The organism is Streptomyces sp. NPDC053474 (assembly GCF_044544845.1).
Lineage (GTDB): Bacteria > Actinomycetota > Actinomycetes > Streptomycetales > Streptomycetaceae > Streptomyces.
The window spans coordinates 226,580-283,850 of the sequence record NZ_JBITXV010000012.1 but is presented as its reverse complement, the minus strand read 5'-3'; the positions used below and the strand labels follow the sequence as shown (position 1 = coordinate 283,850).

General features: G+C 71.4%; 47 protein-coding genes, 3 pseudogenes and 1 CRISPR repeat array (2 of these 51 cut by a window edge). Of the genes and pseudogenes, 31 read left to right on the top strand and 19 right to left on the bottom strand.

The genetic code is table 11. The features are described from left to right. Window positions 1-811, top strand: the final stretch of a protein-coding gene (locus tag ACIG3E_RS28230) for an ABC transporter permease (RefSeq protein ID WP_399622089.1). 1,733 nt of this gene lie to the left of the window's left edge; 811 of the gene's 2,544 nt are visible here — the last part of the coding sequence; its start codon lies off the left edge, out of view; the stop codon is at window positions 809-811. Window positions 812-1,128: 317 nt separating this feature from the next. Further along, complete coding sequence (locus tag ACIG3E_RS28225) at window positions 1,129-1,749, top strand: hypothetical protein (protein ID WP_399622086.1); 621 nt, start codon at window positions 1,129-1,131, stop codon at window positions 1,747-1,749. Between the two features lie 770 nt (window positions 1,750-2,519). Here the strand turns inward: ACIG3E_RS28225 and ACIG3E_RS28220 are convergent. From ACIG3E_RS28220 to ACIG3E_RS28210, 3 genes are all read right to left on the bottom strand, one after another. After that, window positions 2,520-4,604 (bottom strand): AfsR/SARP family transcriptional regulator, encoded by a 2,085-nt coding sequence (locus tag ACIG3E_RS28220; protein ID WP_399622084.1) that lies wholly within the window; start codon window positions 4,602-4,604, stop codon window positions 2,520-2,522. An 813-nt stretch (window positions 4,605-5,417) separates the two neighbouring features. Beyond that, the gene (gene def / locus ACIG3E_RS28215; RefSeq protein WP_399622081.1) at window positions 5,418-6,044 is read right to left on the bottom strand and encodes a peptide deformylase; all 627 of its coding nucleotides are present in this window, start codon (window positions 6,042-6,044) and stop codon (window positions 5,418-5,420) included. A 229-nt stretch (window positions 6,045-6,273) separates the two neighbouring features. Further along, window positions 6,274-7,131, bottom strand: a complete 858-nt coding sequence (locus ACIG3E_RS28210; RefSeq protein WP_399622078.1) for a helix-turn-helix transcriptional regulator — start codon at window positions 7,129-7,131, stop codon at window positions 6,274-6,276. 382 nt (window positions 7,132-7,513) lie between these two features. On the opposite strand from ACIG3E_RS28210, the gene ACIG3E_RS28205 reads away from it, so the two are divergent. The 5 genes from ACIG3E_RS28205 to ACIG3E_RS28185 all read left to right on the top strand — a co-directional run bounded on the left by ACIG3E_RS28205 (window position 7,514) and on the right by ACIG3E_RS28185 (window position 14,402). Beyond that, on the top strand, window positions 7,514-8,818 hold the full coding sequence (locus ACIG3E_RS28205) for a hypothetical protein (protein ID WP_399622075.1): 1,305 nt from the start codon (window positions 7,514-7,516) through the stop codon (window positions 8,816-8,818). Further along, window positions 8,815-10,056: an MFS transporter gene (locus ACIG3E_RS28200; RefSeq protein WP_399622073.1), complete on the top strand. Its 1,242-nt coding sequence runs from the start codon at window positions 8,815-8,817 to the stop codon at window positions 10,054-10,056. Before ACIG3E_RS28205 ends, ACIG3E_RS28200 begins: the two co-directional genes overlap by 4 nt. 82 nt (window positions 10,057-10,138) lie before the next feature. After that, window positions 10,139-11,374: an ATP-grasp domain-containing protein gene (locus tag ACIG3E_RS28195; protein WP_399622070.1), complete on the top strand. Its 1,236-nt coding sequence runs from the start codon at window positions 10,139-10,141 to the stop codon at window positions 11,372-11,374. 195 nt (window positions 11,375-11,569) lie between these two features. Further along, window positions 11,570-13,129, top strand: coding sequence for an AMP-binding protein (locus ACIG3E_RS28190; protein WP_399622067.1), 1,560 nt, complete (start codon window positions 11,570-11,572; stop codon window positions 13,127-13,129). Window positions 13,130-13,226: 97 nt separating this feature from the next. Continuing rightward, window positions 13,227-14,402 (top strand): acyl-CoA dehydrogenase family protein, encoded by a 1,176-nt coding sequence (locus ACIG3E_RS28185; protein ID WP_399622064.1) that lies wholly within the window; start codon window positions 13,227-13,229, stop codon window positions 14,400-14,402. A 115-nt stretch (window positions 14,403-14,517) separates the two neighbouring features. On the opposite strand, the gene ACIG3E_RS28180 is transcribed toward ACIG3E_RS28185, so the two are convergent. Next, on the bottom strand, window positions 14,518-14,688 hold the full coding sequence (locus ACIG3E_RS28180) for a hypothetical protein (protein WP_399622061.1): 171 nt from the start codon (window positions 14,686-14,688) through the stop codon (window positions 14,518-14,520). Window positions 14,689-15,006: 318 nt separating this feature from the next. Here ACIG3E_RS28180 and ACIG3E_RS28175 point away from each other — a divergent pair, with 318 nt between their 5' ends. The 12 genes and pseudogenes from ACIG3E_RS28175 to ACIG3E_RS28120 all read left to right on the top strand — a co-directional run bounded on the left by ACIG3E_RS28175 (window position 15,007) and on the right by ACIG3E_RS28120 (window position 29,924). Next, window positions 15,007-15,843 (top strand): alpha/beta fold hydrolase, encoded by an 837-nt coding sequence (locus ACIG3E_RS28175; RefSeq protein WP_399622058.1) that lies wholly within the window; start codon window positions 15,007-15,009, stop codon window positions 15,841-15,843. 153 nt (window positions 15,844-15,996) lie between these two features. Then, window positions 15,997-17,454: a benzaldehyde dehydrogenase gene (locus ACIG3E_RS28170; protein ID WP_399622055.1), complete on the top strand. Its 1,458-nt coding sequence runs from the start codon at window positions 15,997-15,999 to the stop codon at window positions 17,452-17,454. Between the two features lie 148 nt (window positions 17,455-17,602). After that, entirely contained in the window at window positions 17,603-18,178 is a 576-nt protein-coding gene (locus tag ACIG3E_RS28165) for an NADPH-dependent FMN reductase (protein ID WP_399622053.1), read from the top strand. A 70-nt stretch (window positions 18,179-18,248) separates the two neighbouring features. Further along, complete coding sequence (locus ACIG3E_RS28160; RefSeq protein WP_399622050.1) at window positions 18,249-19,049, top strand: alpha/beta hydrolase family protein; 801 nt, start codon at window positions 18,249-18,251, stop codon at window positions 19,047-19,049. 94 nt (window positions 19,050-19,143) lie between these two features. Next, window positions 19,144-19,644 carry an OsmC family protein gene (locus ACIG3E_RS28155; RefSeq protein ID WP_399622048.1) on the top strand — a complete coding sequence of 167 codons (501 nt, stop codon included), beginning with the start codon at window positions 19,144-19,146 and terminating at the stop codon, window positions 19,642-19,644. Further along, window positions 19,641-20,594, top strand: coding sequence for an alpha/beta hydrolase (locus ACIG3E_RS28150; RefSeq protein ID WP_399622046.1), 954 nt, complete (start codon window positions 19,641-19,643; stop codon window positions 20,592-20,594). The genes ACIG3E_RS28155 and ACIG3E_RS28150 overlap by 4 nt, the downstream gene beginning before the upstream one ends. A gap of 219 nt (window positions 20,595-20,813) precedes the next feature. Next, window positions 20,814-21,497, top strand: a complete 684-nt coding sequence (locus tag ACIG3E_RS28145) for a DsbA family protein (RefSeq protein ID WP_399622044.1) — start codon at window positions 20,814-20,816, stop codon at window positions 21,495-21,497. Between the two features lie 160 nt (window positions 21,498-21,657). Continuing rightward, a pseudogene (tal, locus tag ACIG3E_RS28140) lies at window positions 21,658-22,761 on the top strand (transaldolase); the annotation flags it as partial. 1,609 nt (window positions 22,762-24,370) lie between these two features. Then, complete coding sequence (locus ACIG3E_RS28135) at window positions 24,371-25,504, top strand: acyltransferase family protein (protein WP_399622041.1); 1,134 nt, start codon at window positions 24,371-24,373, stop codon at window positions 25,502-25,504. A gap of 437 nt (window positions 25,505-25,941) precedes the next feature. Next, window positions 25,942-27,069 carry an FAD-dependent monooxygenase gene (locus ACIG3E_RS28130; protein ID WP_399622038.1) on the top strand — a complete coding sequence of 376 codons (1,128 nt, stop codon included), beginning with the start codon at window positions 25,942-25,944 and terminating at the stop codon, window positions 27,067-27,069. Window positions 27,070-27,979: 910 nt separating this feature from the next. Next, the gene (locus ACIG3E_RS28125) at window positions 27,980-28,498 is read left to right on the top strand and encodes a hypothetical protein (RefSeq protein WP_399622036.1); all 519 of its coding nucleotides are present in this window, start codon (window positions 27,980-27,982) and stop codon (window positions 28,496-28,498) included. Between the two features lie 751 nt (window positions 28,499-29,249). Beyond that, window positions 29,250-29,924, top strand: coding sequence for a hypothetical protein (locus ACIG3E_RS28120; protein ID WP_399622033.1), 675 nt, complete (start codon window positions 29,250-29,252; stop codon window positions 29,922-29,924). Between the two features lie 52 nt (window positions 29,925-29,976). Here ACIG3E_RS28120 and ACIG3E_RS28115 read toward each other — a convergent pair. Beyond that, window positions 29,977-30,662, bottom strand: a pseudogene (locus ACIG3E_RS28115) (serine hydrolase domain-containing protein); the annotation flags it as partial. Window positions 30,663-30,885: 223 nt separating this feature from the next. Here ACIG3E_RS28115 and ACIG3E_RS28110 point away from each other — a divergent pair. After that, window positions 30,886-31,020, top strand: a pseudogene (locus tag ACIG3E_RS28110) (DNA-binding protein); the annotation flags it as partial. A 71-nt stretch (window positions 31,021-31,091) separates the two neighbouring features. Next, a complete protein-coding gene (locus ACIG3E_RS28105; protein ID WP_399622030.1) occupies window positions 31,092-31,508 on the top strand; it encodes an ImmA/IrrE family metallo-endopeptidase in 417 nt (138 codons plus the stop codon). Between the two features lie 140 nt (window positions 31,509-31,648). On the opposite strand, the gene ACIG3E_RS28100 is transcribed toward ACIG3E_RS28105, so the two are convergent. From ACIG3E_RS28100 to ACIG3E_RS28090, 3 genes are all read right to left on the bottom strand, one after another. After that, on the bottom strand, window positions 31,649-32,146 hold the full coding sequence (locus tag ACIG3E_RS28100) for a hypothetical protein (protein ID WP_399622028.1): 498 nt from the start codon (window positions 32,144-32,146) through the stop codon (window positions 31,649-31,651). Window positions 32,147-32,192: 46 nt separating this feature from the next. Then, complete coding sequence (locus ACIG3E_RS28095) at window positions 32,193-32,933, bottom strand: hypothetical protein (protein WP_399622025.1); 741 nt, start codon at window positions 32,931-32,933, stop codon at window positions 32,193-32,195. A 436-nt stretch (window positions 32,934-33,369) separates the two neighbouring features. Beyond that, complete coding sequence (locus ACIG3E_RS28090) at window positions 33,370-33,978, bottom strand: nuclear transport factor 2 family protein (RefSeq protein WP_399622022.1); 609 nt, start codon at window positions 33,976-33,978, stop codon at window positions 33,370-33,372. Here ACIG3E_RS28090 and ACIG3E_RS28085 point away from each other — a divergent pair. Beyond that, window positions 33,925-34,329 carry a TetR family transcriptional regulator gene (locus ACIG3E_RS28085; RefSeq protein ID WP_399622020.1) on the top strand — a complete coding sequence of 135 codons (405 nt, stop codon included), beginning with the start codon at window positions 33,925-33,927 and terminating at the stop codon, window positions 34,327-34,329. The genes ACIG3E_RS28090 and ACIG3E_RS28085 overlap by 54 nt on opposite strands. Window positions 34,330-34,395: 66 nt before the next feature. Here the strand turns inward: ACIG3E_RS28085 and ACIG3E_RS28080 are convergent, their stop codons facing one another. Together ACIG3E_RS28080 and ACIG3E_RS28075 are read right to left on the bottom strand one after the other, a co-directional pair. Further along, window positions 34,396-37,242 (bottom strand): hypothetical protein, encoded by a 2,847-nt coding sequence (locus ACIG3E_RS28080; protein ID WP_399622017.1) that lies wholly within the window; start codon window positions 37,240-37,242, stop codon window positions 34,396-34,398. A 218-nt stretch (window positions 37,243-37,460) separates the two neighbouring features. Further along, window positions 37,461-38,597: a serine hydrolase domain-containing protein gene (locus ACIG3E_RS28075; RefSeq protein WP_399622014.1), complete on the bottom strand. Its 1,137-nt coding sequence runs from the start codon at window positions 38,595-38,597 to the stop codon at window positions 37,461-37,463. Window positions 38,598-38,728: 131 nt separating this feature from the next. On the opposite strand from ACIG3E_RS28075, the gene ACIG3E_RS28070 reads away from it, so the two are divergent. Beyond that, window positions 38,729-39,355: a TetR/AcrR family transcriptional regulator gene (locus ACIG3E_RS28070; protein WP_399622012.1), complete on the top strand. Its 627-nt coding sequence runs from the start codon at window positions 38,729-38,731 to the stop codon at window positions 39,353-39,355. Window positions 39,356-39,538: 183 nt separating this feature from the next. Further along, entirely contained in the window at window positions 39,539-40,123 is a 585-nt protein-coding gene (locus ACIG3E_RS28065) for a TerD family protein (RefSeq protein ID WP_399622009.1), read from the top strand. Between the two features lie 144 nt (window positions 40,124-40,267). On the opposite strand, the gene ACIG3E_RS28060 is transcribed toward ACIG3E_RS28065, so the two are convergent. Together ACIG3E_RS28060 and ACIG3E_RS28055 are read right to left on the bottom strand one after the other, a co-directional pair. Next, window positions 40,268-40,474: an antitoxin gene (locus ACIG3E_RS28060; protein WP_399622006.1), complete on the bottom strand. Its 207-nt coding sequence runs from the start codon at window positions 40,472-40,474 to the stop codon at window positions 40,268-40,270. 153 nt (window positions 40,475-40,627) lie between these two features. Next, window positions 40,628-42,298, bottom strand: coding sequence for a methyltransferase (locus ACIG3E_RS28055; protein ID WP_399622003.1), 1,671 nt, complete (start codon window positions 42,296-42,298; stop codon window positions 40,628-40,630). A 755-nt stretch (window positions 42,299-43,053) separates the two neighbouring features. Between ACIG3E_RS28055 and ACIG3E_RS28050 the strand changes: the two genes are divergently transcribed. After that, entirely contained in the window at window positions 43,054-43,608 is a 555-nt protein-coding gene (locus tag ACIG3E_RS28050) for a sigma-70 family RNA polymerase sigma factor (RefSeq protein WP_399622000.1), read from the top strand. A gap of 268 nt (window positions 43,609-43,876) precedes the next feature. Here the strand turns inward: ACIG3E_RS28050 and ACIG3E_RS28045 are convergent, their stop codons facing one another. The 4 genes from ACIG3E_RS28045 to ACIG3E_RS28030 form a co-directional block, all read right to left on the bottom strand. After that, window positions 43,877-44,245, bottom strand: coding sequence for a YbjQ family protein (locus ACIG3E_RS28045; protein ID WP_242728073.1), 369 nt, complete (start codon window positions 44,243-44,245; stop codon window positions 43,877-43,879). Between the two features lie 130 nt (window positions 44,246-44,375). Further along, on the bottom strand, window positions 44,376-44,897 hold the full coding sequence (locus tag ACIG3E_RS28040; protein ID WP_399621996.1) for a DUF3618 domain-containing protein: 522 nt from the start codon (window positions 44,895-44,897) through the stop codon (window positions 44,376-44,378). Continuing rightward, window positions 44,873-45,301: a phage holin family protein gene (locus ACIG3E_RS28035; RefSeq protein ID WP_399621993.1), complete on the bottom strand. Its 429-nt coding sequence runs from the start codon at window positions 45,299-45,301 to the stop codon at window positions 44,873-44,875. The genes ACIG3E_RS28040 and ACIG3E_RS28035 overlap by 25 nt, the downstream gene beginning before the upstream one ends. Window positions 45,302-45,303: 2 nt before the next feature. Next, window positions 45,304-45,948, bottom strand: coding sequence for a hypothetical protein (locus ACIG3E_RS28030; RefSeq protein ID WP_399621990.1), 645 nt, complete (start codon window positions 45,946-45,948; stop codon window positions 45,304-45,306). 136 nt (window positions 45,949-46,084) lie between these two features. Between ACIG3E_RS28030 and ACIG3E_RS28025 the strand changes: the two genes are divergently transcribed. Then, window positions 46,085-47,164 (top strand): YihY/virulence factor BrkB family protein, encoded by a 1,080-nt coding sequence (locus ACIG3E_RS28025; protein WP_399621987.1) that lies wholly within the window; start codon window positions 46,085-46,087, stop codon window positions 47,162-47,164. 30 nt (window positions 47,165-47,194) lie between these two features. Here the strand turns inward: ACIG3E_RS28025 and ACIG3E_RS28020 are convergent, their stop codons facing one another. After that, window positions 47,195-48,427, bottom strand: a complete 1,233-nt coding sequence (locus tag ACIG3E_RS28020) for an FAD-dependent oxidoreductase (RefSeq protein ID WP_399621984.1) — start codon at window positions 48,425-48,427, stop codon at window positions 47,195-47,197. 200 nt (window positions 48,428-48,627) lie between these two features. Here ACIG3E_RS28020 and ACIG3E_RS28015 point away from each other — a divergent pair, with 200 nt between their 5' ends. The 3 genes from ACIG3E_RS28015 to ACIG3E_RS28005 all read left to right on the top strand — a co-directional run bounded on the left by ACIG3E_RS28015 (window position 48,628) and on the right by ACIG3E_RS28005 (window position 52,131). Beyond that, window positions 48,628-49,731, top strand: a complete 1,104-nt coding sequence (locus ACIG3E_RS28015; RefSeq protein ID WP_399621981.1) for an NAD(P)H-dependent flavin oxidoreductase — start codon at window positions 48,628-48,630, stop codon at window positions 49,729-49,731. A gap of 136 nt (window positions 49,732-49,867) precedes the next feature. Next, entirely contained in the window at window positions 49,868-51,424 is a 1,557-nt protein-coding gene (locus tag ACIG3E_RS28010; RefSeq protein ID WP_399621979.1) for an acyl-CoA synthetase, read from the top strand. Between the two features lie 215 nt (window positions 51,425-51,639). Further along, window positions 51,640-52,131: a VOC family protein gene (locus tag ACIG3E_RS28005; RefSeq protein ID WP_399621977.1), complete on the top strand. Its 492-nt coding sequence runs from the start codon at window positions 51,640-51,642 to the stop codon at window positions 52,129-52,131. Between the two features lie 13 nt (window positions 52,132-52,144). Here ACIG3E_RS28005 and ACIG3E_RS28000 read toward each other — a convergent pair whose 3' ends face one another. Continuing rightward, window positions 52,145-52,837, bottom strand: coding sequence for a VOC family protein (locus ACIG3E_RS28000; protein WP_399621974.1), 693 nt, complete (start codon window positions 52,835-52,837; stop codon window positions 52,145-52,147). Between the two features lie 137 nt (window positions 52,838-52,974). Between ACIG3E_RS28000 and ACIG3E_RS27995 the strand changes: the two genes are divergently transcribed. Then, complete coding sequence (locus ACIG3E_RS27995; protein WP_399621971.1) at window positions 52,975-53,550, top strand: GNAT family N-acetyltransferase; 576 nt, start codon at window positions 52,975-52,977, stop codon at window positions 53,548-53,550. A gap of 72 nt (window positions 53,551-53,622) precedes the next feature. On the opposite strand, the gene ACIG3E_RS27990 is transcribed toward ACIG3E_RS27995, so the two are convergent. Continuing rightward, window positions 53,623-54,633 (bottom strand): aldo/keto reductase, encoded by a 1,011-nt coding sequence (locus ACIG3E_RS27990; RefSeq protein WP_399621969.1) that lies wholly within the window; start codon window positions 54,631-54,633, stop codon window positions 53,623-53,625. A gap of 260 nt (window positions 54,634-54,893) precedes the next feature. Then, a CRISPR array of direct repeats spans window positions 54,894-55,228; the repeat unit is 29 nt; unit sequence GGGACCACCCCCGCACGCGCGGGGACCAC. A gap of 469 nt (window positions 55,229-55,697) precedes the next feature. Here ACIG3E_RS27990 and ACIG3E_RS27985 point away from each other — a divergent pair. Continuing rightward, window positions 55,698-57,271: the 5' portion of a LuxR C-terminal-related transcriptional regulator gene (locus ACIG3E_RS27985; RefSeq protein WP_399621966.1), read on the top strand. Its footprint extends 217 nt past the window's final position; only the first 1,574 of its 1,791 coding nucleotides appear in the window; it begins with the start codon at window positions 55,698-55,700; its stop codon lies beyond the right edge, outside the window.

Sequence of the window (57,271 nt, the reverse complement as noted above, 5' to 3'; positions counted from 1 at the left end):
GAGCGCCCTGGCGCTGCCCGCCACCGCCGTGCGCGGCATGCTGCGCCTGCACCTCACCAACGGATCCGCCGACCGCTTCGGCGGCCGCAACGTCCTGGTGACCACCGACGACGCCCGCGCCTACGGCTGGCGACCAGGGAGCCGACTGCGCACCACGCTGCCCGGAAGACAGCCCCTCCAGCTGACGGTGACGGGCATCTACGAGCCCAACACCCTGCTGACCGGCATCCTCATCGACGCCGCCACCCTGCCGCCCACCACCGGCACCGTCGAAAAGGTCTTCCTCACCACCCGCGACCATCCCGGCCCCGCACTGCGGCGCACCCTCACCCACGCGCTCGGTGACAGCCCCGCTCTGCACATCGACAGCAGCGACGACTTGGCCCGAGCAGCCGCAGACAGCACCAACCGCATGCTGAACCTCCTCTACGCGCTGCTCGCGCTGTCCCTTGCCGTGGCTTTCCTGGGGATCATCAACACTCTGGCGCTGTCCGTCGCCGAACGGCAGCGTGAGCTCGGCATGCTGCGGGTGATCGGTCTCACCCGAGCAGGAGTGCGCGGCATGATCCGCGCCGAATCCCTCGTCATCGCCGTGTTCGGCGGCGTGCTCGGCGCTGCCCTGGGCATCCTCCTGGGCTGGACCGCCGGCGAACTGATCGCACAACACCTCCCCGGCTACCACCACAACGTGCCAGCCCTACGCCTGGCAGCCCTGCTGGCCCTGGCCGCATGCGCGGGCCTGCTGGCCTCCCTGTGGCCGGCCCGCCGCGCCGCACGCACCCCGGTCCTCATGGCCATCGGGACCGAATAGCGCCGCACCGAACGGTGGCGCTGTCCGGCGGGCGCGCGGCCGATGGGCCTTCCCCGATCACCTGGTCACGGGACGGGCATCAACCTTGGGCGGGAAGCTCGACCTGATCCCTCACCACCTGCTGGGGAGCCCTGCCACGGGGCATGGGCAGAAAGGCCGGCCGGGAAGACTGGCGGTGCAAGTGTCTGGCAGTCGGGATCCACCTGCGTCGATCGTCCTGACCAAACATTGATCGAACGCTGATCAGCAGCGCCGACAGTGCTCTCCTGGCACTCGCACGGGCGGGTGTCCGGTGATACCGATGGGAGTTCACAGGGATGAAGCTTCGTTCGCTGAAGGCTGCGGGAATCACGCTCGCCGTCACGTGTACCACTCTGGGGCTGGGTGGAGTCGGCATAGCCAGCGCGTCGACCACCGACACCAAGCCCACCAAGGCGTGCGTCCAGACCGTGCAAGCAGGGAAGAGCAAGCCTTCCAAGCCGACCTGCTACCCGAACTATCGCGCAGCCATCGCGGCCGCAACGCACGGAGGCATCACTGACGCACCGGTCAGCGCACAGCAGGCCGCGATGAACAAGAACTTCCAGGCAAGACTTGCCCGGCTGGGGAAGTCTGCTCCCCAGGGGAAGGCCGCGGCTACCGGTGAGACGCCGTACCTGCTCGCCCAGTTCTACACCGAGGCGAACTACGGTGGCACCGCGCTTGTCTACATGGGTGCTGGGGCTTGCGAGCGCGACAACGGCACCGACTACCAGCGCCCCTATGTCGGTGACGAATTCAACGACGCGATCAGCTCGCTGAAGACCTACAGCGACTGCCGGGCCAATCTGCACGAAGACCGCGACTTCCAGGGAGCGAACATCGGCTGGCTCTACGGCGAGTGGGACTACGTGGGAGATGCCATGAACGATCGCACCAGCTCGATCGAACTCGGCTGACGACCGGCGACTCGGCGCCTTCAGGCGCAACAGCCCATCACCGCATACGCATCGCGGTGATGGGGGCCAAGGCCCTCACTCCCCAGCTACTCGGCGGTGAGGGCCTCACGGCCTGCGCGCCAAGCGGTCGTGGTGAAGTTCGCAGCCGCCCCCTGGCTGCGGTGTCGTGGTCGCCTGCACCGGCGGCACCAAGAGCACCCGCGCTCAGCACCCATTCCGGCGCACATCACGGACCGGATGCGCAGGCCCCGGCAACCCGGGTACACGCGACTGGACATGATCCCGCCCGGCCAAGAGGGGATGCTCGCACACCAGCTGAAGGCCGGCCACTCACGGGGCGCTCTCGCATGCCCGGCAGACGGTGTCGGCGCCGCACTGACGTGTGGCGCGCGAACCGCATACGCGGGCGATCCCCACCTGCCCGCGCCGGCCTGGAAGCCGACGGCGCCGCCCGGGCCCTGACCTGCCAGCACACCTGGTGGCCAAGGAGCAGTGACAGACTTCACCAAGGCTGCTGAGAGGCTGGTGGCCTGTCAATGAGCCTGTGCATCGTGCAGTTGCAGGTTACCCAGGTCTGGTGCCGCCTGGAGGCCAGGATGTTCGTGCCGGTCGCAGGCAAATGGCTTCGGTGAAGATCGTCAGTCACTTTCCCGTGCCCCTGACAGTGAGCACCAGCAGAGCCTCTCCCGGGCGGCCGCTCACCGCGGCCGGCGCGCCCCCGACGTGGGTAGGACGCTCGCGCCCCGGGAGCATCACCGAACGCTGTCAGTTCAAGGGCCCCAGTCCTTGGTGGATGAGTTCACGGTGTCCAGTAGCTCCGCTGCGGTGCGGCGGACTTCGGGACTGTGCTGGCCGGCCTGCTGGACGGCTTTGGTGATGCCGGGCAGCTCGGCGGTCCACCAGGCCCGCGCTGCGGTCTTGTCCGGGAGGTCAAGTCCTGGGTGACGGGTGGGGCCAGGCCGATTTGGTGCGGGACTGCTGGGGTGGATGCGCCGGTAGCTGTTGCGGCTGGTGGCCAGGTAGAAGTCGAGCAGGCGCGCCAGCACTGGCTCGACGGGGTGCTCCCCGATGTCTTCGTCCCGGGCTCGAGCCCGGGCGAATAGCCGCAGCAGGTGGTGGTAGCGGTAGCGGCCTGCGGCGGGCGATTGCAGAAGGCTCAGGTCGACCAGAGACTCGATGATCGGCTCGGCGCGTGCCGGGTGCAGCTCGAGGATCGCCGCGGCGGCGTGGAGTTCCAGGTCGGGTGTGTCGGGCAGGGCCAGCAGCTTGAAGGCTCTGGCCTGGTCGTTGTCCAGTTGCCGGTAGCTCAGTTGGAACCCCGTTTCGACCGTGAGCTGATCCGTGCGCAGTTCCGCCAGGGTGCGGCGTTCATCGGCGAGGCGTTCGGCCAGGTGTGCGATGGTCCAGGTGGGGCGGGTCGCCAGGCGGGCAGCGGCGATCCGCACGGCCAGGGGCAGGAATCCGCAGGCAGCGACCAGTTCTTGCGCGGGAGCGGGCTCGTCGCGCACGCGGGTCTCGCCGAGAACACCGGCGAACAGGGCAAGGCCCTCGTCCTGTTGGAGAACATCGAGGGTGATGCGCCGTGCCCCGGTCAGTCCGGGCAGCTGGCTGCGGCTGGTGATCAGCACGGCACAGGCGGGTGTGCCAGGCAACAGGGAGGCGATCTGCGCGGCGTCGCGGGCGTTGTCGAGCAGAATCAGGATCCGGCGGTCGGCCAGCAGCGAGCGATAGAGGGCGGCGCGGGTCTCAACCCCAGCGGGAATTGCCCGGTTGGGGACGCCGAGGGCTTCCAGGAACTCACCCAGGATGCGCGCGGGGTCGGTTCCCGGTTCGTCGAGGCCGCGAAGATCGGCGTACATCTGGCCGTCGGGGTAATGGCCGCGTATGGCGTGCGCTACGCGAATGGCCAAGGTGGTCTTGCCGATGCCGCCGATCCCCGTGATGGCACAGATCGTCATGGCCCGGGCGGGCGGATCTGTGAGGGTGGCGGTCAGCTGGGCGACCAGGTCACCGCGGCCGGTGAAATCGGCGATATCGGCGGGCAGCTGAGCCGGCGCGGGGCGGGCGAGCCAGGCCCCGTCGGCCAGTCCGGTGCTCGGAACCGCGCCGGTGCTCCCATGCTCCGCAGAGCCGGCAGATTCGCAGGCCAGGGCAGGGGTGCGGGCAAGGATGTCCTGGTACACGCGATTGAGGTCGTGGCCCGGATCGATGCCGAGCTCCGCGGCAAGAGCGGTCCGGACACGCTGATAGACGGCCAGCGCGTCTGCTTGGCGACCGGATCGGTAGAGGGCGCGCATCAGCAGACCATGGAGCCTTTCGCGTAGCGGATGCTGGGCGGCCAGAGCGGTGAGTTCCTCGACGACCTGAGCGTGGCCGCCCCTGGCCAGCTCCGCCTCGGCAAGCCTCTCCTGCACGCCCAGATGCCGTTCGACCAGGAGGGTGCGCTGGGCCGCGACGGCGGGTCCGGGCAACCCCGCCAGCGGAGTGCCGCGCCACAGTTCCAGGGCCTGGCGCAGCCGGACTGGGTTGGTCGTGGCGGTCGTGGCGTCGAAATCCGCCAGATCGAAGGAGGCGCCGGTCAGGGGCAGGGCGTAGCCGCCGCCTCTGAAGACGACGCGTTCGACGCCGAGGACCTTGCGCAGTCCGGAAGCATAGGTACGCACCGAGCGTGTGGCCTGCGCGGGCGGGTCGTCCCACAGTCCGTCGATGAGCTGTTCGGTGCTGACGGCGCGGCCTCTGGCCAGCAGCAACAGAGCAAGCATCGAACGTTGCAGCCGGGTGCCCAGTTCGAGCTCGGTCTCTCCTGTGCAGACCCGCAGCGGCCCCATCACACCAAACCGAAGAGCTTTCGCCATGTGCACTGCTTCCACTGATTCATGTCCGAACCCGGCGGCCCGGCTCGATCGGACCTTGGACGGATCCTGGTCGGCGCCTGCTGAACGCCAGCGCCGCCGCGCCCGAAAGAAGGCACGGACACCTCACGGCTGGCAGGAGCCCTGGCTGGTGAGGTTGAATCCCTCGCTGAGCCCTGGCCTGGGAAGAGGCAGGATTCTCTCGCGCGCGGCGGCGCCGTCAACGCGCCTTCTCGGGGCCCCGACTGCCTTCCGGCGGCCCGCCCCTGCCGCACACGGGCGACTCAAGCGCCTGAAGGGCGGCCGCCGCTCCGTTTTTCCAGCGTCGGCCGCCAGCCGTCATGACCCGGGGTCCCGGGCGCGGCCGCTCGAAGGCCGTCTGGGCGTTCGTGCAGGCTGCCCGCCGTCCGCCCAGGTCGTCTTCCCGCAGTGAGGTCCAGCTGGTCGCGGGCGCGCGCCGCACGGGAACCCGCGGGGTGAAGCCAAAAGGACGCATCAGCCGGGATGGCCCCGACACGCTGGGGGAGCGGTGTGTGTGAGCAGCCGTGCGCAGGGTCGGCACCGGGCGGCTCTGGCTCGAGGGCCTCAAGGATGCGGGAGCCCGCGGCGACGAGCAGACCGTACGGGCCGGTGCGGTCCTGGCCCGGACTCCAGCCCCTGGCCCGGTGTTGCGGCGGTGGCCGGTGCGGTGCCGGTACTGCTCGGCTGTGCGACGGCTTCCCCACGGGGCTCACTCCCGCCTTGTCCCCGTGATCCGGGCGTTGCGGTGGCGCGACGCGGCAGGCCACCCGAACTCACACAGGCGGTGCGGGCTGGTCAGCCGCGCAGGGTGCGGGCCCGTGCCTCGCGCTGTGCCAACACCGTTTGGCGGTTGGCGGCCATCTCCTGAAGGGCGCGGGTGCGCTGGTCGGGGGTGAGATGGTCGATGTAGAGGGTGCCGTTGAGGTGGTCGGTCTCGTGCTGGAAACACCGGGCGAGCAGGCCCTGGCCCTCCAGGACAACGGCGTTGCCGTCCTTGTCCTGGCCGCGCACGACCGTACGCGTGGCCCGGGGAACTTCGTGGAGCCCGCCGCCCGGCACCGAGAGGCAGCCCTCCTTGCCCGCGGCGGGCTCTGCGGGCTGCTGGACGTCGATGACGGGGTTGCAGATGTGGCCGATATGGCGCTGCCCGTCCTCGCCGGGGCAGTCGTAGACGAAGACCCGGAGGTCGACACCGATCTGGTTCGCGGCCAGGCCGACCCCCTGGGCCACGTGCATGGTGAAGAACATGTCATCGACGAGCCGCGCGAGCTCCGGGCCGAACTCGGTGACCTCGGCACACCGGCGGTGCAGCACCGACGTGCCGACCTCGGTGATGGACCGGTAGGAACCGCGCAGGGCTTCCGGCGGCAGTGACCGCTCAGTCGGCGGGGCGGGGACGGCATCGGTCTGGGGCGTGGACATAGCGAGTGAGGGCCTTTCTGATGGGCGTATGACTCAGCTGTGAAGAATCATGCACTATGTAACGTTACAGAAAATGAGTGTAACTAAATCTAAGTCCGGGCCTCAGGGGCCTACTGCCGGAAGACGCGGGGCGCTGCTGTAGAGGGGCGGGGGCAGGCTCAATTCGCCGCGGGGGTGGGCGCGTGGGCTGCGGTTGCGGCGCTGGCGCGCCGGGCCCGACGTCGGCGCCTCAGTGGGTGTGGTCCAGCCAGGGAGCCTCGGGGTGGGCCAGGAGCTGGTCCATGCGCGAGCGGCTGTCCTCATCGGCAGGAGTCCACACGGTGACGATCGTTTCGGCCACGGCGGGTAGCTCCATGCGCGTCAGGGACAGCGACAGCTCGCCGACCGCGGCGTGGTGGTAGGTCATGTTCTGGGTCGGCGGTGCGCCGACGTCGTGGGTGGCCCACAGCCGCGTGAATTCCGGGCTGGCGGTGGCCAGTGCGCGGATCAGGTCGGTCCAGGCCGGGTCGTCGAGGTGGTGGGCGAAGTCCGCGCGGAACGAAGCGACCATGTGGGGCAGGCCGACGTCGCGGTTGACGAACTGGCGGCAGCACTCGGGGGTGGTGAACATCTCCCACAAGACGTTGCGGGAGCTCTCGGGTGAGGTGAGCCGGGGCCACAGGGCGGCGGCCGCCGTGTTCCATCCCAGCAGGTCCCAGCGGGTGTTGATGGCCGCGGCGGGGAAGCCGGTGATGGCGTCGAGGATCGTCTGCAGGGTGGGGGTGATCGGGTTGGCGGTGGTGGCCACCGCGGGGATGGGTACCTCGGCCAGGCGGTAGAGGTGGGCGCGTTCGGCGGCGTCCAGGCGCAGGGTGGCGGCGATGGCGTCGAGGATCTGCGGGCCGACGTTGATGGGGCGTCCCTGTTCGAGCCACGTGTACCAGGTGATGGAGACTCCGGCCAGGTGGGCGACCTCCTCGCGGCGCAGTCCTGGTGTCCGGCGGCGCAGTCCTGGTGCTATGCCGGCCGCGGCGGGGGTGAGGCGGTCGCGGCGGCTGCGCAGGAACGCGGCGAGTTCGGTGCGGCGGGGGGAGGGGGCGGAGTTCACCCACCCATCATCAACCACGCCCCACACCGGTTGCCAGGTGCTGCTGGCACCAGCGTTAACAGCGTCTTGGTAGGGGTGTCACCGCGGCGACAGGGTGGCTCTGCGACACCCGCTCCGACAAGAACTGGAGGTCTGCGCTGTGCGTGCCGCGCCGTTTCCGATGCGTTTGACCGTCCGCAGTGACGTGCCCGCCACCCAGGAACACGTGCTGGCCCCACCGGACGGCGCCCTCGCCGCCGAGGTGCACGGCGCCAGCGGGTCGCTGGGCATGCGGACTTGGCGTCCGGTCGATCTGGCAGCGGCACCCGTCCCGCACTGTCGGGCCCGGCGTGATCATGCACCCGATGCCCGCCGCCCAGGCCCCCACCCCGTGGAGAACCACATGAAATACCCTCTGGGACTGATCGATCACGGCTTCGTGCCGCGCAAGCTCACGGTCAGCTATGTGGCCGTCTGTGCCGGTGCGGTCGATATCGCGGGGCTGCACACCGCGTTCGGGCTGCTGTGCGACAAGTATCCGATGCTGCGCGGCACGATAGAGACGAGCGGCGAGCAGTGCTGGCTGCACATACCCGATGACAGCGCCGGCAACGCGGCCACCGAGACCGTGCAGGGCACGGTGGCCGACTGGCTCGAGCACGGCCTCACGGTCCTGGATCCCGCGCACGGCCTGGCGAAACTCACCATCGTGACCGAGGGCGAGCAGACCGCGGTCGCCCTGCAGGTGTCTCACGCGATCAACGACGCCACGCTGGGATCGGCGCTGCTGGAGTACTTCTGGCACACGGCCGCCGCCCTGGCCCAGGGCAAGGTGCCCCCGGACCCGGCCCCGGTCCACCCGCGCAGCCTCGAACAGGCCTACCACGCCCGCGCCCTGTCCCTGCCCCGCCTCACCGCGGCGGCCGCGGTCCCGGTGCACAGCCTCCCCGCCACCGACACCGGGGGCGGCGCGGGCTTCGCCCCCCAGCCCGCGCAGCGCATCACCCTGTCGCAGGCAGACACCGCCGCCCTGCTCGCTCACGCGCGGGCATCGGGGACGACCCTGCACGCCCTGCTGGCCGCGGCGATCATCCGCGCCGAACGCGCGACGCTCACCGAAGCGGCCGGTGCCGCACCCGAACTGCCGATGATCATGTTTCATCTCGTGGACCTGCGCCCCCACCTGCGCCCCGTGGCGCGCCCCGATGAGGTCACCAATGCCCTGGGGTTCGCGCCCACGGTCACCGCATGCGGGCCCACTTCGGACCTGGGCGTGCTGGCCAGGGAGACGAAGGCGCAGCTCGTCGCCGGGATCGAAGACGGGAGCGCGCTCGCGGTCATGCGGGCCGCGGCGTCGGCGGCCGCCCAGGGCCGCGCGCGTACCGGCGTCGGGAACTTCCTCACCAACTGGGGCCCGGTGCCCGAGCTCGCCGTGCCGCCGGGGATGGAGATCGTCGACTTCCGCGGCTTCGCCACCTCCGAGGCGGTGTCCTGGGTGGGCTATTTCGTCTCCACCTTCACCGGGCGGTGCAGCATCGAACTGGCCTGCTCCCCGCGCTACCACCGGCCCGCGCAGATGGCGCGCCTGCGCGAGCGCATCGTCGCGGGCCTGGCCGAACTGACCCACCCCGCTGAACACCCACCCGCTGCGACTGCTGAGGCACGAGGCAGCGTGGCGCTTTCTGACAAGGCAGGCCCTTCGGCATGACGGTTACCGCGCCCCCTCCTGCGGCCGCCCCCTCCCGCCCGTCCGGCCCGTCCGCGCGGGTGGTCATCACCACGCTGCTGGCGACGACGTTCCTGGTCAAAGCCTGCGGATTCGCCTACGACTTCCTCGGCTACTCCATCGGCGCGGCGCACGGCTCGACCGCTGCCGGTGCCGCGCTGACGGTCTTCGGGGTCGGCTGGTGTGTCGGGCAGCTGGTCAGCGGGGCGATGACCGACCGGATCGGAGCCCGTGCCGCGTGCACGGCGGGACTGCTGCTTGCCGCAGCGGTCTGCGCCGGGCTCGCCGTGGCCAGCAGCCTGCACGCCCTGCTGCTGCTTGCCTTCTGCCTGGGCTGCACCATGGACGTCCACCGGCCGGCCGTCTCCGCGCAGATCAACGACCGCCTCACCAATGAGGGAGCACGCACCCGCGCCCAGGGCTGGGTCTACTGGGTGTCGAACGTGGGCCTCTCGCTGAGCTCGGGCGTCGGCGGCTTTGTGGCCCACGCCCATGGCTACCGGTTCCTGTTCGCCCTCAACGCCGTTGCCTGCGTGGCCGCAGCCCTCCTGGTGCGCGCCATGCTGAGCGGCCGGCACAGCACGCCCCGGGGCGAACGCCGGCACGAGCACGCCACCTACGCACAGATCGTCTCCGACCCCCGGCTGCGGTGGATGGTTGCTGCGGCCATCGCGGCGACGACCTGCGCCTACGGCCTGATCAGCGTCCTGCCCCTGGTCATGAGCACGGACCACCTCGCCCCGTCCGCCTACGGCACCGCCATGCTCGCCAACTCCGCTGCGGTACTGCTGCTCAGCCCGCCTCTGACCCGCCTTCTGGTCGGCGCCGACGAGCGCGTCCGATACCCCATCGGCCCGGTGTTCGCCGCCGGCAGCCTGATCCTGGGCGCCGCCATGGCACTGGCGGCCTTGCAGCACACCACCCTGGGCTACACCACCGCGGCTGTGCTCATGGTGCCCGGCGAGATCTGCTACAGCGTCGCCGCCGGCGCGTTCGTCGCGACGGCCGCCCCGCCCGGCGCCATCGGCCGCTACCAGGCCGCCCTCAGCGTCGCGGGCGCGATCGCCTCGCTCACCCCGCTGGGCATCGCTGGTGCCCTCAACGCGGGAGGCCGCCCCCTGGTCGCCGGTCTCCTCATCACCAGCGCCGCGCTGGGAGCTCTGGCCTGTGTGCCGCTCTCCCGCACCCTGCGGACTTCCCCCACTTCAGCGCCGGCCTAGCACCGCCACCTGCCCAACTGCCCCTGCGACAGCCGGCATCCCAGCGCCCACAGCTCTACAGCACCACGAGAGGAACAGCTCCATGAAGGTAGCGATCGTCGACGGATACTCCACCGGGGCGACGCTGGCCAGGCGACTGGCCCGAGCGGGGGTCGACTGCATCCACGTGCGAAGCCAGCCGGACATCGGCGCCTTCCTCCTGCGCTCGTTCAGCCGCGACGACTACGTCCTCGATCTGGGCTTCACCGCCGACTTCACCAGCCTCACGCGGGAACTCGCCCGCCTGCGCGTCTCCCGCGTGATAGCCGGTACCGAAACCGGCGTCGTGCTGGCGGAGACCCTCGCGAGCGCGCTGCATCTGCCGGCGAACGACCCCGCCCTGGTCGCAGCCCGCCGCGACAAGTTCCTCATGCAGCAGGCTGCCCAGGCCGCGGGCCTTGCGACCCCGCACACCACCGTCGCCCGCTCCGCCCGCGCCGCAGCCGACTGGTACACCGTGTGGGGTCTGGAGGAGGTGGTGGTCAAGCCCCTGGCCAGCGCGGGCACCGACGGCGTGACGTTCTGCGGCTCGGCCGAGGAGGTCGGCCAGGCCGCCACCGCCGTCCTGGGCACCCCCAACCTCTTCGGCGAGCCCAACGACGCCGTGCTCGTCCAGGAACGCCTGCACGGAACCGAGTACTGCATCAACACGGTCTCCTTGAGCGGGCAGCACCACGTCGCCGAGATCTGGCGCTACACCAAACGCATCGGCCCGACCGCCGCACCCCTCTACGACTTCCAGGAGCCCGTCGATGCCGTCAGCGCCGACGGGAAGGTGCTCATCGGCTACGTCCGGGAGGTCCTGGACGCGCTCGGCATCACCGAGACGCCCGCCCATACCGAGGTCATGCTCACCGACCGGGGACCGGTCCTCATCGAGACAGGCGCTCGCCTCGGCGGAGGCACCGGGCCCGAGGTGGTGGACGCCTACCTCGGGGTATCCCAGACCGCCCTGGCGGTCACCGCCATGATCGATCCCGCGTCTCTGCGCACCCGCACCACCCCCGGTCCGGGCCGGCCGCTGCTGCGGTGGGTCGACTTCATCAACCACCACCCCGGCCCGGCCAGCCCCGATGCCCTCACCAAGATCGCGGAACTCCCCAGCGTCGTCGCGGTCTTCCCCAGCTTTGCCCCGGGCCAGTACCTCGCCCCCACCAGCAGCCTGCCGACCTCTCCCGGGTTCGCCTACCTCGCGGCGCCCACCTCCCAAGAGCTGATCGAGGACTACGACACCCTGCGCGCCTGGGAGCACGAGGGCCTCTACACAAGTCCACGCTGAGGCACGGCACGGCCGGGCCCGGCCACCTTGAACAGCGGCTTGCGGAACCGCGAACTGCTCCCGCTCGCACGCCGCGAGGAGGAGCGCGCGCCGCACGACCGGTCCGCGCCCGTGCGCACCAGCCTTCGGGGCACCGTGCGGAACCTTTCCCGGCCCACTCGCCCCCGCCAACGTGACAGAGCACGAAGAAGGATCATGAACAAGGTCACTGCTCACGACAACTACACCGTCTCGGTGCTGCACCGGCTCTCGGCGAGAGGCGAGCGTGAGGCGATCGTCGCGGGAGCGCGGCGGATCAGCGGCACCGAGGCCGCCCGCACGGTCCTGCGCTTCGCTGCAGCGCTGCGGGGCAGGGGGGTGGCGGACGGAGACGGGGTGGCGCTGTTCGTGGAGAACTCTCCCGAGGCGCTCCTGCTGCAGCTGGCCGTCCATTTCGCCGGGGGCCGCCTGGTCTTCGTGCCGCCCGAGCCCGGCAACCGCGAACTCCAAGCGCTGGTCCGGCGCGCCGACGTCAAGGTGCTCCTGTTCGACCCGGTCTTCGAAGACCGGACCCGCCAGATCGTCGGCCAGGCGGCCATTCCGCATCTCTTCAGCATCGGCGCGTCATCGGTTGGCGCCGACTTCCTGACCGCGGCGTCCGGCCGTGCCCCGCTCTCGCTGAACGAGGCGGCCGACGGCCGCCACCTCGCGACACTTCTCTACACCGGCGGCACGACCGGTCTGCCCAAGCTGGTCGTGCACCGCAGCGGCTACTACGACGGCTATCTGCGGACTTCCCACGCCTGCGCCGACGGCGCGCCGGCCGACCCCGCGATGCTGATCGGCACGCTGGTGACGCACACCAGCGGCCACGCCGCCTTCCTGACCGGCGTCCTGAGCGGCCACACCATCGTCTTGCTGAGGACCTTCGACGCCGGCACGGCTCTGTCGGTGATGGACAGCGAACACGTCACCAGGATGATGGTCGTGACGCCGATGCTGTACGAACTGCTGGACCATCCGGACTGCCTGCCCGGCCGCTTCCCCGCGCTGACGACTCTGCTGTACGGCGGAGCGGCTGCTTCCCCCGCCCGTCTCAGGCAAGCGATGGAGCGTTTCGGTCCGGTGCTGCACCAGATCTATGCGGCATCCGAGAGCGGGCTCGTCACCGAACTCACCCCCGCGGAGCATGACGTGCAGCGGCCCGAGTCCCTGACCAGCTGCGGACGCCCGGCGCCCGGGGTCGAAGTGGAGCTGCGGGACACCGACGGCAAGCCCGTGCCCGTAGGGCGCATCGGCGAGCTGTACGTGCGCAGCCCTACGGTGATGGAGGGCTACTGGAACGACCCGGAACGCACCGCCGAGGTACTCGATGACGAAGGCTGGTTCCGCAGCGGCGACATCGCCCGCCAAGACGAGAGCGGCTATCTGTACCTGGTCGACCGCGCGCGGGACATCATCGTGACGGGCCGCACGGCCGACAACGTCTACTCCCGCCTTCTCGACGACTTCCTCACCGCACACCCGGCCGTCAAGGACGCCGCCGCCATCGGCCTGCCCGGTGACGACGGCAAGGAGACCGTGCACGTGGTCCTGGTGCCCCGAGACCTGGCAGGCGCCCCGGACCTCGTACGGCTGACCCGCGACATCGTCGACGCGCTCGGAGACCTCTACGCTCCGGCCTCCTACTCGATCACCGGCTCCCTCCCGCGGACGGCCGTCGGCAAGACCGACAAAAGAGCCCTGCGCGCAAGCCTGTTGACGGCCCGCACGTAGACCGTTCCGGGACACCACTGACACGGCGTCGCTGCTGCGCGCAGTGACGAGAGCGCGGCTGCCTGTGTGCCGCCCCTGTAAGACGAATTGAGGCCCCATGACCAGCTTGCTGCCCCGCACCGAAGCGCCCCGGGAAAGCCTGTGGCCAAGGGCGGACCGGATCCGCCTGCAGGCGCAGGCCGCGGCCGCAGACACCGACCGCAGACGGCGTCTGGCGCCGGACGTGGTCGAGGCGCTCCGTGACGCGGGGCTGATGCGGTGCGCAGCGCCCGCCAGTGTCGGGGCCGCGCAGGCCCCGCCCGCCGACGCGCTCGCTGGCGCCGAGACGATTGCCCGGGGCGACGCCGCCACCGGCTGGTGCGTCTCCATCGCCATGGCTACCAGCCTGCTGGCGGCCTATCTGCCGGCCGCCGGCGCAGCGGAGATCTTCGGTGACCCGCGCTCGATCGCGGCGGGAGTGTGGGCGCCGCGGGGCACGGCCCGCCCGGTCGACGGCGGGCTGGTCGTCTCCGGGTGCTGGCCGTTCGCCAGCGGCATCACGCATGCGGACTACTTCTTCGGCGGCTGTCTCGTGGAGGACGGCCGAGGCAAGCCGGGCGGCGTTCCGGCGATGCGCACCGTCGGGATCCCGGCCGCGCAGCTGCGGATCCTCGACGACACCTGGCAGACGTCCGGACTGCGCGGAACAGGCAGTCACGATGTCGTGGCCGAGGACGTGTTCGTTCCCACCCACCGCACGCTGTCGCTGGCCCACGGTCCGGTGATCGACGCTCCGCTCTACCGGTTCCCCGTCTTCGGCTACTTCGCCCTGGCCATCGCCGCGGCGGCCCTGGGCAACGCGCGCGGGGCCATCGACGACCTGCTCGACCTCGCGGGCAGCAAACTCTCCTACGGCGCGCGTCGCACGCTCGGCGAGAAGCCGGTGACGCAGACCGCGGTCGCGCAGGCAGAAGCCTGCCTGCGGGCCGCACGCGCCCTGTTCTATGCGGCCATCGAGGACGCATGGCGCGCCGTGTCCACCGGCGAGGCGGTCACGATGGACCTGCGCACCGGACTGCGCCTGGCGGCGACACACGCCGCTCGCACGTCTGCTGACGTCGTCCGGTCCATGTACGACCTCGGCGGCGGATCGGCCATCTACGACGGCTCGCCTCTGCAGCGCCGCTTCCGGGACGCGGCCACCGTCACCGCCCATATCCAGGTCAGCCCGGCCACATGGGAGACGACCGGCCGCATGCTGCTCGGCATCCCCACGGACACGGATCGGCTCTAGGCAACCGTTCCGGCCCAGCCTTCCGGCAGCAGGTGCCATTCCGCTCGGATGCCCGCGTTCGTGCTCCGGACCAGTGGTCGGCCGCGCTGCCGGTGCAGGCCGCAGGAGAGCGCGTTCACCATCCGCTCGTGCCGGTTCGGCCCGCGCCGGGCCCGGGCGGGGCGCGTTCCCCGGCGTTCGCCACCACGGTGCCGATCGTCATCCGTGCGCGCCCGTCGATGGCCAGATGACAGCGCCCGGTCCGCAGGATCGCCTTGGCGACCGCCGGGTCCCGCGGCCTGCCCACCAGGGATGCGGTGTGCGCGTCTGCGTCCCGGCCCGGCGTCGCGGTCGGCGGGTGCCGCCGACGCCCTCCTGGTTCTTGCTGCTCACAGCACGTTCCTTCCTGCCGGTGTGCGCACGGGCTCCGGCGCGGCGCCGGACTCCGCGAGGTTTAGTTTCGACTATTGACTGTAATCAAACTTGTGGTGCATCGTTGTCCCGCCGGACAGCGCGCCACTGGGCGGCCTGGCTGAAAGCCTCCGCCTGCCGCTCTTGCTGGGAGCGCGACATCCGCGCCCGGCGATCCATGCGCGGCCATGCCGCACCCTCACGAAGGAATCTCATGAGCACCGACAAGCACACCGGTCGCACCGCTGCGGTCGTCGGAACGGCCGCAGCCGCGGTCGTCGCCTCCCTCACCTCCCTGGCGCCTTCCGCCGGCGCGCAGGATCTGGACGCCGCGAAGCCCAAGCCGACGGTGGTGCTGGTCCACGGGGCCTTCGCCGACGCCTCCGGCTGGACGGAGACCGCCGCCCGGCTGCGCCACCAGGGCTTCAAGGTCCGGGCGGTGGCCAACCCGCTGCGCGGCCTGGACTACGACACGGCGTACCTGCAGGGCCTGCTCAAGGGCATCAAGGGGCCGAAGATCCTCGTCGGCCACTCCTACGGCGGTGCCGTCATCACCAACGCGGCCACCGCCATCCCTGACGTCAAGGCGCTGGTCTACGTCGCCGCCTTCGCGCCGGACAAGGGCGAGACGCTCGGCGGTCTCCTTGAGCAGCACCCGGACCCGAACGTCCCGCCGCTGCCGCAGCAGGCCTTCCAGTTCACCCGTCCCGACGGCACCACCGGCACCGAGGTCATGCTCGACCCGGCCAAGTTCGCCGACGCGTTCGCCGCTGACGTGCCCGCGAAGACCGCGGCCCTGATGGCCGCCTCCCAGCGGCCCATCGCGGCGGAGGCCTTCGGCCAGCCGGCCAAGCACGCCGCGTGGAAGACCATTCCGTCCTGGGCGCTGGTGGCCAAGAAGGACCACGCGATCGCCCCGAGCCTGGAGCGCTTCATGGCCAAGCGCGCCGACGCCCACATCACCGAGGTCAACAGCTCCCACGCGGTCATGGTCAGCCACCCCAACGTCGTCGGCGACGTGATCAACAGGGCCTACCGCGCCACCCGTTGACCCCCAGCTCCGCGCGGTGGCGATCCCCCGCAGCCGTGCGGACGGCGCCCGCCCGCCCGGTGCCCCCCGGGCCGCCGGGCGGGCAGCCCCTGCTTCCGCTCATCTGACGTCGCACGCGTCCGCCCTGCGGCGGGCCGAGAAATTCGAGGAACCATGTCTTTGTTCGACCCTGCCCTCTGGTCCGGAAAGATCAACATCGACGGCTGGCAGGATGCCGCGGGCGGCAAGACGGCCGTCGTCAACCCCTCCACCGGTGACACCCTGGAGCACATCGGCTCCGCCGACGCGAGCGACATCACCCGCGCCGCCGCCCGCGCCGCCGAGGCCCAGCGCGCCTGGGCCGCCACCCCGCACACCGAGCGCGCCGCGATACTGCGCCGGGCCGGTGAACTCTTCGCCGCCCACGCTCCTCAGATCCAGGACTGGCTGATCCGCGAGAGCGGCAGCACCCGGGCCCGGGCCGTCTTCGAGACGGACCAGGCGGAGCAGGAGTGCTACGAGGCGGCCGTGCTGTGCTCGCACTCGGTCGGCGAGGTCATGCCGTCCACCGAGCCGCGCCTCAGCATGACCCGCCGGATGCCCGCCGGAGTCGTCGGCGTCATCTCGCCGTTCAACGTGCCGCTGATCCTGGCGATCCGGTCCGTCGCCCCGGCCCTGGCGCTCGGCAACACCGTGGTCCTCAAGCCGGACCCGCGCACCGCGGTGAGCGGTGGCGTCACCATCATGCGGATCTTCGAGGAAGCGGGCCTGCCGCAGGGCGTGCTCACCCTGCTCCCCGGCGACGGCGCGGCGGGCGCGGCGCTGGTCGACGACCCGCACGTGCGCGTCATCTCCTTCACCGGATCCACCGGGGCCGGACGCAAGGTCGGCGAGGCGGCGGCGCGCGGCGTCAAGCGCGCCCACCTCGAACTGGGCGGCAACAACCCGATGATCGTGCTGGCCGACGCCGACCTGGACCGCGCCGTGTCCACGGTGGCCTGGGGCTCCTTCTTCAACCAGGGCCAGGTCTGCATGGCCACCGGACGCATCCTCGTCCACACCGACATCGCCGAGGAGTTCACCGCGCGCCTGGCCGCCAAAGCGGAGCAGCTCACCGTGGGCGACCCCGCCGCTGCCGACGTCGACCTCGGCCCGCTGATCAACGCCCACCAGCGGGACACCATCCACGCCCAGGTCACCGCCAGCATCAACGCCGGTGCCCGACTCCTTGCCGGCGGCACCTACGACAACCTCTTCTACCGCCCCACCGTCCTCGTCGACGTCCCCGACGACGCGCCCGCCTACGCGGAGGAGGTCTTCGGCCCCGTCGTGCCCGTGCGCACGTTCACCACCCTGGACGAGGCCGCACAGCTGGCTGCCGACGACCCTTACGGCCTCTCACTCGGCATCCTCACCCGCGACGTCATGACCGGCCTGGAACTGGCCGAGCGCATCCCCAGCGGCCTGGTGCACATCAACGACCAGACCATCAACGACGACGCCCGCATCCCCTTCGGCGGCGTCGGCTGGTCCGGCACCGGCGCCCGCTTCGGCGGCGAGGCCAACATCGACGCCTTCACCGAGACCCGCTGGATCACCGTCCGCAGCTCCCAGCCGGTCTACCCGATCTGACACGGCCCTCGGCGGTCACGGTGGCAAGCACCCGCTGCCCTGCGGGCGCACGCCGCCGTGCCCGGCCGGTCCGGCACCGCCTCCGGTGCCGGACCGGCACCTACCGTCCTCCCACTCCGCCCCTGCCTCCTTCGAAGGGCCCTCCGCGATGTCCGACCTGACCTTCCTCGCGATCTCCGGCAGCCTGCGCCGCTCCTCCCACAACACCGGCCTGCTGCGCGCCGTGCAGAACCTCGCGCCCCACGGCGTCACCATCGACCTCTACGAGGGTCTTGGCCGGCTTCCCTTCTTCAACGAGGACCTCGAGGACGGCCCCGAGCCCGCCGCCGTCGCCGACCTGAGCCGACGCGTGCGGGAGGCAGACGGCGTCCTCATCGCCACCCCGGAGTACAACTCGGCCATCCCCGGCGTGCTGATGAACGCCCTGGACTGGCTCTCGCGACCCGCTGGCCGGCACGCCCTGCGCCACAAGCCCGTCGCCGTCCTGGGCGCCTCACCCTCCCAGTTCGGCACCGCCCGCGGCCAGCTGGTCCTGCGGCAGATCCTGCACCGCATCCAGGCCCCGGTCGTGGCCCACCCCGAGGTCACCGTCTTCCAGTCGCACCAGCGCTTCGACGCCGACGGCACCTTCACCGGCGACGACATCACCGAGCACCTGCTGCGCGCCCTGCTGGCCGAACTGGCCGTCCTGGCCGACCTCCACGCCCCGGCCCACGCCCTCTGACACCGCCCGAGCCCGGTCCCGCCCCAGCCGGGGCCGCACCCGGACCGAAGAACCCATCCAGGAGGATGTGATGACCGGAACCAGCACGCACCTCACGTTCCCGGGATCGCAGGGCACACCGCTGGCGGCCATCCTTGACCTCCCGGCCCAGACCCCGGCCGCGTACGCCGTGTTCGCGCACTGCTTCACCTGCGGCAAGGACAGCCACGCCGCGGCCCGCATCGCCAAAGCCCTCACCGCCCACCGCATCGCCGTGCTCCGCTTCGACTTCACCGGCCTGGGCCAGTCCGACGGCGACTTCGCCAGCAGCACCTTCAGCTCCAACGTCTCGGACCTCGTGCGCGCCGCCGACCACCTGCGCGACCACTACACGGCACCGTCCCTCCTGATCGGGCACTCGCTCGGCGGCGCCGCCGTGCTCGCCGCCACCCACCGCATCCCCGAAGTACGGGCCGTCGCAACGATCGCCGCTCCGGCCGCGCCCGATCACGTCGTGCACCAATTCGCCCACCACCGGCAGGAGATCGCCCAGCACGGCGAAGCCGACGTCACCCTGGCCGGCCGGTCGTTCAGCATCCAGCAGCGGTTCATCGACGACCTCCTCGCACAGCCCCAGGCGACGCGGATCCGCACCCTGGACGCGGCCCTGCTGGTCCTGCACGCCCCCACCGACCAGGTCGTCGACGTCGACAACGCGCGGCAGATCTTCGAAACCGCCCGCCACCCCAAGTCCTACGTCAGCCTGCCCGGCGCCGACCACCTGCTCAGCAACCGCGCCGACGCCCAGTACGCGGCCGCCGTCCTGGCCGCGTGGGCCAGCCGCTACACCCCCGCCCCGGCCGACACGCCCCGGACCCAGCCGGGGCACTGACGCCCCGGCGCGCCACCGCCCCGACACCGCGCGGCGGCACCACGGGACCGCAGGCCGCCGCCGTATTGATCCCACCGACCTCAGGAGCACAGACATGCCCGAACAGCACACCTCCCTTGAGCAGGCGACCGCTCCTGAGGCCAGCCCCGGAGGCCTGGAGGACGGTCTCGTCACGGTCAGCGAGAACGGAACCGGCCCTTACGGACAGCTGGTGCGGGCCGGACACCACGTCCTGGCGGCTGACGAGCCGGAGCCGGCCGGCGCGGACAGCGGACCGAGCCCCTACGACCTGCTGCTCGCCGCGCTCGGCACCTGCACCTCCATGACGGTCCGCATGTACGCCGACCGCAAGGGCTGGCCCCTCGAGAAGGTCACCGTCTCGCTCCGCAACCGGCGCCTGCACGCCGCGGGCTGCGCCGCGTGCGACGGCGGGAACCGGCAGGTCTCCCACATCACCCGGGAGATCCGCCTGGACGGGACACTCGACGCCGACCAGCGCCGGCGGCTGATGGAGATCGCCGAGAAGTGCCCGGTGCACCGCACCCTCACCGCGGGCGCGGCCATCACGACCACCCCGGCCCCGGCACAGCCGTGAGCGGGACCGCTGCGGCGCCCACCTACACGGCGGACACCCGCGCCACACTGGCCGTCATGGCCACGTACGGCTGGCAGGGCCGCCCGCCCGCCGAGGCGGCACAGGCCCGGTCCGGCACCGCCCTTGCCGCGGTGATCGCAGCGCCGCCGCCGGTGGCCGCGGTGACCACCACCGCCATGCCGGGGCCCGGTGGCCCGCTCGAACTGAGGGTGTACCGGCCGGTCCTGGATTCTGCTGCGCGCGCCGGACTGGTGTACTTCCACGGCGGCGGATTCGTTACCGACGGCCGCCACAGCCACGACGGCTTCCTGCGGGCGCTGGCCAACGCCACCGGGCACGTCGTGGTGTCCGTCGACTACCGCCTCGCCCCCGAGCACCCCTTCCCGGCCGCGGTCGAGGACGCGCAGGCAGCCACCCGCCATGTCGCGGCGCACGCCGAGCAGTTCGGAATCGACGCGGCTCGCCTGTCGGTCGCCGGGGACAGCGCCGCGGCCACCCTCGCCGCCGTGGTCGCCCAACAGGTCCGGGCCCGGGACGGACTGGAGCTGGCCCGCCAGGTCCTGATCGTGCCGCAGACCCTCTACCCGCCGCAGGCCGACACCCCAAGCCGCCGTCAGCTTGGCGAGGGCTTCTACCTCACCACCGAGCTGCTGTCCTGGTTCGCCGACCAGTACCTGCCCGCCCCCACGGACCGCACGGACCCGCGCGCCGCCCCGGCCCTGGCTGCGGACCTCAGCGGCCTGCCGGCCGCCCTCGTGGTGACGGCCGGCCTGGACCCGCTGCGCGACGAGGGCGAGCAGTACGCCCAGGCGATGGCCGATGCCGGCGTCGATGTCCAGCTGCGCCGCCTCAAGGGAGCCTTCCACCTTCTGTGGCTTGCCACAAAGACCAATCCGGCGGCCCAGGCCGACCTCATCGGCTTCATCGCCCAGCACCTCACCAGCGCATAGCGCGACGAGCACGCCCCGCGCCTGCCCCGTCCCCGCTCTCATCGGCATGCCGCTGGGCACGGCGCCCCTGGCACCTGTCGGCCTCCGGGACGGACTCCACCCCGCGGGGCAGGCAAACCGGCCGTTGAGCGAACTGGCCGCGAACCGCCGTGGCCTGCCCGGGCCCAGGACGACGCCGTCCCGTACCCCACCCCGCCCCCACCCTGCGAGGAACCGCCCATGAAGGTGGACATATTCAGTGACATCGCCTGCCCCTGGTGCTACGTCGGGCAGGTCAGGTTCGAGCGTGCTCTGGAGGAGTTCCCCGGCCGGGCCAGCGTCGAGGTCGCCTACCGGCCCTACCAGCTCAACCCGGCCCTGCCGTATGAGCCCCAGCCGTTGCTGGACTACTACCTGGCCCGAGGCGGCGCCGACTTCCGCGACGAGCACGCCAGGATCGCCGGCGTGGCTAGGCTGGACGGGCTCGACCTCCGGTTGGAGCAGGCCCTGGCGGTCAACACCTTGCCCGCGCACCGGCTGGTGTGGCTGGCCGCACGCGACTACGACGCCGGCATCCAGCACGCGGTCAAGCACGCACTCATGCGGACCTATCTCACCGACGGCGGGAACGTGGCGGATCTGGACACCCTCGTCACGCTCGCCGGGTCGGCCGACATGGACACCCGCCGCGTCCGCGCCGACCTCGCGAGCGGCGCAGGGACCGCCGAGGTGAAGGCCGCGATGCGAAACGCCCGGGAGATCGGGATCCAGGCGGTCCCGACGTTCGTGTTCAACGGCCGAGTTGCCATCCGGGGCGCAGCGGAGACCGCCACGTTCCGGCGCCTGCTGGAGGAGCTCGCCGCCCAGGACGCGGCCGCCGCGCCGGACGCCGGCGCGTGCGGGGCCGACACCTGCTCCGTTTGACCTCCCCTCACCAGGCCGTGCGCCGCGGTCGGCGACCGGTTAGTGACGGCGGACCATACGCCCGGCGCGCCGCCGCGCGCCGCCGTCACCCGTCCCCTTCGGCCGGGACCGGCCGGGCCGGTCAGCCGATCGGCAACACTCCACCAGGAGAGCACCTTCCATGACCGACCCCCTCCAGCGCCTCGTCGACGAATCCGTCGCGATCTGGCTGGACGACCTGTCCCGCCAGCGCATCACGTCCGGCGGCCTGGCCGACCTGGTGAGCCGCCACCACGTCACCGGCGTCACGACGAACCCGTCCATCTTCCAGGCAGCCCTCGCCCAGGAAGAGGAATACGAGGACCAGTTGCGCGACCTGGCCGCCCGCAAGGTGACCGTCGACGAGGCCGTCCGCGTGATCACAACAGCGGACGTCCGCGCCGCCGCCGACATCCTGCGCCCGGTCTTCGACGCCAGCGGAGGACAGGACGGCCGGGTCTCGATCGAAGTCGACCCGCGCCTGGCCCACGACACCATCGCCACCGTCGCCGAAGCCGGCCAGCTCGCCTGGCTCGTTCAGCGTCCGAACATCCTCATCAAGATCCCGGCAACCCCGGCGGGCCTGGCGGCCCTCACCGAGGTGACCGGCCGCGGCAGCAGCGTCAACGCCACGCTGATCTTCTCGCTGGAGCGCTACCGCGAGGTCATGGACGCCTACCTCGCCGGGCTGGAGACGGCCCGGGCCGCCGGCCTGGACCTATCCACGATCCACTCGGTGGCGTCGTTCTTCATCTCCCGCATGGACACCGAAATCGACCAGCGCCTAGCCCACCTGGGCACCCCCTCGGCCGAGCAGGCCCGCGGGAAGGCCGCGGTCGCCAACGCCCGCCTGGCCTACCAGGCCTACCAGGAGGTCTTCTCAAGCGAGCGCTGGGCGGCCCTGGAGCAGGCCGGCGCCAACAAACAGCGGCCGCTGTGGGCCTCCACCAGCGTCAAGGACCCCGCCTTCACGGACACCCACTACGTCGAGGAACTGGTGGCGCCGGGCACGGTCAACACCCTGCGGGCCGACACCCTACGGGCGGTCGCCGACCACGGGCACATCCGCGGCGACACCATCAGCGGCACCTACGAGCAGGCCCGCGCCGACCTCGACACGCTCGCCCGGCTCGGCATCTCCTACAGCGAGGTCGTGCAGTTCCTCGAGGACGAGGGCATCGAGAAGTTCACGCAGTCCTGGACCGGCCTCCTCAGCTCCACCGCCGCCGCGCTCCACCGCCTCAGCGGACCAAGCACACCGGCACCCCCGGCTGGCGCGTCCGACACCGTGCGGTGGCACCGCGTGGCGACCGCTGCGGAGCTGGTCCAGGCCGTGCGGGAAAAAGTGCCGGCCATCGAGGTGGACGGCGTCGTCAGCGGCATGCCCATGCTCACGCTCGCACCGGAGGTACGCCTGCGCGGCGGCACCCTGCAGTTCGGAGCCAAGGGCCTGTGCCTGACCCGGGACAACCTCCTGCAGGACGTGACGATCCGCACCCCCGAGCACGAGGTGGCCGTGCTGAACGACACGTCGGTCCCCGATTTCGGCACCCTGGCCCTGCACGGCGTACACACCCGCGGACAGGTGCTGCTGCGGGCCCGCGACGCCGTCCGGTCCGGACATGTGAGCGTGGACGGGCTCACCGTGGAGGCCGCCGACCTGCGCGGCCGCACCGAGCGGCCGCACGGCTTCGGAGTGGAGGTGCTGCAAGGCGCGTTCACCCTGTGGAACCAGCAGCCCGACCCGGGGGCCGAGATCACCGCAGAACTGCTCGACATCACCACCGGCAGCACCGGCTCCCCGATCCGCGGCAGCGGGGTCTTCATCGGCGGCCACCACGCCCCCGGCGCCACCGGCTCCGGGGGCATCACCCGGGTCACCCTCCTGCGCACCCGAGAGATCCACGCCGACGGCGGCATCCCCGCCGGCACCCCGGACCTCATCAGCGGCGGCGTCTTCCTCGCCTTCGGCGCTGTGGCCGAGCAGGTACTCAACACCGGCACGGTCACCACCCACGGCGCCAACGACATGGTCCTCGACAACTGGGGCCGGGTACGGTCGTGGACGGCCGCCGCCCCCATCACCTCGTATGGGCCCAGCGGCATCGGCTTCGTCAACTTCGGCGACCTGGACCGGCTGGACCTACAGGCCCCGATCACCACCCACGGCACCGGCGCGCGCGGCTTCAACTTCTACGACGGATCCATGCGCCACGCCTCCTTCGACAGCATCGCCACCACCGGGGACGGAGCCATCGGCATCCAGATCAGCCGCGACCTGCCCCAGCTGGAGGTCCGCGGTGACCTGACCACCGCCGGCGGCACCGGCACCAGCCTGGTGCGCGGCGTGCAGACCCAGCTGCGGGCCACCGCCCTGAGCATCAAACGGGGCGGCCGGATCGGCCGGGCCGACGTGGGCGGCCGCATCACGGCCCGCGGCGATGACGTCGTCACCGTCGAACTCGATGGCGAGCTGGGCACGCTGCGGGCCGACGGCGGCATCCAGGCCGAGGGCCGCCATGCGGACGCCGTCCACACCTGCCGCGAAGGCAGAGAGCTGGCCGGCGTCGTGATCAGCGCCGCGGACGGGGAGACGATGGTCTGCACTCCCGCGTGACGCCGCCTCCCGGCCCCCGCCCCCGGGCAGACCGGCGAGCTCACCCCGCAAGGAGCCCCCTGCCTTCGCCGGCCCGAGACACCCGGGCTGCACGGGCTGCAGAGGCTGACGTGGCGCCGCGGGGACCAGAACTCCGCTCCCTCCTCGCCCCGCCACCTGGGTTCACCCGGTCCCCGCCCCACCGCCCGCGCCCCGATGGGTCTCTCGCCGTTCACGACCACCAGGAGCCTTGAAAACCATGTCCGACCAGCCCCTGTCAGGCCGTCTGCCGTCGCTGACGAGCCTGCGGTTCGTCTTCGCCTCCGCAGTGGTGTGGTACCACGTGACCTACGTGTCCGGGCTGTTCGACGGGTCGTTGCAGAAAGCGCTCAGCGCCACGGAACCGCTGGCCGCTGGCGCCGTGAGCGGCTTCTTCGTGCTCTCCGGCTTCCTGCTGACCTGGGTGCACCGGCCCGGCGAGCACAGACGCGCGTTCTGGCGACGCCGCTGGTGGAAGATCGTCCCCAACCATGTGCTCGCCTGGTCGGCGACCGCGGTGTTCTTCGCCGTCACCGCGGCGCCGGTGCCCATGACCGTTCCCCCGGCACACGGCGTGGGCCCTGCCGCCGCGAACCTCCTCCTGGTCCAGGACTGGGTGCCGGACGCGGACTACTACACCGGTTTCAACACCCCGGCGTGGTCGATCTCGTGCGAGGCGTTCTTCTACGCCCTCTTCCCCGCCCTCATCCTCGCCGCCCGCACCATCCCGGCGCGGCGGCTGCGGCACGTCTGGACCGCCCTGGCAGCCATGGTTGTGCTCCTGCCGCTGCTGGCCACAGCCGTCCCCGGGCCCGCCCTCTTCGACTGGCTGCCGGTCAACGAGTACAGCCTGTGGTTCATCTACGTCTTTCCGCCGGTGCGGCTGCCGGAATTCCTCCTCGGCATCATCACCGCCCGTATGCTCCAGACGGGCACCTGGCCGGCCATCGGCCGCCTGCCCATCGGCGCCTTCTTCGTGGTGTTCTTCAGCGCCCTGCCCTTCCTGCCCCCGCAGTACGCCCTGGCCTCGGCAATGGCACCCGCCCTGGCCGCGGTCATCGCCACGACGGCCCGCGCCGACCTCGACGGCCGCGCCCGCCGCCTACCTCATCCGGCACTGCTCGCCCTGGGCGAGGCCTCATACGCCCTCTACCTCATCCACTGGCCCCTGACGATGACGGTTCGCCATCTCATCGGTCCCCGACCGGGCCTGCCACCCTGGGTCGGCTTCGTCATCGCCCTGGCCCTGATCGCCACGGCAGTAATGGCATCCCTCGCCGTTCACCAGTGCTTCGAACGCCCCCTCCTGCGCCGCTTCGCCGCGCGGCCACACCCAAAGACCTGCCACTCGTAGTCCACCCGACGGGCACGGCAGGGGGTGGCCCCTCACTGATCGGGCTGCGGGACCGAGGGGGCCGACCCGCCCTGCCGATTCCGTCCGCTCATCGGCACCCCAGCCGTCCTACCCTCCGCACCAGGGCCACGGGCTTCCCCGATATTCCGGAACGGCCCAAACACACCCGAGCCGACCCAAGCTCCACCACCGCCCGGCTCTCCTCAAGTCCTCGATCCCACACGCCCGACCTCGCGGCCACCAGCAGACTCAACAGCCCGCAGTGCAGAGCTTCAACGCGGCTCGACGACCAGCGCACCGGCGGCTGCCCAGCCCCGGCTGCATCCGCACCCGCACCACAACCCGAGCCCCTGCGGCGCCTAATGCTTCCTCGACCCCTGCCCCCCCCTGCCCTGACATCGCCCTCGGGCAGCTGATCTGCGAACGGAACACCCCTGATGACACGACCGCGCATCCTCATCGTGGGCGCCGGCATAGCCGGCCTGACCCTCACCCACGCCCTGCGCAGAAACGGCCTGTACGCCGACATCATCGAACGCTCCAGCCGGTTTCCCACCACTGGTGCGGGCCTCTACCTCCCGGCCAACGCGGTACGCACCGTCGCCCATCTCGGCCTGGGAGACGCCCTGGCCCGCCGCGGCCACCCCATCACGCGCCAGCGCATCCTCGACCACCGGGACAGGCACCTGGCCACGGTCCCGGTGCACCGGGTCTGGGGCGATGTAGGTGCCTGCCTCGCCCTGACCCGCGGCGACATGCACACCATCCTGCGCGACGCGGTCGGCGACGACAACATCCGCCTGGGCACCGGCCTGTCAGCGCTGGCCCAGGACGGCACCGCCACGTTCACCGACGCGACCACCGACCGCTACGACCTCGTGGTCGGCGCCGACGGAGCCAACTCCACCGTCCGCCAGCAGGCGTTCGGCGCTCCGCCGCCCCGCTTCCTGGGCCAGATCTGCTGGCGGTTCCTGGCCCGCAACGAGAACCACCTCGCTCATGGCACAGACTGGACCGTACGCCTGGGCAGCCGCGGCCGGAGCTTTCTGACCGTGCCTCTGGGCAACGGCACGGTGTACTGCTACGCCGACACCAACAGCGACAGCCCGGCTGAGCCCACCGGCGACTGGCGGTCGCTGTTCGAGGGATTCGCCCCACCTGTACTGCGCCTCGCCTCTCAAGGCGCCACCGCACACTTCGCTCCGCTGTACGAGGCAGGCGGATCCGACTGGGTCCGCCCGCATGCCGTGCTCATCGGCGACGCCGCCCACGCCTGTTCCCCGAGCATGGCGCAAGGGGCCGCCATGGCGCTTGAGGACGCACACGTACTCGCCTCCATGCTGGGCACAACGACATGGCAGAGCGCCTCTGACCCAGGCACCCTGCGCCGAGTACTCAAGGAGTACCAGCTCCGCCGCGAGGCGCGCGTGCGATGGGTACTGGAACAGAACAAGCGCCGTGACGCGACGCGCAACCTGCCCGCGATCGCCCGCAACATGACACTCCGCCTGTTCGGCGCCCGCCTGCTCAAAGCCAACCACGCTCCCCTCCGCCTCCAGCCCTGACACTGGCCCACCGCTCTGCAGACACCGCACCCCGCACGCGCCCATGTCTCAACGCCCCCACAGACCAGGAAGAGGAGAAACAGCAGTGACAGCACACCCTTTCCGCCGTTGGCTCACCCGCCTCGTCATCGTCGTGTCCTGCCTGCCCTACGCTCTGGTACTCCTCAGAGAGGAAACGAAAGCGCGTCGCGCGGCCCGGTACGGCGCGCCCCGCGCGCAAACCCGAGCCCGCTGACCACGGCGGCCCCCACTGACCGGCGCATGCGGGCCGCCGCCCCGGTGATCACGCAGTGGCCACCTGCACACGCACGCGGCCGGCCCGGCGGCGCCCGGTGCCACCCCGGCGAAGGCGGGACGCTCTTCCGACGGCACCCTCTTCGTCCTGGCGAATGAGGAGGATGAGGACACCCCCGGGCGGAAGGGAAGGTGCTCACCCTGCCGGAGTTCAAGGAGCTCGAACCCGAGGACGAGACCTGAGCGCGCCGTTACTCGCCTCATCCTTGGAGCCTCTCAGTGCGTTCGGGGTGGGCATCGGTCCACAGGCCCCATCGCGACACCTCAGGTGAAGCCACTCGTCGACCTCGAACGCCTCACCGCGGATCCGGCCCTGCCGCAGCGTCGGCATCGTGAGTCCGGTGGGCGTGAGGTTGCTGAAGGCGGTGCGGTCGGCCGTAACCGGCCAGCGGTGGTGAGCTTCACGAATCCATGCAGAGGCGCACCGGCAGTACCCACAGTCTTCCCCGCCCACAAGCGGTTCAGCTACGGCACGGGGGAGGGCTGCCCGAGGCACGCACCGACGCTGGCAACGCTTGACTGCATGACCCCGTTCCAAGGGAGATTCATGGTCTAGTGCTCTCTCCGCTACCTTAGACGCACCAACTCCGTTAAGTGATGGTCTGAAGGACGCGAAATGATCCAGATCACGCTGGGCAGACGCAGGTCGATCGATCCGCGCGAAGACGTCTTCGCGCGGTCACAGATCGGATGGACGGAAGGGCTCTCCGACCAGCAGCTTCACGACATCGCCCGAGGGACCTGGGTGATGCCCGGCGAACGAGTCGAACGAGAGCGGTTCGCCGTCGTCAGCGGAGGCGTCATCATCAGGCAGGCCATCGAGATCAACCGGGTCGTCGACACCCCCGATGGCCGGCGGGCCTTCGAAGGACGCATCCTCGCCCCGGGGCATCAGGTGTACGACCACTACGTCGGCAAACCCGCGCCGAACGGCGCCCAGCAGAACCCCATCACCTACTTCAAGTCCCCGCTGGACAACCGGAAGTGCAACTGCGGCTGCGGCAAACCGATCGACCGCGGCGACTTCCTCCCCGGACACGACCAGCGGGCCATCCACGAGCGCATCGCCCGCGTCGGCACCGTGATGGACTTCATCACCTGGTTCGACCAAACCTGGAAGGTCGATGCGGACTAGCAGGACGATGCGGCATGAAGAAATGCCACCGAACTGAGACGGAAACTGCGGGACATCTGATGAGATACAAGCACAAGCAGCAGGTCACCGCGGTCCGAACTGCCAATGGCGGCGCGAACCTACACTGCCTCCCGCCACCTGCGTCAGAAGCGCAGCTGAAGCGTCGCTCGGAGAATGGGCAACGACGAAGGGCCAGGTCGCTTACCTGGCCCTTCGTGGAAGAGCGGATGACGGGAATCGAACCCGCGCTATGAGCTTGGGAATCACCGTCGCTTGGCCTGGTCATCTGGCCTCTGACCTGCTTAAACGGCTCCTGAAGGGCGGTCGTTGGCCGACCCGGCGGGACCCGTGTTGACCGCTGTTCGCCGCCTCGAAGGGCACGGCTGGGGCACGGTGCCGGAGCGTTGGGCAGGTGCCTCCACGGACGAGGAAGGCGCAGCGGGCGCAGGTGCGCCTCTGGATCGCCGTAGCGGACTCAATCGCGAAGTCGCCTTCGAGGGCCCGGTGTGAACCCACGACTTTGGGGAGCTTCGGGAGCAGGTCGGCTCCCATACGGCTCCCAGGAGTGACGTGCCTTGCGGTGCTGGCCAGGGGGCTGGTGTCTGCTGGCTCGCATGAGTAGGGCCCGCTGGATTTCGGCTCCTAGCCGATGACTGGGTTCCGTAGCTTGCTCATTTCCCTGAATTCGCTCGATCGGTTGATCTATCAGTCTTGAGCACCGGTGTTTGCCAGTTGTGCCTACCCTCGCAGCGTGCCGAAGAAGTCACCCGTGGGGTCAAAGATCTACAAGGTGCTAGCCGAGGCCCGCACGACTGAGCCGTATCCGGTCTGGATGACATGGGAAGGCGTCGCGCGGCAGGTCTACGGCTATGGGTTCGAGACACGCAACGCCCAGCAATGCGTCAGTCGGCTGCCCTCGGTCGGCGTTCTGCGTTACAGCAATGGTCGTACGGCGGGGCCACGAATCTGGCCTACGCCTGCCGAGCTCTGGCTGCTGAGGCAGGTGCGGCAAGTGTTCGACGATGCCCTGCTTCCCGTGGACGGTGCGAAGTACAGACCGCCGACGCGCGATGAGGTCGTGGAAGCCTTTCTCAATGGCATACACGATCACAAGGTGACGGTGAACCTGGGGCAGGTCGTCACCCTTGTCAATGGGCACTGCGGGACCTCGTTCGATGCGGCGGACGTGCTGTGGTGGCGCTTGGGTCTGGAGAGGCATCGAGCGCAGGAGCGGGATGCCTACCTGAACAGGCTCAGTGCCGGAATGAGCAGGCTCTGCGTCGAGAGGGCTCGACAAGAAGCTGAAGCACGCAAGGTGTGGCTCGGTCCGTGGCGGGTGGATCCCCAACAGCTGACCGAATGTCCCTGTTGCCACCAGGAGATCTCGTCGCCAGCGGTGTTCTCGCAAGGAGTCCGAGCTGGGTAGGAGGCGGCTCCGAGAGCTAGGCACGAATCTCGTGCGAGGGCAGCCGAGTGCCTCAGGCGAATGCCTCTTGGCGGAAGGCGTTGCGGACAGCGGTCAGCGGTCGCGTGTGTAGTAGAGCTTGTTGGTTAGCAGCACCACCCAGCGGTCCTGGGTGGGGGAGATCCACATGCCGGTGCTGGTGAAGCCGTAATGGACCCAGACGTCCTGCTCATCGGTGGTGCCGGAGGGCGGGTGCCAAAACAGGCCGCGTTCCGGCTGGAGGCCGCCGGTCTGGATGGTGAGGGAGTTGGTGCTCCACTCGGCGCCAAAGCCAGCCGCGGCGGGGGCCGTGGTGTGGTCGAGTATGTAGCGGAGGAAGACGGCCAGGTCGTCGAGGACGGTGAAGGTGCCGGCGATGCCGCACACTCCGCCGAGGAGCCGGGCGGAGAAGTCGTGGGCGGTGCCTTTGAGGTGGGTGCCGGTCTCCTGGTCAAGTTCGGTGGGGGCGCATCGGGACGCCAGGTCGGAGGGGAGCGGGCCGAAGACGGGTGGTGTTCATGCCCAGCGGGCGCCAGGTCCTCGACTCGCAGAGCCGGTCGAGGGGCTGGCCGGGAGGTGTTCGGCGAGGTAGCCGAGGATGCGGGCGGCCCGGTCGGTGTACTCGACGGCTTCGCCGGACGGGCGGTTGAGGGCTTCGTTCAGGACCCCGCGACGGATGGCGGCGGGGTCGGTGCCATAGAGGTTCCTCAGCTGGGCCCGGCGGGCCCAGCGAGAGCGAGCCCTCGGCTTCGTCGAGCAGGTATGGGAACTCATTCGTGCCCTTGAGAAGCGGGTGCAGCTTCCATCCGTCAACCTTCCGGGCTTCACGGGCGGCGAGGTGTACCCCGGGACAGATCTGCCCGACGATCCCGTGGGCGCTGCGCGAGCGCTCCGGCGCCACTGATGACTGGGGGACGGGCCCGTGCGCCATCTGGCACGCCGGATGGAGTCACACGGCCTCATTGTCGTGGCACCTGTAGAGGCCGACGAGGCGGCGTCCAAGGTCGACGCGTTCTCCAGCTCCGGCCTGCTGCGTCCTGTCGTGGTGCTCAGCCCCAATGGCGCCGACGATGTCTACCGATATCGCTTCAGCTCGGCCCACGAGCTTGGGCACCTGATCCTCCACGCAGGTGCACCGGGGACGGCCGTTTGGAACGAGAGGCAGATGCTTTCGCCGCCGAGTTCCTCACCCCGCAGAAATCGATCCTTCCTCTGCTGTCGCGGCGGGTGGACCTGGCACAACTGGCCGGTCTGTCCCAGACCTGGGGTGTGTCGGTGAGTTCGCTCATCTACCGGTACCGGGAACTCGGGCTCGTTTCAGACGCGACGATCAGCCGCGCGTACCAGCGACTTCGGGGCCTCAGCGGACAGCCGGGCTTCGCCCCGGAATCCGTCCGTGGATACCCGGGGGAACGGCCCGTGATGCTTCGCAAGGCATTCGAGCTGGCGGAACAGGACACTGGACTGACGATCCGCGCGCTTGCTGTGGAACTTGCTTGGAAGCCGGCGAGGGTAGGTGAGCTGCTGGGAATGCCCGATAGCCGCCCAGTGCTCAGGCTCGTCTGACGAGTCGCTGGGGAGGGGAGGGCTGCGTCGCTCCCCTCCCCAGCGGCTGCTACCGGCCCGTCAGTTCCATTGCCGACAGACGCGGGTATGGATCTGTGGGCGGGGACACGGCTTAACGTCCCGGCCTCAGCCCGCGGCTTTCAGCGCAGACCGTACGCGTGGTTGTAGGGGGCTTGGGCATCGGTAGCCCGGAGGAAGTGCGGCTCCTTCTTGGGCCTGCCGCCAGCTGTCCTGCAGGCTACTTTGATCGGGGCGCCGCAATCGCGGCACTCCCAGTCCAGAGCTTCCGCCAGCCCTTGCTGCTTGATCTCGGCCATCACAGCCCTGCGCTGTTTCCACCAGGCTTCCCTCTCGGGGCCCGTTGCAGGTGGCTCTGATTCCTGCTGCAGACGGAACGCACGCTGGCGTTCGGGGTCCGCGAGAGGTCCCGACAGGGTCTTGGTGACGACGGCGGTCTCAGCCGCTGCTTCGCTGGTTTCCAACTCCGCCTTCAAGTCGTCGATCTGCTGACGCAGGTGCCGCTCGAAGTCGTCCAGTGTTGCCCCGGGATGCGCTTCTGAGAAGTCCTGGGTCTCCAGGTAGAAGCGGCAAAGAGCGTTGAGCGTGGATCGCGCCCTGTGGTTGGTGAACTCGCGCATTGCGGTCCTGTTCGTCCTCTCTTCTGGTGTGGCCGTATGGGCCGGCTCAGAGGTGCTGAGTGAATGTGGTCTCCAGACGCTCGACGGCGTCTCCATGGGCGCTCAGATGCGGCTGCATCACCCATACGTCCTCACGGAAGGGCTCGAACCCCAAGGATCGCCACGTGTGTTGCACCACAGCCTTCTCCCGCGCCTCCCGGGCTGTGTCCTCCCGTTCGTCGACAGGGATGTCGATCGGGTACGGATGTGTCGCCACGAGCGCCGCTTGGCCGACCATCCAGCGGAGAAGTCGGCCGATCAACAATCGGCCGACCCCGCCCAACCCTCGCCATGCCGGTGCGATCCGAACCCGGTCGATGATGACGACCTGGTCGCCGCTCACCAGGCCCTCCTCCAGATCGGGGTGCAGGCCGAGTCCCTCTGTCTCCTCAAAGAGCGGCATGAAGTGCGCATAGTCGGCGTCGCGCGCGTCCAGCGATACGTAGACGCTTCCGACGCGCCACAGGTCCACCGTGAGACCGGACATCGAGAGGACCGTCAACTCTTGGCCCTCGTCGTGGGACGACTGGGCCAGCGATACGCCAGGGGCTAGGAGCCGGGCGTTGGCGGCCTCGGTCTCCTCGTCGTCCGGCTGCCACAGGGGCAGGACGGCGCGGCAGTGCCATTCCAGCGTTGCGGGATCGTCGTGGGCATCGGATGCGACCAGGGAAGCGGACGAGTCGAAACGTAACTCCAGACGGTTCAGATACGTCAGGAGGTCCGCCCCGGAAGGCGTGGCGTCGGTCATAAGGCCACACGCTAGCCACGCGGCCGGCCTCGGATGGGGTGATTCCCGAGACAGGTGGTCATCCTCTTAGCAGCCGCTTCGGCACAGGTGGTGTGAGATGGTGCGTCGCGTGCCCTCCGAGCTGAGCATCTTCGCGAGGTAGGTCATGCGGAGGGCACGGCAGCCCCCGACAGGTCTAGACAATGACGAAGCCCTAGGTATCTGACCTGGGGCTTCGTAGAAGAGCGGATGACGGGAATCGAACCCGCGCTATGCGCTTGGGAAGCTCAGGGACGTCGCACGTACCGCCACCACGGCCTGGTCGGGCCGGGCGTGGGGACGTCGTGCTCGCGGTCGGTGAGGCCGGAGAGCCCGGCGCCGCTGTGGGGCGGGTGGTAGCTCCGCATCGAAGGGCCCTTCGTGCGACGGGGGTGGGCGTGCCGGAGGCGGGGGTGTGTCACGCGGCGTCGGACTCGGCGGCGAGCGGGACCTCGCCCGCGGTCTTGCTGAAGCCGGAGGCCTCAGTGATGCGGCCGTCCGACACGCGCATGACGTTGACCCCGCGCACCCATTGGTCGGGCGCCGGTCCGAAGCGGTAGCTCCACACGATCGTCGCGCGCTTGCCCGCCACGATGACCTCCTGCGGCGTGAACCGCGTGGCGCGGTCGTCGATGACGGCCGTCCACCAGGCCGCGCAGGCCTCACGGCCGCGGAGCAGCACCCCGCCGGGCGTGGGCTGGACGCTCTCCATGACGCAGTCCTCCGCGATCAGGCCGTCCAGGAGACCCGCGTCGTGCTCCATGAACGCGCGGTTGAAGCGGTCGATGACCTCGGTGGTGGTGCCTACTGAGTCGGGACCTTGGTGGTGCGTACGGAGTCGATGACTTCTGTGATGTGGCCAGCGGACATGATGCCTCCCCAGAAGCGATAGACCATTCGGTCTATTCGTCGTCGCTGGAGATATAGATAGACCAGTTGAGAGTTGACCTACACCCAGGGCGTCGCTGTCGGCGTGGGTGCCCTGCTCAAGGCGGCCGGAGCCGCCCGGCGTTCGCTGTACGAGCACTTCGGCGGCAAGGACGGCCTTATCGCCGAGGTGCTGCGCCGCAGCACCGCCGAGGACCTGGACAAGTACCGCGCCACGATGGACGCCGCCGGGGACGACCCCCGTACCTGGCTCCTCGCGGTCATCGACCGGCTCGCCGAGATCGCCGCGGCCCCGGACTTCCACGGCTGGCTATCTGGCCGCCGCCCTCGCGCTCACCGACCCCGAGTACCCGGCCCACGAGGCCACCCAGGCCTACCGGCGCACCCTCCACAGCCTGTTCGCCGACGAGCTGACCGCCTTGGGGCACGCGTGCCCCGAAGCACGGCCGCCCGCCGCCGCGTCCCGCGCACTCGTCGAGTACGTCGTTGACTCCGGGACCCGGCAGGCGGGCGGTTGGCGGGTCTCCTGATCGCGCGGCGGGCGCGAGCGCCCCGGCTACTGTTCGAGCGGGACCGGCAGGCGCTCCCCGCTCGTGCCGTCGTACCTCCCGAGCGGCGCCGTGGTGTCCAGGCCGTCGCGGTCGGTGACGCGGACGGCGATCGTGTGGGCTCCGGAGCCGGTGGAGCGGACGTCGAAGGAACCGCCCGTCGCCACCGCGCGGCCGTCGACGAGCCACGCCACGTCGGCGCCGGTGATCGGGCCGTGCTGCGGCGAGCTGCCCTGGGCGGTCAACAGCGGGCCGTCGACGGTGCCGAGCAGCACCTCGGGCGGTTGCGGAGGGAGGGCGAACGGCGGGGTCTGCACGTACGACGTGTGGTAGCCGTTGGTCGCGATGACCTGCGCCACGCACCGCTCGTGCCCCGGCATCGTGCGCAGGTCCAGGTCGAAGGACGTGCCGCTGAGGTTGACCCCCGGGCGGGGCGCGAAGGTCCCGTCGGCGTTGGTGAACCGCACGAAGTACGTGAAGGCGGGGCGGGGTTCGGGCTCGCCGACGTCCAGTCGCTGCCAGCGCAGGTGCAGGACGCCCTCGGTGTCGATCTCCGGCGTGGACAGCGGCGTGTTCAGGATGAACTGCGGCGGGCCGGACGGTACGACCAGCGCGCCCAGCTCGGTCCCGTCGCGACGCAGGACGACCCGGTGGGCCCGCGCGGCGTAGGGCAGGCGGGCGCTGAAGGCTGCTTCCTGTTGGTCGTGGCGGTCGAAGACCACGACGGTCGGCGCGCTGGCCAGGACCTGCCCGGCCGCGTCCTCGACGGACACGGTGTGGACGGGGCCGGGGACCGTCCGCGGCGGCGACGGCTTGCGGAACGTCCGCAGGCACGGCTGCCAGCGCACCGCCCCGGAGCGGGTGACCCGGCCGCGCACCCGCACGTAGTGGCCAGGGAACGGGCGGCTGGTGGTGGTCAGCACGGCGGGCACCGTGCCGTGGACGGGCCGCTCGGGCGGTGCCGCGTCGGCCTGTTCGCCGCGCACGGACAGGGTGTTGAGCAGTCGCAGCCAGTGGTAGCCGCTCATCCAGCGGGTGTCGAGACCGCAGTAGCCCATCAGGTCACCGACGTTGGCCGGGTGGATGGTGCGGGTCAGCGGTTCCACGCCGACCTCGCCGATGCGGCCGTCGGGCGGTGTGAAGTCCTCGTCGACGTTCTGCGGGTCGCCGCAGGGAGCGTGCCGAAGGCCCAGCAGATGGCCCACCTCGTGGGCGAACGTGGTCTCGAAGTCGTACCCGAACGCCACGTGGTCGTCGTACCGCGCCTTGCCCCGGACGCCCATGGGGACGGCCTGGTCGATCATCGCGTACAGCAACTGGTCGTCGTTGCCGTGGTCCTCCTGGATGTCCTCCAGGTCGTCGATGAAGTCCTCCTGTCCGTCCTCGCTGGTCAGGTCGCGGGTGGTGTGGATCTCGGTGAGGCCAGGAACCGTGTAGTAGACGATCCCGCCGGTGTCGGCGATGGGGTAGCGCCGGGGGAGGGTGTCCGCGACGGAGCGGTAGTGCGCCTCGGTCAGGGCCGGGACCGTCGGGGTCGACACCCGCACCATCCAGACGGTCACCGGCCGCGTCGCCCGGAAGTCGGCCGTGACCTCCATGGGGTTGCTGAGGGTGCCCGCGACCTCCGCCTGCACCTGGATCTTGGCCGTTCCGGCCGTCACCCGGTCCGCGGGGATGAGGAAGTTCAGGGTGTGCCCGATCTGCCCCCGGTCGACCTGCGCGACGGGCCGGGCCGTGATCGGATTCAGCGAACGGGCGGTGAAGGAGCCGCCGTTGAGGGTGAGTGTCCCGACCACCCCGGCCACGGTGCCGCCCTCGCGCGGATCGATGCCGGAGTCCAGATAGACGCGGACCAGCGTGGCCTTGCCCGCCGCGAGGGCGTGCTGGGGACCGCCCGCGGGCGGGGTGAAGTGCTGGGTGGCCTGGGTGACCTCGACGCCGGTGATCTCCAGGTTCGGGGTGGCGTCGGGGGGCAGGAGCTCGCTGCTCATCGTGAGCAGGAAGCCGTTGTGGGTCTGGTCGGTCTGGGTGGGGCCGAGGGCGTGGCGGCCCAGGGTGTCGGGCTCGTTCGGGTCGATGGTGATCATCGCGCGGCCGAGGAAGTTCTCGTAGGCGCCGCCGCTCGGCCAGGACTCGTCGTCGTGGGTGTACGCCTCGACCCAGATCCGGGTCGGCCCGCCCACGGCCAGCGTGGTGACGGGGGAGGGGAGGCCGCTGGCGAGCGGGAAGAGCGCCTCGTCGAAGACGCGGTCGCCGCCGTTGTTCCAGCGCAGGAGCTCCTGGTCGATGGCCTCGGCGTCACCCTGGGCCGGGGCGAAGGCGCGGACGTACAGGCCCATGTGTGTGAAGTCGCTGTTCTCGTCGTCGAAGACCACCACGTCCTTGAAGACGAGTCGTACGTGCCGGAATCCGCGTGGCGGGACGGTTTCCAGGAGGCCGGTGACGGCGTAGCCGGTCTGGCCGTTGTCGGTGGTGGTGGGGCCGAGCAGGATCTGGCCGAGCTGGCTCGGCTCGCGGGTGTCGAAGACGACCTCCGCCTCGCCGAGGAAGTTCTCGTGGTGGCCCTCGTCGGGCCAGCGCTCGTCGTTGTCCGTGTACGCCTTGACGTGGAGGCGGCCGATGCCGCCCGGTTCGCCGCCGATGTCGAACACCAGGACGCTCGGGTATTCCTGGTCGCCGTCCAGCGGGTACTGGAAGTTGTCCTCGACCTCGCCGTTGCGTCTGTTCCAGCGGAACTCCGCCACCTGGTTGCCGGAGTTGTCGAGGACGCGGACGTACAGGCCCATGCGGGTCGAACCCGACTCCTCGTCCTCGAAGAGGTAGACGGTGTTGAGCGTGAGACGCATGAGGGTCATGAGCGCCACCTCTGATCGCGGGGTTGATGAGCTGTGTCAACGCGCTCGTGCAGGCAGCGGCGCGGAAGGTCGACTATGTCGAGAGGTGCGGGTGAGGGCCAGCGTCCGTTCCGCTCAATGGAACAGCGGCCGTGCCGTACGGCGAAATCACCCGATCGTGTGACCCCTTGGGCGCCCCGGCGCCGGTGCCCGCGCCGCCACCACCGGGGCGGCGGACGCTACTTCGTCAGGGACCGCGCGCAGTACCCCTGCTGGAAGGCGGCCCAGAAGGGCTTGTCGGGCCCGGTCTCGACGATCGGGTTCCAGTTGGTGTGGGCCACGAGCTGGTGGTTGCCGTCGCGGCTGTTGAGGGCGAAGGTCAGATATCCGGGGGCGCTGCCTCCGTGACCGTACGCGGGGCCGCAGTCCGTGGCGTAGACGTACATCCCCAGGCCGTAGCCGACCGCGGGCCGCGGGCTGCCGGTCGTGGGGACGGTGTCGTCGAGCATCTGGCGCAGGACGGCCGGGGGCAGCAGCCGCCCGCGCAGCAGGGCCCGGTAGAAGCGCGCCGTGTCGGCCGCGGTGGTCACGAGGGCGCCCGACGCTCCCGCCTCGGACGGGCTGAGGGAGGTGACGTCGTACCGCGTGGGGTCCGGCACGTCCGGCAGCAGCCGCGAGACGTCCGCGTAGCCGTGCGCATGGGGCCCGGCGATGGTGGTGTCCGCCAAGGGGTAGGAGGTGTCCCGCAGGCCGAGCGGCTTGAGGATGCGCTGCTCCAGGTTGGTGCGCAGATCGCGGTCGGTGATGCGCTCGACGATGAGGTCGAGCAGCAGGTAGTTGGTGTTGGAGTACCGGAACCGGGTGCCCGGCTCGGGGAAGTACCGGTCCTCGGCGAGGCCGATGCCGATCAGCTGCTCGCGGGGCCAGTACTGGTCGAGGCCGCGGAAGTGGGGGAGCAGTCCTTCGACGTAGTCGTACAGGCCGCTCGTGTGGTTGAGCAGCTGACGGACCGTGATGGGCGCGCCGGACAGCGCGTTGTCGGCGCGGACCTGGTCGGGCAGCAGGCGCTGCACGGTGTCGTCGAGGCGCAGCCGGTGCTCGGCGACGAGTTGCAGCACGACCGTCGCGGTGAAGGTCTTGGTGATGCTCCCGGCGCGGAACTTCAGGTGCGGACTCATCGGGGCGGCGGTGGCACGGTCCGCGAGGCCCGCCGCGCCGAAGCGGGCCTTCGTGCCGTCGCGGGCGAGCAGGAAGGCGCCGGGGTTGGGGTTCGGGTCGGCCACCACCCGGTCGACCAGCGTCTGCAAGGCCGGTTCGCGGGTGGGCAGGCGGTGGCCCTCCGCCTGCCCGCCACCGCCGGTGCTGGCGGCGGCCACACCGGAAGGGAGGAGGGAAGCGACAGCAATCACCAGTGCCAGTAAGCGAGTTGAACGACGTCGAAGCATCGTGGACCCCTTCTCCAGTAGCAATATATACATACGGTTATAGCGCACGGTACCGTCTTCACGTGCCGAGAGTCGCCGACCACGACGCCCGCAACGGGCAGATCACCGATGCCGTCCAACGCCTGATCGTGCGGGACGGCCTGACCGGCGTGACCGTCGCGCGGACCGCCGCCGAAGCAGGCATGTCCGTGGGCCTGGTGCAGCACTACTTCACGGCGAAGGACGAGATGCTGCTCGCCACGTTCACCCGCGCCAACGCGCGCTTCACCGCGCGCGTGGAGGAACTGGTGAACCGCGGCGAGGCACAGGGCCGCACCATCGCCACGATGCTGCGCCAGGCCCTGGCCGAGCTCGTGCCGCTCGACGAGGGCCGCCGCGCCGAGTTCCTGGTCCGCCGCGCCTTCGCGGACCTGGCCGCGCACCACAGCCGCCTCGCCGCCATCCAGAGGCAGACCCTCGCGGGCATCCGCGCCCGCGTCGCCCGGGCCATCGACAACGGCAAGGCGTGCGGCGAGGTCGCCCAGCGCGTCGACGCCACCGGCCAGGCCCTGCGGATCGTCGCGTGCGCGGAGGGACTCGCCCTGCACACGCACATCGACCCCGAGGGCACGCCGGAAGCGGCGGTCCTCACCGCCCTGGACGAGGAAATCGCCCGCGTCTTCACGGGCACGTGCCGACGCGCGCGGTGACGCCCGATCCCCGTGGGCGAGTTGCCTGGTCAACGACGCCGCTCGGGCGTGGGCCGAAACCGGTCCGTGGCCGAGTCGGGATGTGAGGCGACGCACGTCAGCCGGGCCCCGCCCCATGGAACCAACGGGGCGCCAGGCACACTCTGCGTGTAGGAGCCCGTTAGACCAAAGGATGGCACGCACGTGATCACGCTTACCAAGGAAGACGGCCCGGCGGACCTCGATGGGGTGACCCACCTCTCGATCGGAGCTTCCTGGGACCCCACCGCCGGCAGCAGCGGCGGGGTGCTGGGCAAGCTCCGCCGCAAGACCGGCACGGACCTCGACCTGATAGCCATCGCCATGCAGGGCGCGGACCCGGTGCGCCTCGCGGGTCTCGATTCGCTGGACCCGATGGGCAACGGCTCGCTGGTCCACAGCGGCGACAACCAGACCGGCCACGGCGACGGGGACGACGAGACGGTGACGGTCGAGTTCGCCCGGCTCCCGTCCAACATCACGGCGATCGTGTTCGTCGCGGCCGCGTACAAGAAGGGCAGTTCCTTCCAGAAGGCGCGCAACATCAGCTTCAAGGTCTACGACGCGACCGGCGGCAGCTCTCAGCAGGTTGCCGACATCTGGCCGAGCCTGCTCAGCCAGGACAACGGTTGCGCCGTAGCCAAGGCCGTGCGGGTCGGTAGCACGTGGAAGCTCGAAGTGGTCAACACGACGGGGAAGATCAAGCAGGGGGACGAGCACGCCCTGATGCGCTTCGCTGTGAGCAAGTAGCACGCCTGCGGGGCCCGGCGTCGAAGGGGCCCGGCGCCGAAGGGGGCCGGGCCCGGGGCGAGCCCATGCCGTCCGGGTGAGCGGGAGGTCCGGGAGCCCGACGGCGGTGCGGCGCCCGGACCCGTGGTCAGCTCGCGGGGCGGCTCAGTGCTTGTCCTCGCGCTTCTCGCCGAGGTTCTGGACCACGTCCTGGGCCTTGTCGACGGCAGTGTCGATCTTCTCGGTGTGCTTGCCGCCGGTCTTGTCGTCGACAAGGTCGCCGGCCTTCTCCAGGCCGTCGGACACCTTGTCCCCGTGGGCTTCGGTGAGTTCTTCGGCCTTCGCCTTGGCGTTCTTCAGCGCGTCGAACATGTACGGGCCTGTCTCCTGGGGTGAAGCACCTGGTCAGAGACCATTTTCCCAGGGGACGGGCAGCGGACAAGAAGGCTCTCGGAGCGTTGGCCGGGCGGGACGGTGTGCGCCGGGCTCGCTGCCTGGGGCGGCCGCGAGCTCGGCCGTCGACGACTACGAGGCCTCTGTCGCGGGCCGTCGGCGGGCGCACAGCAGGCTGCCGTCCAAGGGGAGGTCGTGCACGGTGTCCAGCGTGAATCCGGCCGAGGCGAGAAGCCGTTCGTACTCGGCGGCGGTCCGCTCGCGGCCGCCCACGTTGCACATCATGTGCAGGTCCCAGGAGACGGCCAGGGAGGCCGATCCGTCGGTCGGCAGGAGGCGCTCCACGATCAGCAGGGCGGCGCCGTCCGGCATGCTCGCCGCGCAGCCGCGGAGGATCGTCAGGGCCCGGTCGTCGTCCCAGTCGTGCAGGACGCGGGAGAGCAGATAGACGTCTCCGCCCTCCGGTACGGCTGCCAGGAAGTCGCCTTCGACGAACTCGCACCGGTGGGCCCAGCTCGTGTCGGCCCACTGCTGCCGTGCGGCCGCCAGTACGTCGGGCCGCTCGAACAGCACACCGCGCAGATGCGGTACGTGCTCCAGGATCCGGCCGAGCAGGTGGCCGTTGCCCCCGGCCACATCCACCACCACCCGGGCACCGCGGAAGTCGAAGAGCCCGGGGATCGGCGCGAACATGGCCGCGCTCGCGGCCATCGCGGCGTCGAAGAGCCGGGCGAGGCGGGGGTGTTCGGTGAGGTAGTCGAAGTGTCCCTTCCCGAAGAGCGCGGCGAAGGACTCCTGGCCGGTCCGAACGGAGTGGGCCAGGGCGCCGAAGGAGTCGTAGAAGGGCCCGCCGTAGAGCAGGGCCAGCGGGCGCAGCGAGGGGTCGGCGTCCTGTCGCAGGAGCGCACCCATGTCCGTGGCCACATAGGACTCACCGGCCGGTGCCACCAGGCCCGTAGCCGCGAGGTGGCGCAGCAGCCGGGCCAGGCCCCGCGGGTCGGCTCCGACCCGCGCCGCCACCTGCGCGACCGGCAGGGGGCGCGGCTGCGCGCCGCGTCCCACCGGCAGGTGGTCGAGCACGTCCAGCTCGGCGGCCACGGCGATCGCCTGCGTGGTCCAGGCGCCGGTCATCAGTTCAAGGAGGCGCTTGGCGGGGTCGGGCGCTGTCGCCTCAAGATGTGCGGTCAGCGCCAGCGGGTGGTGCCCGCGGGCCCGGATCTCCAGCCGCCGGTAGCGCGGCGGCCGCAGCTGCGCGCGCCCGGTGGGACCTGCCGCTCCGGCGCTGCGGAAGTACAGCACCGTGCAGTCCTCGTGCCTGTTGTGCCCTCCGCCGTCCGGTACGAGACCGCCCCGCCCGCCGAGGAGCGCGCGGAGTCCGGACAGCACGACCGTGTTCGGCGCCAGCACGTCGAGGGCGACGTGCGACTCGTTGTGCTCGGCGCGTTCTCTGGCGGCGATCGCGTCGTGCGGCGAGCCCGGCGGGAGCTCCAGCGCGAAGACCTCGACGGTACGTGCGCTGTCGCCCGGCCCCGGAAGGCCCGCGTGCAGGATCGAGACGTCCAGGCACTCGGGCGGCACGCCGTACCGCTGGCCGAGCCGCGCCCGCACGACGGTGCTGGGAACCGCCTTGCCGACGGTCAGCCCTTCGGCGCGCAACCCGGCGGTCAGCGCGTCGATCGAGGCCGGAAACACCAGCGCCGCCACGTGGGCCAGGGTGCAGTGCGCGGCCATCTCCGCCCGCTCCCGCTCCGTGAGCGCGGGAACCAGCTCGGCCAGCACGCCGTCGGTGTCCGCGCCGTGCACCCATGCCAGAGCATCACGGATCGAGTGGAGGTCTGCCGGGTCCAGAGCCGTCGGGTCCGGAGCCGTCGGGTCCGGAACCGTCGGGCCGGGACCCGTAGGGTCGGGATGGGTCGGGTCGGAGCACGCGGGTTCAGCGCGTGCCTGATCGGTGCGTCGTAGGTCGAGGCGGGTCGGGTGGGGCAGGGCCGTCGGTACTCGCTGAGCCGTCAAGGTCAGCTCCTCTCGGTGCACACCGCTGGGGAGACAGCGGCACGCGGTACTACGTCGCCCCCACCGCACTCCGGCACCTCGTTCCGGCCAGTCTTCGCCTCGTTCGAGCCAGCAAGGGGCCGGTGGCGCTCCTCGGTGGCGCCCTCCCACCGGGCCGTGAACGGGCATGGCGCAGGCCCCTGTCGGGCTCCGGGCGGGCCTGCGCCCCGGCCGAGCAGGCCGCTGACCAGGCATCCGGAGCGGTGGAGGCGCGACGGAACGGGCACACTCGGGCCCAACGTGTCGTACAACGGGCGCTTCCGTTCCCGCGCACCGCGGGTAGAAAGACGCCATAGGCCCCACACGGGGGGTCGCCCAGTGGCAGCCGTTCCCTGACGACGAGGTCGGGACGCCACGAGGCCCAGGGCGCCGACGAAGAGGCCGTTCGCCCCGTCCCCGCCCCGCACCGCTTGGCGCGCGTCACGTCAGGGAACCCCGCGCCATCACGCGCCGGTGCCCGCTGCCGCTCATGTACGCGACGGAGGGGGAGCACGTTGCTGGATGTGATGCCGCCGAGGACACGGGGTGCGCACACCGCCCGGGCGGCGGAGCCGACGGAGGAATTCCTCAGGGCGCTGTACCACCGCCACGGGGCGGTCATGCTCCGCTTCGCCGCCCGGCTGACGGGCGGCGACTGGCACCGCGCCGAGGACGTCTTCCAGGAGACGGCGATCCGCGCGTGGCAGCACTCGGGCGAACTCGACCCGACGGCCGAGACACTGCGGCCCTGGCTGTTCGCCGTCGTCCGCAATCTGGTGATCGACGGCTACCGGCTGCGTCGGGCCCGGCCACCGGAAGAGGGCGAGCCGGGCCCGGCCCAGCTGCCGGTGGCGGACGGCGTCGATCACACGCTCACGCGCCAGGTGGTGGTGGAGGCCCTGCGGGAGCTGTCGGCCCGCCACCGGGAGGTGCTGCTGCACCTGTACTACCTGGGACGCACCGTCACGCAGACCGCCGAGGCCCTCGGCGTGCCCGCCGGGACCGTCAAGTCACGCTCGTACTACGCGATGCGGGCCCTCAGCGACAGCCTGCGCGGCCGCGGGCTCACCACCCCCGACTGACCCCGCCCGGGGGAGGGGCCGCCGAGGACGTACGCTCCGAGGAGCAGCTCGACGTGGCCGAACCCGGCGACTCCGGCGGCGGCGAGACCTGGTCTCAGCCGGTGAACGAGATCCTCGCGCGGTACGGGCTGACGCTGCACGTCGCCTGACACGTCGACGCCGACCGCCCCCGCGAACGCGTCGCGCCCGAGGCGACGCGCCCGGCCCCGACGCCGCGCCGACAGGCCACCGCACCGGGCGCGCCGCGCCGCCGGAGTCCCTTGCCCCGCTATCCCTTGGGGGCGAGGACCACGGCGGTTCCGTACGCGCAGACCTCCGTGCCCACGTCCGCCGCCTCCGTCACGTCGAAGCGCATCATGAGGACCGCGTTCGCACCCCGTGACCTGGCCTGTTCCACCAGCCGTTCCATGGCCTGGTTCCGCGTCTCGACCAGGGTTTTCGTCAGGCCCTTCAGTTCGCCGCCGACCAGGGACTTCAGGCCCGCGCCGATCTGCGAGCCGAGGTGCCGCGAGCGCACCGTCAGACCGAAGACCTCACCGATGACCTGCTGCACCTGATGCCCCGGAACGTCGTTGGTGGTCACGACCAGGACGTCGGACTGCGCGGCCTGGCCGCCGCCGAAATCCTCGATGCCCATACGAGTGCACCTCCTCGACGCCAGCATGGCCCGCCCCGCGGTGTCGTGCCAGTGGGACCCGGCCCGGGTGCGCCCCCAGAGGTAGCGAGGACCGCCCCGGCCGGTTCAGGCCGGGGCGGTGCGCCCGCGGTCACTCCGGCGTACGGGCCCGACGGGCCGTGGAGCGTGCCGCCTCCTGGGCCGTGTCCTTGACCGACGACACGGCCTCGCGGGCCGGGTCGCGCAGCTCGGTCCCGGCCTCGCGGGCCGCCCCCTGAGCGGCGTCCTTCACGGGGGCGACGAGCTCCTCGGAGTGGTCGCGCACCCGCTGGCCGACGCGGGTCTCGGCGGTGGTCGGCGGGAAGAGCGCGCCGACGAGCAGGCCCGCGCCGAAGGCGACCATCCCGGCCGCCAGCGGGCTGCCCTGGGTCCGGGCGCGCATCCGCTCGGGCGCCTGCCCGGCCTGCTCCCGCAGCTGCCCGGTGGTGTCGCCGACCTGCGCGGTGCCCATGACCCGGTCCCTGACGCCCTCGGCGCGGGAGCGCACCGCACGCGCGCGGCGGCGCGCCGCACGGGGTGGGCTGAGCCGCTCGGCGAGTCGGTCCACGCTGTCGGACAGATGCGCCCGGGTCTCCTCGGTCTCCTGCCTCAGCCGGTCGGGTGTCGGGCCCATTTGGCGTCCTCCTTCAACGAGTCGATCGAGCGCTCGGGCGTGAGCTGCACCGCGTGCATCCGCTTGCGCCCGGTGACGTACAGGACCGCGCCGACCACCGCCCACACCGCGGCGACGATCAACGCCGCCCACGCGCGGTCCATGACGTGGTCGAGGCCGAAGACCGCCGCGAGGCTGGCGAGCGCGAGGGCGAGGCCGGTGGCGTATCCGGAGCCTCCGTAGAGGCCCGCCGCCTGCCCCGCCTGTCCGCCCTGCTCCTTCAACTCCGCCTTGGCCAGGTCGACTTCGGTGCGTACGAGATGGGTCAGGTCGTTGGTGATCTCCCCTACGAGGTCACCGATGGAGGCGTCCGGGGCGGGGGCCGGGCGGGTGGCCGGTGGCCGGTCGGTGTGCGGGGCGGCCACGGTCACCACCCCCGGCCGGTCGGGGGCGGCGGCGTGGCCGGGGGCTCCGGCGCCGCCGGGGTGGCGGAGGCGCCCAGGCGGGGCATGGGCGGGGGCCCTTCGCCGGGGGCCAGGGCGGGCTCGGGCGCGTACGGGGCGACGGACTCGGGCGCTTCGAGTGGCGCCGCCTCGTCGGCGGGCCGCTGCTCGGGCCGCTCCTCGGTGCGCTGCCCGGCCGCGCCGACGCCTCGCCCAAGCCGGGACACGGCGAGCCCGGCGAGCGCCGCGCCCGCCAGGAACATCCCGGGGCGGCTGCGCGCGAAATTCCGCGCGTCGTCGAGGAGTTCGTCGGCGCGACGGTGCTCCATGCGGTCCGCGATGCGGTGGCCGCTCTCCGCCAGCTGCCGCACGAGCGGCGCCGCGGGGGAGTCGGGCTTGGCGCTCTCGCCCATGTGCCACAGGTCCGTCGACAGGTGGCGCAGGCCCGCCGCGAGGCGTCGCACCTGCGCGTCGGCTTCGTCCGTGGCCTGCCCCCGCAGCCGTTCGTACAGGTCCCGGCCCTGGGCGACGGACTCGTGGACCACCTCCGCCGCGGCCTCGCGGGCGGCGCCCGCGACGTCCTGTCCGGTCGACCGGCCCTCGTGGCCGGGGTCGTGCATCCGGTCCATGGTTTCTCCCTGTGCAGTGCCTTGATGTCGGACGCCGCGCCGGGTACCCGGGGTGCTGATCGGAACACCGTCCGTACGCGACACGCGACGGCGCACTCCGGATTGGTTCGGGCCCGATGGGGTCACCCGTGCCCGTATGACAGACGGTGATGAGCGCAGGCACCAGCGGGACACCGCGGCCGATGACGCGCGACAGCAGCAGGAGGACCCCGCCCTCGGCCCCGGCCGTGAGGTCGAGCGGGCCGCGCCGGACGAGCCGGGCGAGTTGCCCGCCCGTTCCTGGTGGGCCGTGTCGCGCCGCACGGTGAAGGAGTTCCTGAACGACGACCTGCCCGACCGCGCCGCGGCCCTGACGTACTACAGCGTGCTGTCCCTGTTCCCGGCGATCCTGGTCATGGTCTCCGTCCTCGGGGTGATCGGGGAGTCGGCCACGCGCGCCGTGCTCGACAACCTGGACGACCTCGCGCCGGGGCCGGTGCGCGACCTGCTGACGGACGCCGTACGGCAGTTGCAGGACCGGGGCGGGGTCAGCGGTGTGGTGGCCCTGGCCGGGCTCGCGGCCGCGGTCTGGTCCGCGTCCGGCTACGTAGCCGCCTTCATCCGCGCGGCCAACGCCGTCTACGACGTGGCCGAGGGCCGCCCCGTGTGGAAGCTGACCCCGCTGCGGCTCGTGCTGACCCTGGTCCTGATGGTGCTGCTCGCCGTCAGCGCGGTGATCGTGGTGTTCACGGGCCCGCTCGCCGAGCGCGCCGGTGACGCCATCGGGGCGGGCGACGTGGCGGTCACCGCGTGGTCCATCGCGAAGTGGCCGGTGCTCTTCGTCCTGGTCGTCCTGATGATCGCGCTGCTGTTCTGGCGCGCGCCCAACGCCCGCACCTCCGGCTTCCGCTGGATCAGCCCCGGCAGCGCCGTGGCCGTCGTCCTGTGGCTGGTCGCCTCCGCCGGGTTCGCCGTGTACGCGGCCAACTTCGGCTCGTACAACAAGACGTACGGCACGCTCGCCGGGGTCATCGTCTTCCTCGTCTGGCTGTGGCTGACGAACCTGGCCGTCCTCCTCGGCCTGGAGTTCGACGCCGAACTCGCCCGCCAGCGCGCCATCAGCGGCGGCATGCCGGAGGCGCAGGAGCCGTACGTGGAGCCGCGTGACACCCGGAAGTGGCCGCGGGAGCTGCGGAAGCGGCTGCGCGGGAGCGACGGTGACCGGGCGGGCCGGTAACGGTGCCGGTCACCGTGGCGCGGCGGCCGGTCACCGGCGGGCGAATCCCGGGGCGTGCTCCGGCCGCACCCCCACCCCGCCCAGGTAACCGGTGACCGTCCGCAGCGGCGGCACCTTCTGCAGGAGCTTGAGCGGCAGCGGAAGCCGGTCGCCGCGGAGCGTTCCGGCCAGGGCGGGCCGCAGCAGCCTCTCGTGCTCGCCCCGCTGCGACGCGTGGGTCACCGCCATGGGCAGCCAGCGCCGCTTCTGCACCCGCTCCAGGTCCCGCAGGCCGACGTCGCCCCGCCGCAGCGGCGCCGCGAGGATGCGGGCCGCCGCCACCGCGTCCTGCACCGCGAGGTTGACGCCGACGCCGCCGACCGGGGACATGATGTGTGCCGCGTCCCCGATGCACAGCAGGCCGTCGCGGTACCAGCGGCGCAGTCGGCCCATGGTGACCTCCAGGAGTTTCACGTCGTCCCAGGACTCGATCCCGAGCAGCGCCTCGCGATCCCAGTCGAGCAGGTCGCCGAGCCGGTCCCGGAACCACTCGATGCCGTGGGCCCGCAGCCGCGCGTCCGCGCCCTTCTCGATGAGGTAGGAGGTCTGGTAGTAGTCGCCCCGGTCCATGGTGGCGGCGATCTGGCCGTCGCGGACGCTGAGGAACACGCGGCCGTCCTTGACCGGGTCGCGCGGCGCGGGCACGCGCACCTGCCACACGTCGATGGGCACGTCGAAGTAGTCGGGCGCGAGCCCGGCCTCCCGGCGCACCCGTGAGTCCCGGCCGTCGCAGGCGACGGTGAGGTCCGCCGCCAATTCGCCCCGGGCGCCGTGCTCGTCGACGTACGTCACTCCGGTGACGCGGCCCGTCCGGTCCGTGGACAGGCCCGTGGCCGCCGTGCGCATCCGCAGGGTGAAGCCCGGCTCCTCGGCGGCCGCGCCCGCGAGCAGATCGAGGAAGTCCCACTGCGGCACCATCGCGATGTACTTGTGGCGGCCGGGGATGCGGCGCAGGCTGCCCGCGACGACCGTCGTCCCGTCGATGTGCACCCGCATCTCCTGGAGCTTGCGGGCGGGCAGCTCGGCGAAGCGTTCGCCGAGGCCCAGTTCGTCGAGCAGCCGCAGGGTGGAGGGGTGGACGGTGTCCCCGCGGAAGTCGCGCAGGAAGTCCCCGTGCTTCTCCAGGACGGTCACCTCGACTCCGGCCCTGGCCAGCAGCAGGCCGAGCATCATGCCCGCGGGGCCGCCGCCCACCACACAGCACGTCGTGCGCTCGCGTTCCATGTCCGGCACCTTTCCCCTCCGTAGGGCGCCTCATGTCGCCGGGCGCCGCCCGCACAGCACTCTAACCGATCGGTCAGGCATCTGACCGTTCGGTTAGTCGCAGAGGTGTCGGGGGCGTCGGCCGAAGTGGCGCCAGGAGAATCTGACGTCGTATCAGAAAATCTCTTCCGTCGTCCGGACGCCTGCGGCATCCTGCGCCCATGCAGACGGAGCTGAGCAAGCGACTGGGAGTCGAGCACGCCGTCTTCGGCTTCACGCCGTTCCCCGCGGTGGCCGCGGCCATCAGCAGGGCCGGAGGCTTCGGCGTGCTCGGCGCGGTGCGCTACACCGCGCCCGACGACCTCGCGCGCGACCTCGACTGGATGCAGGACCACGTCGACGGCCGCCCCTACGGCCTCGACGTGGTGATGCCCGCGAAGAAGGTCGAGGGCGTCAGCGAAGCCGACGTCGAGGCGATGATCCCCGAGAGCCACCGGCAGTTCGTCAAGGACACCCTGGCCCGGCACGGCGTACCCGAGCTCGCCGAGGGCGAGGCGGCGGGCTGGCGCGTCACCGGCTGGATGGAACAGGTCGCCCGCGGCCAGCTCGACATCGCCTTCGACTACCCGATCAAACTCCTGGCCAACGCGCTCGGTTCACCGCCCGCGGACGTCGTCGCGCGCGCCCACGAGCGGGGCGTGCTCGTCGCCGCGCTCGCGGGCAGCGCCCGGCACGCGCGCAAGCACGCCGAAGCAGGCCTCGACATCGTGGTCGCCCAGGGCTACGAGGCGGGCGGCCACACCGGCGAGATCGCCTCCATGGTCCTCACGCCCGAAGTCACCGAGGCCGTCGCGCCGCTGCCCGTGCTCGCCGCGGGCGGCATCGGCAGCGGCGAACAGGTCGCCGCCGCCCTTGCCCTCGGAGCGCAGGGCGTGTGGCTCGGCTCGGTCTGGCTCACCACGACCGAGGCCGACCTGCACTCCCCGGCCCTCACGCGCAAGCTGCTCGCCGCGGGCTCCGGCGACACCGTCCGCTCCCGCGCGCTCACCGGCAAACCCGCGCGCCAGCTGCGTACCGCGTGGACCGACGCCTGGGACGACCCGGCGGGACCCGGCACGCTGCCCATGCCGCTCCAGGGGCTGCTCGTCGCCGAGGCCGTCTCGCGGATCCAGAAGTACGAGGTGGAGCCGCTGCTCGGCACGCCCGTGGGGCAGATCGTCGGCCGGATGACGGCCGAGCGCAGCGTCCAGGCCGTCTTCGACGACCTGACCAGCGGCTTCGAGAGGGCCGTCGCCCGGCTCAACCGCATCGCGGGGGGCGCTTGACCGCGGGCTCGACCCCGCGCCCTCCCCGCGCCCCGCCGCACGGTCAAGGGGGCCAGACCGCACCGCCCCATGAGCCCGACCGCACCGCCCCACCGGACCGACCGCCCGGCCCGACCCCGCCCGAGGAGGCAGCCCGATGACCAACAGCGCCCCGCCCAACGGCTTCTGGGCCCAGGCGACCGCCGACCCGGACCGGACCGTGCTGACCGCGCCCGACGGGACGTCCTGGACGGCGGGCCGCCTGCACGCCGCCGTCAACCAGCTCGTGCACGGGCTGCGCGCGGCGGGCCTGGAGCGCGGCGACGCGTTCGCCGTCGTGCTGCCGAACGGCGTCGAGTTCCTCACCGCCTACCTCGCCGCCGCACAGGCGGGCCTCTACCTCGTCCCGGTCAACCACCACCTCGTCGGCCCGGAGATCGCCTGGATCGTCGCCGACTCCGGCGCCGAGGTGCTCATCGCCCACGAGCGGTGCGCCGCCGCGGCGACGGCCGCCGCCGACGAGGCCGGACTCCCGGCCGCGCGCCGCTACGCCGTCGGCGACGCCCCCGGCTTCCGCCCGTACGCCGAACTCCTCGCCGGGCAACCCGATTCGCCCCCGCGGGACCGGACGCTCGGCTGGGTCATGAACTACACCTCGGGCACGACAGGACGGCCACGCGGCATCCGCCGCCCGCTGCCCGGCAAGCCCCCGGAGGAGGCCTACCTCGGCGGGTTCCTCGGCATCTTCGGCATCAAGCCCTTCGACGGCAACGTGCACCTGGTGTGCTCCCCGCTCTACCACACCGCCGTCCTCCAGTTCGCCGGCGCCGCCCTGCACATCGGACACCCCCTGGTCCTCATGGACCGGTGGACGCCCGAGGAGATGCTGCGCCTCATCGACCGCCACAAGTGCACGCACACGCACATGGTCCCCACCCAGTTCCACCGCCTGCTCGCACTGCCCGACACGGTCAGGGCCGCGTACGACGTGTCGTCGATGCGGCACGCCATCCACGGGGCCGCGCCCTGCCCCGAGCACGTCAAGCGGGCGATGATCGACTGGTGGGGGGAGTGCGTCGAGGAGTACTACGCGGCCAGCGAGGGCGGCGGCGCGTTCGCGACGGCCCGCGACTGGCTGAAGAGGCCCGGCACGGTCGGGAAGGCCTGGCCGATCAGCGAGCTCGCGGTCTTCGACGACGACGGCGACCGGGTGCCGCCCGGTGAACTCGGCACCGTCTACATGAAGATGATCACCGGCGGATTCGCGTACCACAAGGACGAGGCGAAGACCCGCAAGAACCGCATCGGTGACTTCTTCACCGTCGGCGACCTGGGCTATCTGGACGAGGACGGCTATCTCTACCTCCGCGACCGCAGGATCGACATGATCATCTCGGGCGGCGTCAACATCTACCCCGCCGAGATCGAGTCCGCCCTGCTCACCCACCCCGCGGTCGCGGACGCCGCCGTGTTCGGCATCCCGCACGACGACTGGGGCGAGGAGGTCAAGGCCGTCGTCGAGCCCGCGCCCGGGCACGCGGCGGACGAGGCGCTCGCCGCGGACATCCTGGGCCACTGCGAACGGCACCTGGCGGGCTACAAGCGGCCGAAGAGCGTTGACTTCGTCGCGGCGATGCCCCGCGACCCGAACGGCAAGCTCTACAAGCGGCGCCTGCGGGAGCCGTACTGGGAGGGCCGGGACAAGGCGCTCTGAGGCCGCAGCGCGCACGGGCTCCACCCGCGGCTCCGCCCACCCGCCTCGGGCGTCGGCAAAGCCGCCCCCCCCCCGCCGAAAAGATGCGCCCCTCAGCACCTCTCGGACAATTGGTGACAGGTGGATGGTTCTCGCAGCACGCGTCTGCCCCGCTCCCGCGTCGATCAGTGACGCCGCCGTGGGGTGGGGCGGGGCGCGGACGGAAGGGATGGGCCATGGCGGTCGCCAGCACTCCGATGGACCTCACCCGAGGTGCCCACGTCGGGATCTCGGTGTCGGACCTGGACGTGTCGATCGCGTTCTACCGGGCCCTCACCGGGCGGGAGCCCGTCGTCGCGGACAAGACCATGCACAGCGTGCCGTTCGGCCTGTCGCAGGGGCTGCCCGTCGCGAAGCTGCGGTACGCCACGTTCAACCTCGACAACATCGGCATCGACCTCATCCAGTTCCAGGAGCCGGTCGGCGAACGGACGAACGGGGCGGCGAACCGCCCCGGCTCCATGCACCTGTGCTTCAAGGTCGACGACTTCGACGCCGTGTACCGGCGCATGAAGGAAGCGGGCTACGACTTCCTCGGCGACGACTACACCTTCATCGCGGGCGAGGTCACCCCCGATGAGGCACTGGGCACGCGGGTCGCCTACTTCAACGACCCGGACGGCACCAATCTGGAGATCATCCGCCCCGAGGGCGGCTTCGCCAACTAGCCGTCACAGAGGCTCAGCCGTCCCGGCCTTGCCACGTGGTGACGCAGGCTTCGTTGCCCTCCAGGTCGGCGAGCACCCAGAAGGCGGGGGCGCGGGTCGCGGACACGAGTCGGCCCCCGGCCGCCAGCGCGGCTTCGACCCGTCGGGGTGCCTCGTCGTGCGGAACGCTGACGTCGATGTGGATGCGATTGCGCTGCGGACGCGGGCGGTCCATGGGCTGGAACCAGATGGCCGGGCCCTGCCTGAGCGGGTCGACGAGCGGATCCTCCGGCCCCTCGGCGCCCGCCTCGTCGGCATAGCCCAGGACCGCCTTCCAGAACGGTCGAATCCCGGAGATGTCCAGGGCATCGATGGCGATCTCCATGACCTGGACGGACCGCGGTGCCCCCGTTCCGAGTCCGGGCTCCGGCAGGAGCCCGGACTCTTCAGCGGTGGCGGAGATCCGCCGCGCCAGCTCGACATCCCGGGTGGTGACCGCTGCGTGGTCCGACGACTGCAGAGTGAAGACGGCCAGATCGGGACGGGCATCGACGTGGAGATGGCGATCGGCATCGTCGCCACACACGGCGACAGCGTCCGCCGCCAAGCTGATCGCTTGAGCCAACGTGCCGACCGGGACCGACGTGTGCAAGCCGCCCAGCATGTAGCGCCACCCGTGGTCCTGGACAGCCTCCGACGCTTCCTGCCGACTCAGTATCCGCTCCATGACCGCATCCTCGCAGGCCCACCGTCAGCCCCGGCTGCCGGTCCCTCTGGAGGGGACCATCGGAGAGGGCTCCAGGGCGTACGGCGGCAACCGGACCGCCAGGTGATCGCGTCCGGCGGTAGGAGATACTGGGCGCCATGTCCCAGGCGATCTTGCGTACGGAACGGGTCGAGTTGGTCCCGCTGTCCGATGAACATGTCGAGTTTCAGATCGAGCTCGACTCCGACCCCGAGGTGATGCGCTACCTGGGCGGGGTCCGCAGCCGTGAACAGGTGGTGGAGAAGGCACACCGGGCGGCGCTCACGGACGCGAGGCGGGCCGAGGGCCTGGGGTACTGGGCCGGGTTCGTCGCGGGGGACTTCGTCGGCTACTGGATCCTGCGCCCGCCGGGAGACGTCGACGAGGAGCCCGCGGAAGGCCAGGCCGAACTCGGCTATCGGCTGCTGCGGCGCTACTGGCGGAAGGGCCTGGGCAGCGAGGGGTCGGCCGAGCTGATCCGGCACGGCTTCGAGGACCTCGGGCTCGACCGGGTCTGCGCCATGACCTCGGCGGGCAACGCCGCCTCCCGGGCGACGATGGCTGCTGTCGGGCTGCGCCACGTGCGCGACTTCGACGCGGACGCCAGCTGGTTCCCGCCGGGGACCGACCTGCGTTCCGTCGAGTACGCGCTCACGCGGGAGGAGTGGCAGGAAGCTCACCGCGCCCGCTGCTAGGGACCCTCAAGACTCACGGGACGGCCGCGCCGGGATGGCATCCGGCGCGGCCGTCGGCTGTTCCCGTGCGGGTCAGGCGTCGTTCGGGAGCGGGGCGGCGGGGCTGACCAGGCCGTTGGCGCGCAGCTCGGTCCAGAACGCGGCGGGGATGTCCTCGTTCAGGGCGGCGGTGTCCTCGGCGATGCGGCTGGGGCGCGTGGCGCCGGGAATGACGGCCGCGGTCGCGGGGTGGGCCAGGGAGAACTGCAGCGCGGCGGCCTTGATGCTGACGCCGTGGCGCTGCGCGAGGGCCTTCAGCTTGCCGACGCGCTCGATGATCTCCGGCGGGGCCTGCTGGTACTCGAAGTGGGTGCCGCCCGCGAGGATGCCGGAGCTGTAGGGGCCGCCGACGATCATGTCGACGCCCTGCTCCTGGGCGGTGGGCAGCAGGCGCTGCAAGGCGTGGTCGTGGTCGAGGAGGGTGTAGCGCCCGGCCAGGAGGAAGCCGTCGGGGCGGGGCTCGTCCAGGGCCAGGGTCAGCTCGATGGGCTCGGTGCGGTTGACGCCGAGGCCCCAGGCCTTGATGACGCCTTCCTCGCGCAGGCGGGACAGGACCCGGAAGGCGCCGGTGCGGGCTTCTTCGAACTTCTGCAGCCACTGGTCGCCGTGGAAGTCCTGGGCGATGTCGTGGACCCAGACGATGTCGAGGCGGTCGGTGCCAAGCCGCTTGAGGCTGTCCTCGATGGAGCGCTCGGTGGCCTCCGCGGTCCACTCGTGGACGATCTTGTTGGGGTTGCCGTGCTCGAAGAGCCCGCCCTTCTCGCCGAAGTCCGGGGTGGCGTCCTCGTGCTCGTCGAGAATGACGCGGCCGACCTTGCTGGACAGCACGTAGGAGTCCCGGGGGCGGGCGGACAGGACCTCGCCCAGCCGCGTCTCGGCCAGCCCGGCGCCGTAGAAGGGAGCGGTGTCATAGAAGCGGATGCCCTGGTCCCAGGCCGCTTCGACCGTGGCGCGGGCCTCGTCGTCGGGAATCGCACGGAACATGTTGCCGAGCGGAGCGGTACCGAAGCCGAGCCGCCCGGGCAGGATGTCGCTGAGTGACATGAGGGTGCCTTCGCAGGTGAGGGTGGACGTCCGTGAGCGCGACGGCGGCTCCGTCGACGGAGCCGGGGGCGCTGGGGGAAGGAGCGGACCACCGGGTTGCGCGAGCGTCGCACTTAGATGCAGACGCGCCTTACATGCGTAGACAATAATTGCAGACGCGGGCTAATGCAAGGAGTGCCGGTCACTGGCGCAAGGGCCCAGGCAGGAGGCGTGCCGCCCGCCGCCCGCGTCCGGGGCGCTCCCTGGCCCAGGGGGGATCGGGGACCATCCCCGCACGCGCGGGGACCACCGCCTACGGCCCCGAAGCCGGGCACCGCCTGGAGGGACCACCCCCGCACGCGCGGGGACCACCCGGGGGCGATCTACCAGACCGGTGACGGGGCGGGACCACCCCCGCACGCGCGGGGACCACCGTGTAGACGGCGGTGTCGAAGTCACCCATGGGGGACCACCCCCGCACGCGCGGGGACCACCAGGGCCGTGGGCCCGGCTCGCGGCCCGGTGCGGGACCACCCCCGCACGCGCGGGGACCACTGGCTCCGTTGGCTGCGGCATGGCGCCTCCTGGGGACCACCCCCGCACGCGCGGGGACCACAAGAGCTGACCAGCTACGTTAGCGGGGAGAGTGCCCGGTTCCCTCCACTTTCAAAGGAACGGACATTTCCCCCGGGGCCGTGTTGGACGCGAGCGACCCCCTCCCGAGGGGATGACTGTGCTGAGGATCCAGCAGCGCCGGTCGGACCACCCCCCGCGACGCAGCCAGCAGCACACGGTGAAGCTCCTCTACGCTCCCGGTCGCGACAATTCCTCACACTCGCGCGAGGAGTCACAGCCGGACAGGGAAACAGCCCCTGTCGTCAGGCAGACGGAGAGAGATGTGGCTCTGTCGTAGGGCCACTGCCAGGTGGGCCTCCGCGCCGTGGCGTTGAAGGCCTACGCCGGTTCCACCGGCTCTGCTCTCCCGTCCAATCCGCTCCCTCCCGCGGTCCGAATGCCTGTGTGTTGGCTGTGGGGGTGCCTCGTGGCGCTCTCGGGGGGAGGAACCAATGACGGGGAACGGTCCGATGACGTCCGACTGGCCTCTGGTCGGCCGGGCACGGGAGCTGGTCGCGATCGGGGCGGCGATCGGCACGAGCACGGCCGCCGGTTCGGGTGGCAACGCCGGCGGCGGGGTGGTGCTGGCGGGCGAGGCCGGGGTGGGCAGGACCCGGCTGGCGCGAGCGGTCCTGAGCCGTGCCCGGCGGGCGGGCCGGGGAACCTGCTGGCTGGCCGCCACTCGCACGTGCGCGAGCATCCCGTTCGGCGCCCTGCTGCCGCTGGTCGCGGGCGACGAACCGCCGGGCACTGATCCGCTGGCCGTGTTGCACCACGCCGTGCGGCGTGTCGCACGGCACCGGCCGCCGCTCGTCGTGGGGGTCGACGACGCCCATCTGTTGGACGAGCGGTCGGCGTGGGTGATTCACCAACTCGCCCTGCGCGGCCTCGTATCCGTGGTGGCGACGGTACGGGCGGGAGAGCCCGCGCCCGATGGGGTGACCGCACTCTGGAAGGACGCGCTGGCCCACCGGATGCTGGTCCAACCGCTGACACCAGGAGCGATGGACGACCTCCTGACGTGCTCCCTGGGGCCCCAGGTGGAAGGGGTGACCCGGCTGGCGATCGTGCGGACGGCGGCGGGCAGGCCCCGGTTGCTGAGGGACCTGCTGGTCGAGGCGTACGAAGGCGGTGCGTTGGTGTGCCGGGAGGGAGTGTGGCTGTGGGACCGGGCCGCCGACCGCACGGCGGGCTTCGGGCAACCCGCCTCGACGCTGTGGGACGAGGCCGTGTTCGGCTGGACGCACTGTCTCGGCCTGGTGCTCGCCGGACGATTACACGAGGCGAGGAACCTCGCGGAAGCGGGCTACAGCAGCGCCGTCGACCGGGGAATCAGGGAGGTGGCCATCGGCTGGGCCGGATGCCGGGGCGCGATAGCCAAGGCTCAGGGGCAGGTGGCCACCGCCCAGGCGGTGCTGCGGGAGGCGGTGGCCGCGCTGCACGGGCGCGGTGCCGACCAGCTCGCCCGCTGGCTGCTCGCCGACCTGGGCGGAGCCGCGGCCCTCGCCGGTGACGCCGCCGGGGCGGGGCGGTGGATGCGGCGCGCCGACGCCCTGCGCACGGACGGCCTGCGGGGGGAGGTTCGGCGGCTGGTCGACCCTTGGGTCGAACTCGACCGCGCCTGGGTCATCGCGGCCGAGGGGAACCTGGAGCGCGCCGCCCGGCAGGCCCGGTGGGCGGCCGACCTGGCCGACGACACCCAGCAGTACGACGCCGAGGCCATCGCCCTCTACGACGTCGCCCGCCTGGGCGCGCCCTCCTCCGCCGCCCCCCGGCTCACCGACCTCGCCGCGACCGCGCACGGACCGCTGGTCCCGGCCCTCACCAGCGCGGCGGACGCGCTGGTCGCCCTGGACGGCTCCGCCCTCGACGCGACGGTCACCGCGCTCGACGACCGGGGCCTCGCGCTGCACGCCGCGGAGACGGCGGCCGCGGCCGTACGCGCGCACCTGACGGCGGGGAACCAGGCGGCGGCGGTGGCGGCGCGGACGCGCATGGCCGGGCTGCTCGACAGGTGCGAAGGCGCCAGCACGCCCATGCTGGT

Excerpts from the sequence above, each read along its gene's own strand:
- ACIG3E_RS28025 (WP_399621987.1), top strand. The coding sequence starts at position 46,085 with ATGACAGACGGTGATGAGCGCAGGCACCAGCGGGACACCGCGGCCGAT.
- ACIG3E_RS28010 (WP_399621979.1), top strand. The coding sequence starts at position 49,868 with ATGACCAACAGCGCCCCGCCCAACGGCTTCTGGGCCCAGGCGACCGCC.
- ACIG3E_RS28165 (WP_399622053.1), top strand. The coding sequence starts at position 17,603 with ATGTCCGACCTGACCTTCCTCGCGATCTCCGGCAGCCTGCGCCGCTCC.
- ACIG3E_RS28220 (WP_399622084.1), bottom strand. The coding sequence starts at position 4,604 with ATGGCGAAAGCTCTTCGGTTTGGTGTGATGGGGCCGCTGCGGGTCTGC.
- ACIG3E_RS28125 (WP_399622036.1), top strand. The coding sequence starts at position 27,980 with ATGATCCAGATCACGCTGGGCAGACGCAGGTCGATCGATCCGCGCGAA.
- ACIG3E_RS28225 (WP_399622086.1), top strand. The coding sequence starts at position 1,129 with ATGAAGCTTCGTTCGCTGAAGGCTGCGGGAATCACGCTCGCCGTCACG.
- ACIG3E_RS28170 (WP_399622055.1), top strand. The coding sequence starts at position 15,997 with ATGTCTTTGTTCGACCCTGCCCTCTGGTCCGGAAAGATCAACATCGAC.
- ACIG3E_RS28135 (WP_399622041.1), top strand. The coding sequence starts at position 24,371 with ATGTCCGACCAGCCCCTGTCAGGCCGTCTGCCGTCGCTGACGAGCCTG.
- ACIG3E_RS28050 (WP_399622000.1), top strand. The coding sequence starts at position 43,054 with ATGCCGCCGAGGACACGGGGTGCGCACACCGCCCGGGCGGCGGAGCCG.
- ACIG3E_RS28200 (WP_399622073.1), top strand. The coding sequence starts at position 8,815 with ATGACGGTTACCGCGCCCCCTCCTGCGGCCGCCCCCTCCCGCCCGTCC.
- ACIG3E_RS28190 (WP_399622067.1), top strand. The coding sequence starts at position 11,570 with ATGAACAAGGTCACTGCTCACGACAACTACACCGTCTCGGTGCTGCAC.
- ACIG3E_RS28155 (WP_399622048.1), top strand. The coding sequence starts at position 19,144 with ATGCCCGAACAGCACACCTCCCTTGAGCAGGCGACCGCTCCTGAGGCC.
- ACIG3E_RS28030 (WP_399621990.1), bottom strand. The coding sequence starts at position 45,948 with ATGGACCGGATGCACGACCCCGGCCACGAGGGCCGGTCGACCGGACAG.
- ACIG3E_RS28005 (WP_399621977.1), top strand. The coding sequence starts at position 51,640 with ATGGCGGTCGCCAGCACTCCGATGGACCTCACCCGAGGTGCCCACGTC.
- ACIG3E_RS28015 (WP_399621981.1), top strand. The coding sequence starts at position 48,628 with ATGCAGACGGAGCTGAGCAAGCGACTGGGAGTCGAGCACGCCGTCTTC.
- ACIG3E_RS28130 (WP_399622038.1), top strand. The coding sequence starts at position 25,942 with ATGACACGACCGCGCATCCTCATCGTGGGCGCCGGCATAGCCGGCCTG.
- ACIG3E_RS28020 (WP_399621984.1), bottom strand. The coding sequence starts at position 48,427 with ATGGAACGCGAGCGCACGACGTGCTGTGTGGTGGGCGGCGGCCCCGCG.
- ACIG3E_RS28145 (WP_399622044.1), top strand. The coding sequence starts at position 20,814 with ATGAAGGTGGACATATTCAGTGACATCGCCTGCCCCTGGTGCTACGTC.
- ACIG3E_RS27995 (WP_399621971.1), top strand. The coding sequence starts at position 52,975 with ATGTCCCAGGCGATCTTGCGTACGGAACGGGTCGAGTTGGTCCCGCTG.
- ACIG3E_RS28095 (WP_399622025.1), bottom strand. The coding sequence starts at position 32,933 with ATGACCGACGCCACGCCTTCCGGGGCGGACCTCCTGACGTATCTGAAC.
- ACIG3E_RS28160 (WP_399622050.1), top strand. The coding sequence starts at position 18,249 with ATGACCGGAACCAGCACGCACCTCACGTTCCCGGGATCGCAGGGCACA.
- ACIG3E_RS28185 (WP_399622064.1), top strand. The coding sequence starts at position 13,227 with ATGACCAGCTTGCTGCCCCGCACCGAAGCGCCCCGGGAAAGCCTGTGG.
- ACIG3E_RS28060 (WP_399622006.1), bottom strand. The coding sequence starts at position 40,474 with ATGTTCGACGCGCTGAAGAACGCCAAGGCGAAGGCCGAAGAACTCACC.
- ACIG3E_RS28000 (WP_399621974.1), bottom strand. The coding sequence starts at position 52,837 with ATGGAGCGGATACTGAGTCGGCAGGAAGCGTCGGAGGCTGTCCAGGAC.
- def (WP_399622081.1), bottom strand. The coding sequence starts at position 6,044 with ATGTCCACGCCCCAGACCGATGCCGTCCCCGCCCCGCCGACTGAGCGG.
- ACIG3E_RS28205 (WP_399622075.1), top strand. The coding sequence starts at position 7,514 with ATGAAATACCCTCTGGGACTGATCGATCACGGCTTCGTGCCGCGCAAG.
- ACIG3E_RS28040 (WP_399621996.1), bottom strand. The coding sequence starts at position 44,897 with ATGGGCCCGACACCCGACCGGCTGAGGCAGGAGACCGAGGAGACCCGG.
- ACIG3E_RS28080 (WP_399622017.1), bottom strand. The coding sequence starts at position 37,242 with ATGACCCTCATGCGTCTCACGCTCAACACCGTCTACCTCTTCGAGGAC.
- ACIG3E_RS28195 (WP_399622070.1), top strand. The coding sequence starts at position 10,139 with ATGAAGGTAGCGATCGTCGACGGATACTCCACCGGGGCGACGCTGGCC.
- ACIG3E_RS28100 (WP_399622028.1), bottom strand. The coding sequence starts at position 32,146 with ATGCGCGAGTTCACCAACCACAGGGCGCGATCCACGCTCAACGCTCTT.
- ACIG3E_RS28045 (WP_242728073.1), bottom strand. The coding sequence starts at position 44,245 with ATGGGCATCGAGGATTTCGGCGGCGGCCAGGCCGCGCAGTCCGACGTC.
- ACIG3E_RS28175 (WP_399622058.1), top strand. The coding sequence starts at position 15,007 with ATGAGCACCGACAAGCACACCGGTCGCACCGCTGCGGTCGTCGGAACG.
- ACIG3E_RS27990 (WP_399621969.1), bottom strand. The coding sequence starts at position 54,633 with ATGTCACTCAGCGACATCCTGCCCGGGCGGCTCGGCTTCGGTACCGCT.